The sequence below is a fragment of the Nocardioides stalactiti genome (assembly GCF_014180715.1).
Classification (GTDB): Bacteria; Actinomycetota; Actinomycetes; order Propionibacteriales; family Nocardioidaceae; genus Nocardioides; species Nocardioides stalactiti.
Window position 1 is genome coordinate 1 of sequence record NZ_JACEFC010000016.1, and the last position, 51,874, is coordinate 51,874.

Annotated in this window: 51 protein-coding genes, 1 tRNA gene and 1 pseudogene; 36 read left to right on the plus strand and 17 right to left on the minus strand. The window is 70.1% G+C overall.

Features of this window, described 5'->3' with window-relative positions:
- Window positions 1-1,456: pseudogene (locus H0487_RS05060) on the minus strand (lamin tail domain-containing protein); the annotation flags it as partial.
- 24 nt (window positions 1,457-1,480) lie between these two features.
- On the opposite strand from H0487_RS05060, the gene H0487_RS05065 reads away from it, so the two are divergent.
- A complete protein-coding gene (locus tag H0487_RS05065; protein WP_183093142.1) occupies window positions 1,481-2,059 on the plus strand; it encodes an STAS domain-containing protein in 579 nt (192 codons plus the stop codon).
- Window positions 2,056-3,735: a PP2C family protein-serine/threonine phosphatase gene (locus H0487_RS05070; RefSeq protein ID WP_183093143.1), complete on the plus strand. Its 1,680-nt coding sequence runs from the start codon at window positions 2,056-2,058 to the stop codon at window positions 3,733-3,735. Before H0487_RS05065 ends, H0487_RS05070 begins: the two co-directional genes overlap by 4 nt.
- Here the strand turns inward: H0487_RS05070 and H0487_RS05075 are convergent.
- Window positions 3,728-4,180: a DUF4395 family protein gene (locus tag H0487_RS05075; RefSeq protein ID WP_183093144.1), complete on the minus strand. Its 453-nt coding sequence runs from the start codon at window positions 4,178-4,180 to the stop codon at window positions 3,728-3,730. The genes H0487_RS05070 and H0487_RS05075 overlap by 8 nt on opposite strands.
- A gap of 24 nt (window positions 4,181-4,204) precedes the next feature.
- Window positions 4,205-4,277, minus strand: a tRNA-Arg gene (locus H0487_RS05080).
- A gap of 291 nt (window positions 4,278-4,568) precedes the next feature.
- Here H0487_RS05080 and H0487_RS05085 point away from each other — a divergent pair.
- Window positions 4,569-4,928 carry a hypothetical protein gene (locus tag H0487_RS05085; protein ID WP_183093145.1) on the plus strand — a complete coding sequence of 120 codons (360 nt, stop codon included), beginning with the start codon at window positions 4,569-4,571 and terminating at the stop codon, window positions 4,926-4,928.
- Window positions 4,929-5,278: 350 nt separating this feature from the next.
- Here the strand turns inward: H0487_RS05085 and H0487_RS05090 are convergent, their stop codons facing one another.
- From H0487_RS05090 to H0487_RS05100, 3 genes are read right to left on the minus strand one after another with little or no spacing between them, the layout of a single operon-like run.
- Entirely contained in the window at window positions 5,279-6,151 is an 873-nt protein-coding gene (locus H0487_RS05090; RefSeq protein ID WP_183093146.1) for an alpha/beta fold hydrolase, read from the minus strand.
- Window positions 6,148-7,140 carry an NADP-dependent oxidoreductase gene (locus H0487_RS05095; protein ID WP_183093147.1) on the minus strand — a complete coding sequence of 331 codons (993 nt, stop codon included), beginning with the start codon at window positions 7,138-7,140 and terminating at the stop codon, window positions 6,148-6,150. Before H0487_RS05095 ends, H0487_RS05090 begins: the two co-directional genes overlap by 4 nt.
- Window positions 7,137-7,751: a TetR/AcrR family transcriptional regulator gene (locus tag H0487_RS05100; protein WP_183093148.1), complete on the minus strand. Its 615-nt coding sequence runs from the start codon at window positions 7,749-7,751 to the stop codon at window positions 7,137-7,139. Before H0487_RS05100 ends, H0487_RS05095 begins: the two co-directional genes overlap by 4 nt.
- A gap of 90 nt (window positions 7,752-7,841) precedes the next feature.
- Here H0487_RS05100 and H0487_RS05105 point away from each other — a divergent pair, with 90 nt between their 5' ends.
- The 4 genes from H0487_RS05105 to H0487_RS22855 all read left to right on the plus strand — a co-directional run bounded on the left by H0487_RS05105 (window position 7,842) and on the right by H0487_RS22855 (window position 11,559).
- On the plus strand, window positions 7,842-9,089 hold the full coding sequence (locus H0487_RS05105) for an NADH:flavin oxidoreductase/NADH oxidase family protein (protein ID WP_183093149.1): 1,248 nt from the start codon (window positions 7,842-7,844) through the stop codon (window positions 9,087-9,089).
- Complete coding sequence (locus H0487_RS05110) at window positions 9,086-9,982, plus strand: SDR family NAD(P)-dependent oxidoreductase (RefSeq protein WP_220793099.1); 897 nt, start codon at window positions 9,086-9,088, stop codon at window positions 9,980-9,982. Before H0487_RS05105 ends, H0487_RS05110 begins: the two co-directional genes overlap by 4 nt.
- Window positions 9,979-10,815: an alpha/beta fold hydrolase gene (locus H0487_RS05115; RefSeq protein ID WP_183093150.1), complete on the plus strand. Its 837-nt coding sequence runs from the start codon at window positions 9,979-9,981 to the stop codon at window positions 10,813-10,815. Before H0487_RS05110 ends, H0487_RS05115 begins: the two co-directional genes overlap by 4 nt.
- A 606-nt stretch (window positions 10,816-11,421) precedes the next feature.
- Entirely contained in the window at window positions 11,422-11,559 is a 138-nt protein-coding gene (locus H0487_RS22855) for a hypothetical protein (protein WP_220793100.1), read from the plus strand.
- A 24-nt stretch (window positions 11,560-11,583) separates the two neighbouring features.
- Here the strand turns inward: H0487_RS22855 and H0487_RS05125 are convergent, their stop codons facing one another.
- Together H0487_RS05125 and H0487_RS05130 are read right to left on the minus strand one after the other, a co-directional pair.
- Window positions 11,584-12,276, minus strand: a complete 693-nt coding sequence (locus H0487_RS05125) for a TetR/AcrR family transcriptional regulator (RefSeq protein ID WP_183093151.1) — start codon at window positions 12,274-12,276, stop codon at window positions 11,584-11,586.
- 5 nt (window positions 12,277-12,281) lie between these two features.
- Window positions 12,282-13,883 (minus strand): GMC oxidoreductase, encoded by a 1,602-nt coding sequence (locus H0487_RS05130; RefSeq protein WP_183093152.1) that lies wholly within the window; start codon window positions 13,881-13,883, stop codon window positions 12,282-12,284.
- Window positions 13,884-13,984: 101 nt separating this feature from the next.
- Here H0487_RS05130 and H0487_RS05135 point away from each other — a divergent pair, with 101 nt between their 5' ends.
- The 4 genes from H0487_RS05135 (at window position 13,985) to H0487_RS05150 (ending at window position 18,274) form a co-directional block, all read left to right on the plus strand.
- Window positions 13,985-14,962, plus strand: coding sequence for an enoyl-CoA hydratase/isomerase family protein (locus H0487_RS05135; protein ID WP_183093153.1), 978 nt, complete (start codon window positions 13,985-13,987; stop codon window positions 14,960-14,962).
- Window positions 14,959-15,858, plus strand: coding sequence for an alpha/beta hydrolase (locus tag H0487_RS05140; RefSeq protein ID WP_183093154.1), 900 nt, complete (start codon window positions 14,959-14,961; stop codon window positions 15,856-15,858). Before H0487_RS05135 ends, H0487_RS05140 begins: the two co-directional genes overlap by 4 nt.
- Before the next feature lie 3 nt (window positions 15,859-15,861).
- On the plus strand, window positions 15,862-17,322 hold the full coding sequence (locus H0487_RS05145) for a class I adenylate-forming enzyme family protein (protein WP_183093155.1): 1,461 nt from the start codon (window positions 15,862-15,864) through the stop codon (window positions 17,320-17,322).
- Between the two features lie 451 nt (window positions 17,323-17,773).
- Window positions 17,774-18,274, plus strand: coding sequence for a polyketide cyclase (locus H0487_RS05150; protein ID WP_183093156.1), 501 nt, complete (start codon window positions 17,774-17,776; stop codon window positions 18,272-18,274).
- Between the two features lie 13 nt (window positions 18,275-18,287).
- On the opposite strand, the gene H0487_RS05155 is transcribed toward H0487_RS05150, so the two are convergent.
- Window positions 18,288-18,887, minus strand: coding sequence for a TetR/AcrR family transcriptional regulator (locus H0487_RS05155; protein ID WP_183093157.1), 600 nt, complete (start codon window positions 18,885-18,887; stop codon window positions 18,288-18,290).
- Between the two features lie 74 nt (window positions 18,888-18,961).
- Here H0487_RS05155 and H0487_RS05160 point away from each other — a divergent pair, with 74 nt between their 5' ends.
- Entirely contained in the window at window positions 18,962-20,173 is a 1,212-nt protein-coding gene (locus H0487_RS05160) for an acyl-CoA dehydrogenase family protein (protein WP_220793101.1), read from the plus strand.
- 10 nt (window positions 20,174-20,183) lie between these two features.
- Here the strand turns inward: H0487_RS05160 and H0487_RS05165 are convergent, their stop codons facing one another.
- Genes H0487_RS05165 through H0487_RS05175 form a run of 3 tightly spaced genes read right to left on the minus strand, consistent with a single transcriptional unit; the run spans window position 20,184 to window position 23,218 of the window.
- Entirely contained in the window at window positions 20,184-20,816 is a 633-nt protein-coding gene (locus tag H0487_RS05165; RefSeq protein WP_183093158.1) for a hypothetical protein, read from the minus strand.
- A gap of 13 nt (window positions 20,817-20,829) precedes the next feature.
- Window positions 20,830-22,374 carry an acyl-CoA carboxylase subunit beta gene (locus H0487_RS05170; RefSeq protein ID WP_183093159.1) on the minus strand — a complete coding sequence of 515 codons (1,545 nt, stop codon included), beginning with the start codon at window positions 22,372-22,374 and terminating at the stop codon, window positions 20,830-20,832.
- 13 nt (window positions 22,375-22,387) lie between these two features.
- Window positions 22,388-23,218 (minus strand): SDR family oxidoreductase, encoded by an 831-nt coding sequence (locus tag H0487_RS05175; protein WP_183093160.1) that lies wholly within the window; start codon window positions 23,216-23,218, stop codon window positions 22,388-22,390.
- Between the two features lie 199 nt (window positions 23,219-23,417).
- Here H0487_RS05175 and H0487_RS05180 point away from each other — a divergent pair, with 199 nt between their 5' ends.
- The 3 genes from H0487_RS05180 to H0487_RS05190 are packed head-to-tail and all read left to right on the plus strand — an operon-like array spanning window position 23,418 to window position 27,633.
- The gene (locus tag H0487_RS05180; protein ID WP_183093161.1) at window positions 23,418-24,959 is read left to right on the plus strand and encodes an acyl-CoA synthetase; all 1,542 of its coding nucleotides are present in this window, start codon (window positions 23,418-23,420) and stop codon (window positions 24,957-24,959) included.
- A complete protein-coding gene (locus H0487_RS05185) occupies window positions 24,956-26,212 on the plus strand; it encodes a cytochrome P450 (RefSeq protein WP_183093162.1) in 1,257 nt (418 codons plus the stop codon). The genes H0487_RS05180 and H0487_RS05185 overlap by 4 nt, the downstream gene beginning before the upstream one ends.
- A 23-nt stretch (window positions 26,213-26,235) precedes the next feature.
- Window positions 26,236-27,633: an aldehyde dehydrogenase family protein gene (locus H0487_RS05190; protein ID WP_220793102.1), complete on the plus strand. Its 1,398-nt coding sequence runs from the start codon at window positions 26,236-26,238 to the stop codon at window positions 27,631-27,633.
- Between the two features lie 30 nt (window positions 27,634-27,663).
- Here H0487_RS05190 and H0487_RS05195 read toward each other — a convergent pair whose 3' ends face one another.
- Window positions 27,664-28,227: a TetR/AcrR family transcriptional regulator gene (locus H0487_RS05195; RefSeq protein WP_183093163.1), complete on the minus strand. Its 564-nt coding sequence runs from the start codon at window positions 28,225-28,227 to the stop codon at window positions 27,664-27,666.
- 103 nt (window positions 28,228-28,330) lie between these two features.
- Between H0487_RS05195 and H0487_RS05200 the strand changes: the two genes are divergently transcribed.
- Together H0487_RS05200 and H0487_RS05205 are read left to right on the plus strand one after the other, a co-directional pair.
- The gene (locus H0487_RS05200) at window positions 28,331-28,879 is read left to right on the plus strand and encodes a TetR/AcrR family transcriptional regulator (RefSeq protein WP_312855828.1); all 549 of its coding nucleotides are present in this window, start codon (window positions 28,331-28,333) and stop codon (window positions 28,877-28,879) included.
- Window positions 28,880-28,939: 60 nt separating this feature from the next.
- A complete protein-coding gene (locus H0487_RS05205) occupies window positions 28,940-29,344 on the plus strand; it encodes an SCP2 sterol-binding domain-containing protein (RefSeq protein ID WP_183093165.1) in 405 nt (134 codons plus the stop codon).
- A gap of 16 nt (window positions 29,345-29,360) precedes the next feature.
- Here H0487_RS05205 and H0487_RS05210 read toward each other — a convergent pair whose 3' ends face one another.
- Window positions 29,361-30,356, minus strand: coding sequence for an MBL fold metallo-hydrolase (locus H0487_RS05210; protein WP_183093166.1), 996 nt, complete (start codon window positions 30,354-30,356; stop codon window positions 29,361-29,363).
- Window positions 30,357-30,410: 54 nt separating this feature from the next.
- Here H0487_RS05210 and H0487_RS05215 point away from each other — a divergent pair, with 54 nt between their 5' ends.
- Window positions 30,411-31,274, plus strand: a complete 864-nt coding sequence (locus H0487_RS05215) for an SDR family NAD(P)-dependent oxidoreductase (protein ID WP_183093167.1) — start codon at window positions 30,411-30,413, stop codon at window positions 31,272-31,274.
- Between the two features lie 21 nt (window positions 31,275-31,295).
- Here H0487_RS05215 and H0487_RS05220 read toward each other — a convergent pair whose 3' ends face one another.
- The 3 genes from H0487_RS05220 to H0487_RS05230 form a co-directional block, all read right to left on the minus strand.
- A complete protein-coding gene (locus H0487_RS05220; protein WP_183093168.1) occupies window positions 31,296-32,489 on the minus strand; it encodes an aminoglycoside phosphotransferase family protein in 1,194 nt (397 codons plus the stop codon).
- Between the two features lie 83 nt (window positions 32,490-32,572).
- A complete protein-coding gene (locus H0487_RS05225; RefSeq protein ID WP_183093169.1) occupies window positions 32,573-33,727 on the minus strand; it encodes an acyl-CoA dehydrogenase family protein in 1,155 nt (384 codons plus the stop codon).
- 4 nt (window positions 33,728-33,731) lie between these two features.
- On the minus strand, window positions 33,732-34,883 hold the full coding sequence (locus tag H0487_RS05230) for an acetyl-CoA C-acetyltransferase (RefSeq protein ID WP_183093170.1): 1,152 nt from the start codon (window positions 34,881-34,883) through the stop codon (window positions 33,732-33,734).
- A 107-nt stretch (window positions 34,884-34,990) separates the two neighbouring features.
- On the opposite strand from H0487_RS05230, the gene H0487_RS23220 reads away from it, so the two are divergent.
- The 18 genes from H0487_RS23220 to H0487_RS05320 all read left to right on the plus strand — a co-directional run.
- Window positions 34,991-35,443: a MaoC family dehydratase gene (locus tag H0487_RS23220; RefSeq protein ID WP_183093171.1), complete on the plus strand. Its 453-nt coding sequence runs from the start codon at window positions 34,991-34,993 to the stop codon at window positions 35,441-35,443.
- Window positions 35,440-36,177, plus strand: a complete 738-nt coding sequence (fabG, locus tag H0487_RS23225) for a 3-oxoacyl-ACP reductase FabG (RefSeq protein WP_183093172.1) — start codon at window positions 35,440-35,442, stop codon at window positions 36,175-36,177. Before H0487_RS23220 ends, fabG begins: the two co-directional genes overlap by 4 nt.
- A 32-nt stretch (window positions 36,178-36,209) precedes the next feature.
- Window positions 36,210-36,962: an enoyl-CoA hydratase/isomerase family protein gene (locus tag H0487_RS05245; protein WP_312855829.1), complete on the plus strand. Its 753-nt coding sequence runs from the start codon at window positions 36,210-36,212 to the stop codon at window positions 36,960-36,962.
- Entirely contained in the window at window positions 36,959-37,762 is an 804-nt protein-coding gene (locus H0487_RS05250; protein ID WP_183093174.1) for an enoyl-CoA hydratase/isomerase family protein, read from the plus strand. Before H0487_RS05245 ends, H0487_RS05250 begins: the two co-directional genes overlap by 4 nt.
- Window positions 37,763-37,765: 3 nt before the next feature.
- Window positions 37,766-38,647: an enoyl-CoA hydratase/isomerase family protein gene (locus tag H0487_RS05255; protein ID WP_183093175.1), complete on the plus strand. Its 882-nt coding sequence runs from the start codon at window positions 37,766-37,768 to the stop codon at window positions 38,645-38,647.
- A gap of 73 nt (window positions 38,648-38,720) precedes the next feature.
- Window positions 38,721-40,004, plus strand: a complete 1,284-nt coding sequence (locus H0487_RS05260) for an aromatic ring-hydroxylating oxygenase subunit alpha (RefSeq protein ID WP_183093176.1) — start codon at window positions 38,721-38,723, stop codon at window positions 40,002-40,004.
- The gene (locus tag H0487_RS05265; RefSeq protein ID WP_183093177.1) at window positions 40,001-40,555 is read left to right on the plus strand and encodes an aromatic-ring-hydroxylating dioxygenase subunit beta; all 555 of its coding nucleotides are present in this window, start codon (window positions 40,001-40,003) and stop codon (window positions 40,553-40,555) included. The genes H0487_RS05260 and H0487_RS05265 overlap by 4 nt, the downstream gene beginning before the upstream one ends.
- Before the next feature lie 8 nt (window positions 40,556-40,563).
- Window positions 40,564-40,851, plus strand: coding sequence for a hypothetical protein (locus tag H0487_RS05270; protein ID WP_220793105.1), 288 nt, complete (start codon window positions 40,564-40,566; stop codon window positions 40,849-40,851).
- The gene (locus H0487_RS05275; protein ID WP_183093178.1) at window positions 40,848-42,098 is read left to right on the plus strand and encodes an acetyl-CoA hydrolase/transferase family protein; all 1,251 of its coding nucleotides are present in this window, start codon (window positions 40,848-40,850) and stop codon (window positions 42,096-42,098) included. The genes H0487_RS05270 and H0487_RS05275 overlap by 4 nt, the downstream gene beginning before the upstream one ends.
- Window positions 42,099-42,111: 13 nt before the next feature.
- Entirely contained in the window at window positions 42,112-43,329 is a 1,218-nt protein-coding gene (locus H0487_RS05280; RefSeq protein ID WP_183093179.1) for an acetyl-CoA C-acetyltransferase, read from the plus strand.
- Window positions 43,326-44,654 carry an OB-fold domain-containing protein gene (locus H0487_RS24195; RefSeq protein WP_183093180.1) on the plus strand — a complete coding sequence of 443 codons (1,329 nt, stop codon included), beginning with the start codon at window positions 43,326-43,328 and terminating at the stop codon, window positions 44,652-44,654. Before H0487_RS05280 ends, H0487_RS24195 begins: the two co-directional genes overlap by 4 nt.
- The gene (locus H0487_RS05290) at window positions 44,654-45,844 is read left to right on the plus strand and encodes an acetyl-CoA acetyltransferase (RefSeq protein WP_183093181.1); all 1,191 of its coding nucleotides are present in this window, start codon (window positions 44,654-44,656) and stop codon (window positions 45,842-45,844) included. The genes H0487_RS24195 and H0487_RS05290 overlap by 1 nt, the downstream gene beginning before the upstream one ends.
- Before the next feature lie 56 nt (window positions 45,845-45,900).
- Window positions 45,901-47,112 carry an enoyl-CoA hydratase-related protein gene (locus tag H0487_RS05295; RefSeq protein WP_183093182.1) on the plus strand — a complete coding sequence of 404 codons (1,212 nt, stop codon included), beginning with the start codon at window positions 45,901-45,903 and terminating at the stop codon, window positions 47,110-47,112.
- Between the two features lie 2 nt (window positions 47,113-47,114).
- On the plus strand, window positions 47,115-48,278 hold the full coding sequence (locus tag H0487_RS05300) for an acyl-CoA dehydrogenase family protein (protein WP_183093183.1): 1,164 nt from the start codon (window positions 47,115-47,117) through the stop codon (window positions 48,276-48,278).
- Between the two features lie 18 nt (window positions 48,279-48,296).
- On the plus strand, window positions 48,297-49,595 hold the full coding sequence (locus H0487_RS05305) for a phytoene desaturase family protein (protein WP_183093184.1): 1,299 nt from the start codon (window positions 48,297-48,299) through the stop codon (window positions 49,593-49,595).
- Between the two features lie 83 nt (window positions 49,596-49,678).
- Window positions 49,679-49,870, plus strand: coding sequence for a ferredoxin (locus H0487_RS05310; RefSeq protein WP_183093185.1), 192 nt, complete (start codon window positions 49,679-49,681; stop codon window positions 49,868-49,870).
- A gap of 30 nt (window positions 49,871-49,900) precedes the next feature.
- Window positions 49,901-51,145 (plus strand): NAD(P)/FAD-dependent oxidoreductase, encoded by a 1,245-nt coding sequence (locus H0487_RS05315; protein ID WP_220793106.1) that lies wholly within the window; start codon window positions 49,901-49,903, stop codon window positions 51,143-51,145.
- A 50-nt stretch (window positions 51,146-51,195) separates the two neighbouring features.
- On the plus strand, window positions 51,196-51,874 hold a 679-nt coding region (locus tag H0487_RS05320), incomplete at its 3' end, for an ABC transporter ATP-binding protein (protein WP_183093090.1).

Below are 51,874 nucleotides of genomic sequence, written 5' to 3' on the forward strand. Positions count from 1 at the left end.
CGACGCGGCCGTCGCCGTCGCCCCCGGCGATGGAGTCGTCGCCCGGGCCGCCGTTGATGTTGTCCCCGATGACGTGGCTGCCGAGCAGGGTGTCGGCTCCGGGGCCGCCGATGATCAGCCCGGTGTCGGTGCTGAAGACCAGGTCGTCGCCGGAGCCGCCGTCGAGGCGTACGGCACCGGTGCCGCCGATGATCCCGTCGTCGCCGGGGCCTCCGGCGACGGTGTCCGCACCGGCGACGTCGGCGAACAGGTCCGCCCCGGTGCCGCCGAGCAGGGTGTCGTCCCCGTCGGTGCCGTCGGCGAAGTCGTCGCCGGGCCCGCCGTTGAGGTGGTCCCCGCCGAGGCCGCCGCCGAGGGCGTCGTCGCCCCAGCTCCCGGTGATCGTGTCGGCCCCGTCCTCGCCGTCGAGGAAGTCGTCGCCGAGGCCGCCGTCGATCGTGTCGTCTCCCGGGCTGCCGCAGATGACGTCGCTGCCGGCGTCACCGAGAAGGGTGTCGCCGAGGGTGTCGCCGGCCGCGGCGCAGATCTGGTCGTCGCCCAGCCCGCCGCGGGCGGCGTCGGCGCCGTCGCCGGTGGTCACGAAGTCCGCGCCGTTGCCGGCCCAGATCGTGTCGTCGCCGTCGCCGCCGGCGATCGTGTCGTCACCGCCGAGCGCGCAGATCGTGTCGTCGCCGCCCAGGCCGTCGATGTCGTCGACCCCGCCGGACGCGAGGATCACGTCGTCGCCCGCGGTGCCGGTGATCGTGCCGCTGCCGAGCATCGTGATCGTCTCGCCCTGGCAGGGCGGTGCGCAGGTGTAGTCGGCCACCGTGCTGTTGGCGGGGTCGAGCGTCGCGTTGGCGGTGACGTCGACGGAGTTGTCGTCGGTGTCGCCGTCGCAGACGGCCCGGGCCACGCTCGGCGTCCCACCCGTGACCGGGGAGGCGGTCGTCTCGTACCCCGGCGTGGTGCCCCACCCGACGGCGTCCACGACGCCGGGCTGGCCGACCAGGTCGCCGACCCGCGACAGGTTGCTCGTGGTGTCGGCGAGCACCACGATGACGCCCTCGGCGGCGCGCGGCAGCCCCAGGCCGTTGGACTGGACGTCCGGCGCAGCGGGGTAGGCGAGCGGGTTCGCCGCGAGGGCGTCCCCCGCGACGAGGTAGTGGGAGTAGGCCGGGACCGCGCCCGCCAGCGGGACGGGCGCCGCGACGACGTGGACGGGCAGCTGGACGAAGGAGTACTGGATGCTCCAGCCGGTCACGTCGATCGGGAAGCGGGTCGGGTTGTAGAGCTCGACGTACGTCGAGTACTCGCCGTCCAGGCCGGCGTCGGTGTGGACCTCGGTGATGACGAGCTCGGTGCCCGTCGGGTCGGCCTGCGCCGGAGGAGGGGTGACGCCGAGCGGAACGGCCAGCAGCGCCGTCACCACGGCGAGCAGGGCGACACGGACCGGGACGGTGGGACGACGTGGCACCGATACTCCTGGGAGCTTCGACGGGTGGTGGGGACAGCGCTGTCGATCCGAGCGTCGGCGGTGCTCCTGCTGAGGCTAGGTTCGGGAGCCGTCGGGGAGGAGGGGAATGAGAAATCTGCGCCTCACCCTCTCTGGGGGGTGGAGGGGGCTAGGGTTCTCGACACACCAACGATCCGACTCGAGGTCGGCACGGTGCCACCGGCCAAGGAGTCCGCCGGGACGATCAGTGCGAGGGACCGGAGTGCCCTCGTTCCAGTGCCGGAGGCCGCCGCTGTGGCTGAGTTCGCCCAGACACCCGTGTCAGACGGGACGGTCGTCGTCCGCGTGACCGGTGAGATCGACCTCGCGGTCACTGCGGACCTGACGGCGGCTGTGCGCCCACACTTCCAGCAGGGCAGGACCGTCGAGGTCGACCTCGGCGGCCTGACCTTCATCGACTCCAGCGGCATGGGCGTCCTCGTCCAGCTCCTCAAGGAGTCGACGCGCCAGGGCGCGCGGCTGGTGCTGACGCAGGTTCCACGGCCAGCCAGGAGGCTGTTCGAGGTCTCGGGGCTTGCAGGCTTCTTCGACATCCGTCCGGCCGTGGAGGACTCCCCGCGATGAGGAACCCGACCGAGCCGGGAGCGGGTTGGCCGATCCGGACCGGGGCCCTCGTGGTCCTCATCGGGCTGGTCCTGACGGCAGTCTCGTCATGGGCGGCTTACCGGGCGGACCGCTCGACGGAGGAGCGACTGCTCGAGACCCAGACCCGGCAGGCCGCTGCGGTCCTCTCCAGCGCGATCCTCGTCATCGAGCAGCCACTCACCACCGCGCTCCGGGTCCAGGCCGAGGCCGGCCCCGGCGGGAACCGGGCGGTCTTCCGGCGGACGATGGCGGTCTATCTCGGCGACGAGACGGCGCTCTACGTGTCGGCGTCGCTGTGGCGTCAGGACGGTGATCGCTTCACCCGGCTCGCGGCGGTCGGGAAGGCGCCCGGCATGGACCCGGCGGGAGGAGAGGTCCAGGACTTCCTGGACCGCGCGGTCGCGTCGAGGACATCGGTCGTCGAGCGGGTCGAGGTGGGCGACCGCACCCGGTTCGCCTACGCTCTCGCCGACCCGGAGACCGGCTTCGTCGTGAAGGTGGAGCGGCTGCTGCCCGCCAACCGCCGCGCGCCGGTCGACCGCGACTCGGCGTACGCTCAGATCCACTACGCGATCTACCTGGGCGAGGAGACCAGCGTCGAGGCGCTGACCACGACCGACCAGGACCCGGCCGACCTGCCCCTCGACGGGCTGACCTCCTCGGTGACCGTCCCGTTCGGCGACACGGTTCTCACCGTCGTGACCGAGCCGAAGGGGCACCTCGGGAGCCCCTTGAGCCGGTGGCTGCCGTTGATCCTGGTCGCCAGTGGGCTGTTGCTGACCGTCGCGACCGCACTGATCGCGCGCAAGGTGGTCAGCACCGGTATCCGGGCCCAGGACGACTCGGCCACGATCAGCACGCTCTACGAGCGGATCAACGGTCTGTACGAGGAGCAGCGGGAGACCTTCGTGCGGTTGCAGCGGGCGCTGCTCCCACACGTGCTCCCCGACATCCCCGATCACGAGATCGCCTCCGCCTACGTCGCAGGCTCGGAGGGTGTCGAGATCGGCGGCGACTGGTACAGCATCATCGACGTCGGTGAGGACCACTTCGGCTTCGTCGTCGGCGACGTCTCGGGTCGAGGCGTCGATGCGGTCGCGGAGATGGCGCGGGCGCGGTTCACGCTGCGGGCCTACCTGGTCGACGGGGACAGCCCCGCGGAGGCGCTGGCGAAGTGCTCCCGTCAGTTCGACGTCACGGTCGACGGCCACATCGTGACCGCCGTCGTCGGTCGCGGGACCTGGCGGACCGGGGAGCTGGTGATCGCGAACGCCGGCCACCCGCTGCCGCTGCTCCTGGACGGCGACCACTGCCGGTTCCTCACGATGCCGATCGGGCCGCCGCTCGGCGTCGGCCCCTCGTCGTACGAGGCCACGACGGTGACCCTGCCGGCCGGCGCGACGTTCCTCGCCTACACCGACGGTCTGGTCGAGCGACGCGACGAGGACATCGACACCGGCATGGACCGCCTGCTGGCGGCCGCGCGCCGGCATCGTGACCTGGCCGTCGACGACCTGCTGCCCTCGATCCGCGAGGACATGAGCGGCGACGGCGCCCCCGACGACATCGCCATGCTGGCGCTGCGCCGAGCCGTCGAGGTCGGCGTCGTCGGGACTGACGCGGGTGGCGACCCGGCGGCCGTGACCGTCAGCTGACCCTGCGACTGGCGGGGCGGAACGGTGACCCCACGCGCCACCCGGTCGCCGCCTCGAGGATCGCGCCGGCGAGGGTGACCGCCGTCAGGCTGTACGCCGCCGTGTCCGCGCCGCGCAGGAACGCGGCCAGCGCCGCCGCGGTGAGCACGAAGCCGACGCCCTGCGCACGGCGGACCGGACCCGCCTCGACCAGGTCCGCGGCAGGACCGAGCCGCGGCCACACGATGCCGGCGAAGAGCCGGGCCCACACTGACCAGTGCACGCTGACGAAGGCGGTGAACCCGTAGACCGCGACCTGGGAGCCGAGCAGCCCCACCGCGACCGGCCGCGTCGAGGAGGCGAGGAGCAGGACCATCGCGAGCACCGCAGCCGTCGCCGCCGCGCTGAACCGGAGCGCGCGCGGGTCGACCTGGTGCCGGAGCGGGCACGCGGACACGGCCGTCATGACGCCATCATGGTGACCTATCGGTGCCCCCGGCCAGAGTCGAACTGGCGACCTTTCGCTTAGGAGGCGGCTGCTCTATCCACTGAGCTACGGGGGCGGGCCGCGCGTCGATGCCGGGGCAGGACACACGATCGGCGACGAGCCTACCGAGGCGCGCCCGGCAGGCCGCGATCGTGGTCGGTTTTGACCGGATCTGACCGGTTTGAGAGCCGTCGTGCACGGTGACGCGGGCGATCGCGGAATTGTGTCAAGGAAAAACTTCCTGACCTTCGTCTCAATTCGCTCGCCGGGGGCGCCATTGGCTCGGGATTGCTCACAGAATTCTTGAAGCAATAGGCCAATCCGGAGACGGAGCGCCGAGGATCCTTCGGTGCTCTAAGAATTCCTGGTGGAGATCGTCTGGACACTGATGCAGCGAACTCCAGCCCAAGCGCGGCTGCTCAGCAGGAGGCCTGCGATGAATGACGACGAGATCACTGTCTGGGTGCGACGTCAGTGGAACGTCAGCCTAGGTGCGAAGTACCGCCTCAGCGATGTCGGAGGGTGGCACTGGGCCGACTACTCGGGTGGAGTCGCGCGGCGATCTCCGCGCCCCATGGTCTACGCGTACGTCCAGTGCGACGGCATGCTCGAGGGGAGCTTTCCCACAGTTGTCGGCACGGCAGGCCTCGAGGTGGCGAATCGAATGGACTGCGCGATCAACATCCTTTTTCGGGCGACACCAAGGCGCTCGCGCTGCGTCGGCTGATCTGGGATGCGGCCGACGATGGCTGGGACCTGTCGCCCAGCACGATTGCGTTGGCGTCGGAGTACGGGATGCCGGTGACGAGATATGAGGAAATGCGTAAGGATCTGGAGTACTCGCGGCTTCCTGCCTCGGAGGATCCGCAGGTCCGGCGCCAGCCTCCGTGCTTCTGGAATTCTCTTAGTGACGACGAGGAGTGGATTTCTTACTGGGACCTCAAGCTGCTCGTCGACCGGTTCATGTCCACTCGCTCGCCGGCGACTCGCCCGAGTCCTTAGTGGACCCGCCCGCCGCCTCATCGGCCGCGACATCACCGGCTGAGCGAGCCGGTTCGGCCTCGTGCTCCTCGGGGGTCAGCGCAGGAACCGGAGGACCTCCGGCACGAATCGGTCGTGGTGCTGGAACACACCGCCATGGCCTGAGTCGGGGTAGATCACGAGTCGCGCGTCGGGGATCCGGTGCACCAGGTCGAAGGCCCCGCGGGTCGCGAGCATCCGGTCGTCCTCGCCGTTGGCCACCAGGGTCGGCTGCTGGATGAGGCTCAGATCCATGGGAGCGCTTGCGCCCCACCGTGCGATCGCGGCGAGCTGGCGGGCAGCCGCGCCGAGCGAGGTCCGCGCCACGCGATCGCTGCTCCGCTCCGCCAGGCGTGTCATGTAGTCGGCGGCGGCGGCTCGGCCGTCCGCGGTCCGCGTGAAGAACAGGAACGGCTTGGGGTCGGTCAGCTTGACCACGCCGTGTGCCGTGTCGGTGAGGAGGCGACGGTTGAGCTGTCCGACCCCGTCGAAGCCCGAGGGGCCGGTGCCGGCGAGGACCAGCCGCCGCACCAGGCGCGGCTCCCTGCTCGCGATGACCTGAGCGACGAACCCGCCGAGGGAGAAGCCGAGGAGATCCACCTGGGTGAGCCCGAGCCCGCCGATGAAGCCGAGGGCGTCGGTGGCCATGGCGTCGACCGAGCGAGGAACACGGCCGCGGGTGCCCCCCACACCTCGGTTGTCGACGTAGACGACGTGGCGCTCGGCCGCGATGCCGTCCAGGACCCGCGGGTCCCAGTCGTCGATGGTGGCCGTGAAGTGGTGCAGGAGCACGAGCGGTACGCCGCCGCGCGGGCCGAGCTCGCGGTAAGCGAATCGGGTGCCGTCCACGTCCAGGTAGCGCGTCGGGGTGGTGGCCGAGGTGGCCGAGCCGGTCGTGGCCGTGCCTGTCAGGGGAGTCGACGTCGTCATCGGGTCACCACGATCTTGCCGTTGGCCTTGCCCTGCTCGACATAGGCCATGGCGTCGAGCGTGCGCTCGAACGGGAAGGTCCGGTCGAGCACGGGGCGCAGGGTGCCGGCGTCGTAGAGCTTGGCGAGCGAGGCGAGCTGGGCGCCGTCGGCCCGCATGAAGAAGAACGCGTATCGGACACCCAGCGTGCGGGCCCGGCGCCGGACCTTGCGGCTCAGGACGGCCATGACCGGCTTGAGGAGCGGCTGGTCGATCTGGGTGGCGAACCCCGGATCGGGAGGGCCGACCACACTGATGGCCACACCGCCCGGCTTGAGGACGGTCAGCGACTTCTCCAGGCTGGCCGCGCCGAGCGAGTCCAGTACGACGTCGTACCCCGACAGGACCTCGGTGAAGTCCTGCCGGGTGTAGTCGATGACCTCGTCGGCACCGAGGTCGCGGACCTTCTCGATGTCCGCGGGGCCGACGGTCGTGGCGACGTAGGCGCCGAGGTGTCGGGCGACCTGGATGACGGTGGAGCCGAGGCCGCCGGCGCCGGCGTGGACCAGAACCTTCTGACCAGGCCGGACCTCGGCCACCTCCACCAGGGCCTGCCAGGCGGCGAGCGCGACGAGCGGCACCGCGGCGGCTTCCTCGAAGGACAAGGACGCGGGCTTGAGGGCGACGTCGCTGGCGTCGATGGCCACCTGTTCTGCGAAGGCCCCGATGCGAAGGTCGCGTGGGCGGGCGTAGACCTCGTCGCCGACCGTGAAGCCGCGGACATCGGTACCCACCTCGGTGATCACTCCAGCGAGGTCGTGGCCGAGGGTGAAGGGTCGCTTGTACTTGATGAGCTGCTTGAACTCACCGTTGCGGACCATCTTGTCGAGCGGGTTGACGCTCGCGGCGCGGACGTCGACCAGGACGTCGTGAGTTCCGACGAGCGGCGCCGGGACGTCAGCGGGTTCGAGCCCGTCCGGCCCGTAGCGGGTGACCACGAAGGCCTTCATCGTGTTTCCTCATCTGTTGGGAGTGCGGGCGGGTGCGGCGCGGTGGCCAGGGTGATGGCGTTGGCGTAGGCCGCGGCGAGGATGCGGTCGGACAGCTCGGGGTCGGTGACCGCGCGGGCGGCCTGGAGCGAGCCGACGAGCAGGGTGAAGAGCCCGATGGCGCGCTCCTTGGTCCGCTCGGCATCGCCGTCGTCGAGGTGGCGCGCGATCGCGTCGATCATCGAACGGGCGCCCTCGGTGTACGCCTCCCGAATCGCGACGTCGCAGCGGCCGATCTCGTCCAGCAGGGCTGCCGACGGGCAGCCGCCCGCGAGGTCGTCGCGGTGCGCGGGGGAGAGGTACTCCCGGAGGTACTGCTCGACGGAGGCGAGGCCCGCCGGAAGGCTGTCGACGACGGCGACCTGGTCGGCGAGCTGCTGGGCCACCACCGAGGTGACGAGGTCGTCCTTCGATGAGAAGTGGCCGTAGAAGGCGCCGTTGGTCAGACCCGCGTCGGCGACGAGGGTCGCAATGCCGGAGCCGTCGATGCCGTCGCTCTTGAACCGGCGTCCGGCGGTCTCGATCATCCGACGGCGTGTCGCGGCCTTGTGGTCCGGGCTGTATCTCGGCATGGCGTGGATCTCCTTCCGGGGGCTTGTCACCAACGTAGCATTATGATCATACTATTATGACCGTACTGCAATCAACTACTGGAGCGTCCCATGGCCTCGCTTGCTGATCCGCTCGATCTTCCGTCGGGCGTCCGCCTGCCCAACCGCATTGCGAAGGCGGCGCTGAGTGAAGCGCTCGGTGACGTGGACAACTCTCCCGACGAGCGGCTCGTGACCCTCTACCGGCGCTGGGCACAGGGCGGCTACGGCCTGCTGATCACCGGCAACATCATGGTTGACAGGGCGCACCTCGGAGAGCCAGGCAACGTCGCGATCACCGATGACCGGGCCCTGCCTCAGCTGACCGAGTGGGCGAAGGCCGCCCACGACGGTGGTGCGGTGATCTTCGCCCAGCTCAACCACCCAGGCCGGCAGTCGAACCTGCTCGCCCTGGGGCACACGCCGGTCGCGCCGAGCTCCGTCCCGTTGGCCATGCCCGGCGCCACGACGCCCCGCGCACTGACCACCGCCGAGATCGAGGAGATCATCGAACGGTTCGCGACCGCAGCTGCGGTCTGCGAAGAAGCCGGGTTCGACGGTGTCGAGCTCCATGCGGCGCACGGCTACCTGATCACCCAGTTCCTCTCGCCGCTCACGAACCTGCGCGATGACGAGTGGGGCGGAGACCCTGACCGGCGGATGCGGTTCCTGATCGAGGTCGTACGGCGCGTGCGCGGCCGGGTGAGCCCCGGCTTCGCCGTCGCAGTGAAGCTCAACTCGGCCGACTTCCAGCGCGGCGGCTTCACCGAGGACGACTCCCGAGCCGTCGTCGCGACACTCGCCGCCGAGGCCGTCGATCTGATCGAGGTCAGCGGCGGCAACTACGAGGCCCCGGCGATGGGGGGCTCCGAAGCGTCCTCGACCCGGGAGCGGGAGGCCTACTTCCTCGACTACGCCCGGTCAGTGAGACGGGAGGCGGGCGGCATCCCGATCGCGGTGACCGGCGGTTTCCGCAGCCGGACGGCGATGGAGGACGCGCTGGCAGCCGGCGAGTGCGACCTCGTCGGCATCGCCCGCCCCACCGTCACGGCCACCGACGCCGCGGCGAGCATCCTCGAGGGACGGACCGCCACCCTGACGACCCACGAGGTCCAGGCCGGCATGCGCCGGGTGCTGGGCCGGTTGACCGACCTCAAGGCGCTCGACGGGTTCCTCAACATCAGCTGGAACACCGACCAGCTGCACCGGCTCGCCCGCGGGCTCGAGCCGGACCTGAGCCGCGGCCCCCTGGTCACCGCGCTGGCGATGGTGCGGCGCAACGGCCGGGTCTCCTTCGCCCCGAAGCGAGGCCTGAAGTGACGCGCTCGTCCTACGACCTGGCCGGCAAGGTGGTGCTGATCACCGGTGGCAACGGCGGGATCGGCGCGGCCACGGCCCGCACGCTGCTCGACCGTGGCGCTCGCGTCGCGGTGGCCGACATCGACCCGACCACGCCCGACCGGGCCCGTGAGCTCCACCCGACCGATGTCATCGGGTGCGTCGCCGACGTCCGCGACCGCGCGTCGCTCGAGGCGGCGGTCGCCCAGACCGTCGACCACTTCGGCCGGCTCGACGTCGTGATCGCCAACGCGGGGCTGCTGGCGAAGGCGGCTACCCTCCGCAACACGCCGACGACCGACATCGAAGCCACGTGGGCGGTCAACGTGACCGGTGTCGCCAACACGGTGGCGGCGGCCCTCCCCGAGGTGATCGCCCGCCAGGGCCAGGTCGTCCTCATCAGCTCCGTCTTCGCGTTCCTCAACGGCATGGGAACGATCCCCTACGCGATGAGCAAGGCCGCGGTCGAACAGCTCGGGCGGGGCTTGCGCGTCGAGCTCGCCGACGCCGGCGTCTCCGTGCTGACGGCGTACTTCTCGCTGGTGCAGACCGACATGATCGCCCGCGGCGTCGACGAGGACCCCGTCGTCATGGAGCTGCTCGGCACGCTTCCCAAGGTCATGCTCAAGCGGATCACCCCGGAGCAGGCCGCAGTCGGCATCGCCGACGGGCTCGAGAGCCGCGCGGCACGGGTCATCCGGCCGAACCTCTGGGGACCCGTCTCCGCCCTGCGGGGCGTCCTCGGCCCCACCCTCGACCACCGCTTCGCCCAGGACCGCCGCATCCTCGACGTCCTCGCCCGCCTCGACGCACGCCCCGCCCCACGTCCGCCGGTGACCACCGCCGCGGCACCCTCACGAAGGAAGAAGTCATGACCACCTGGAAGTCCACGCCCACCCGGCGGATCGATGTCGACGGGACGTCGTTCGCCTACCGCGAGCTCGGCGAGCCCGGCGGCGTGCCGGTGGTGTTCCTGCACCACCTGACCGCAGTCCTCGACGACTGGGACCCGCGCGTCCTGGACGGTGTGGCCGCGCGCCACCACGTGATCGCGTTCGACAACCGGGGGGTCGGTGGCACCGGAGGTCGCGTGCCCGCCGACATCGAGGAGATGGGCGCGGACGCCATCGCGTTCATCCGCGCTCTGGGCTACGGCGAGGTCGACCTGATCGGCTTCTCCCTCGGCGGCGCTGTGGCCCAGATGGTGGCCCTGCAGGCCCCCGACCTGGTCCGCCGGATGGTGCTCGCCGGCACCGGGCCGCGCGGCGGCGGGGGCATCTGGAAGATGCCCTTCATCGTCGGCGGCGCCTACACGAAGGCGTTCCTGGCGCGTAAGGACCCGCGTCACTTCCTGTTCTTCCCGCGCACCGCGGAAGGCAAGAAGGCCGCCAACGCCTACTTCGAGCGGCTCGCCGAGCGCACGTCGGACCTGGACCAGCCGATCTCCCGTCAAGCGGGCATCGCGCAGGTGCGCGCGATCACCAGCGGCGGGCTGCACGCCGCCGACGACCTGTCGCAGATCAAGATCCCGGTCTTCGTCGCCAACGGTGACAAGGACCTGATGGTCGCCAGCGAGCACTCCGCTGACATGGCCGCCCGCCTTCCGGACTCCCGCCTACGGATCTACCCCGACTCCGGTCACGGGGGTGTCTTCCAGTACCACCGCGAGTTCGTGCCGGAGGTCCTCGACTTCCTGGGTGAGAAGTGATGGACGGACCTGACTTCCTCACCATCGACGCCTTCGGCCGACCGCCCGGGGGTCGGATCAGATGGCGCCGCGACCTCGCGCGCACGATCGACGCAGGCATCGACGGCCTGCGTGGCGCCACCGTGAACCACGCCAACAACGGAACCCACTCGCTGGCGCCGAACGTCGTGCCTGGGGGCTGCGCGCTCGTTGCCGCATGGGACTGCGCCGAGCCGGCCGAGGCCGCCTTCGCCGGCCCGCTGCGACGGGCGATCGACGGCGCGGGCCGGTTCAGCATGGACAGCGAGATCGTGCGCGTGAGGATCGACTCGGAGTCCGAGAGCGACCACTGGCACGGCTGGCAGCCCAACGCGGGCGGGGCGAAGCCGCTCGAGGACGACGAGCCCATGGTCGCGATCGTGCACGGCATCCTCCGCCGCGGCCGGCTCGTGGAATTCCTGCGCAACAACATGCACGCAGCCAGTCGAGCCGCTCACCACCCTGGGCACCGCGGGAGCATCGACCATCTCCGCCCAGCTGCCCTACGAGCACACCTCGATCAGCCTGTGGAAGACCTACGGCCTCGCGCAGGACTTCGCCTACAAGAAGGGCGGACACGCCAGCGCGATGACCCATGCGCTGAAGGAGAAGACCCATCGGGTCGGGGTCTTCCTGCAGGCCCGGCCGCTCGCTTGCACCGGCACGTTCGGGACGGACCGGGCGCCGTACCCCCAGCTGCCGGAGGCCCAGCGCGCATGGCTCTGAGCGGTGTCCCGCGCGAAGGGCTCCTCAGGCGCGCGGGCGCCATGCTCGGAGGAGAGCGGCTTCGTGCGACGCGAGAGCCACCTCGCGGTCGGCTCCTAGGCCGACGCAGAAGGTGACACCCATCGGGAGCAGCACCTGGCGCACCGGGTCGGCGAACTCGGCGAAGTGGCCGGCCAGGTCGAGGCCGATGTAGCCGTGGACGAAGCTCCACAGCGCGCCGGCCACCGCGGTCGGGTCGTCGATCGTGAAGGTGCCGGAGGTGCCGAGCCTGGCCGCGGCCGCGACGACGTGGGCGTAGGCGGCGTTGAACGCGGGGGAGTGGCCCGCACGCCGTTCGCCCTTGGTCGGAGTTGGCCGGTAGGTCGCCCGGGTCGAGAGCCCGAACATGGCGTCGTACAGGTGCGGGTTCGCCCGCGCCTCGGCCAACGTGGTCAACGCCATCGTGAACAGGTCCGCGACGGGGTCGTCGCTCTCGCCGATCAGCGCGAACGACCGTCCCAGCTGGTCGAAGCCGTGGTCCGCGACCGCGTGGAGCAGCTCCGGTACGCCGCCGAAGTAGTTGTAGACGACCATGCTCGACATGCCGGCACGTGCGGCCACCGTCCTGGCCTTGATGGCGGACGGGCCCTCCTCGGCGAGCATGGCGACGGCGGCGTCGATCAGTCGCTCCGGGATCCCCTTCGAAGCACTGTCCGGCACGGTGGAGTCTCTCGACATGGCTGTCATGGTCGCAAACCGACGGCAAGGACCTGCGACATGGCGTGCTCGGCCAGGGCGGTGATCGTGAGCGCCGGGTTGACGCCGGGGTTGGCCGGCAGCGCGGCGGCGTCGCACACGACCATGTTCTGGTAGCCGAACACCTGCAGCCGGGCGTCGACGACCCCGGTCGCCGCGGTCTCGCCGATGATCGCGCCACCGAGGACGTGGGCGGTCATCGGGCGGTTGCCGAACGCCTCGAAGACGCTGCTCTGGGCGACGCCGCCGGTGCGTTCGGCCAACCACCTCGCGACCCGGTGGCCCGCGTCGATGTAGGTCGGCGCGGGACGGTCCTCGTCCTGCGTGGTGGTGAGCCGGAAGCCACGCCCCAGAAGCCGCCTCTTCGCGATGAACCGGATCGCGTTGTCCCGCGGCTGCATGACCAGCATCATCAGGGTGCGCGCGCCCCAGCCCGCCCGCATCGTCGAGAGCCAGCGGCGGGGGTGCCGCAGCGCGGCCCGGGCCCAGCCCAGCAGGCGCCGTACACCGGTGCCCTGGCCGACCAGGACCGTGAACATCAGGCGCATGAAGTCGCCTCGGGGCCCGTAGGTGAGGAACTCGATCTGGGTGTCGCCGTCCACGATGACCCGACTGCTCGCGGTCACGTCGCGCCAGGTGCCGAGGTCCTCGGGGAGCAGCACGGAGAGCACGGACTCGCTGTTGGTGCGGGCGAGGTGGCCCAGACGATCGCTGATCGCGGGCAGGGACCCGCGGTGCTTGCAGTCGGCCAGGAGGGCGTTGGTGCCCACAGCGCCGCCGGCGAACACCACGCCGTGCGCGGTGACGACGCTGGGTCGGCTGCGCCACCGGGCGCCGGGGCGGCGCGTGGTGATCCGGTAGCCGTCGCTCCCGTCCGCGGCTCCGAGCGGCCTCACATCGACCACCTCGCGCTCGGCGACGATCCGGACGCCGCGCTTCTCGGCGAACCAGAGGTAGTTCTTGGTGAGTCGGTTGGCCGCACCGGTGCGGCAGCCGGTCATGCACTCGCCGCACCGGATGCACCCGGTCCGGTCCGGGCCCTCGCCGCCGAAGTACGGATCGGGCACGGTGACGCCCGGCTCGCCGAAGAAGACAGCCACCGGTGCCGCCGCGAAGCTACCCCCGAAGTTCTCGGCAGCTTCGCGGGTCAGACCGCTCGTCACGGACTCCCAGGGTGTCGTGCCTGCCCCGAGCATCCGCTCGGCGGTGGCGTAGTGCGGCTCGAGACTCTCCTGCCATGGCGCCAGACCCGTCCATTGGGGATGAGTGAAGAAGGCCTCGTGGGGGCGGAACAGAACGCCTCCGTAGACGAGGCTCCCGCCGCCGACCCCGGTCTGGGTAGAGCTGAACACGTGCCGGAACAAGACGTTGCGCATGATGCCGCGCAGCCCGACGGCGGGCGCCCAGACGAAGCGACGGCTGTCCGCAGCGGATGCGGGCAGCTCGTCGTCGGCGTACGCGCGGCCGCGCTCGATGACGGCGACCCGGTAGCCCTTCTCGGCCAGCCTGAGCGCGGCGACGCTGCCGCCGAATCCGGAGCCGACGACGACCCAGTCGTGGTCGAGCGGCTGGCAGGTGGTGCTGGTCACGGTGGCTCCTGACGGGGTTGTCAGCCTAGAATAACTTCGTTATCGTAAGTGTGCAAGCGGGGAGCCGGCTTCCCCTCAGCACCTGCAACCAAGGACCGGTCATGGCACGAGAAGTACGAGGCAACCTCGCGATCGAGGACCGCGGCGCGGTCCTGGTCGCCCGCATCGACGGTGGCCCGCTGGGACTGTTCGGCAACGACATCGCCGAGCAGCTCGACGCGCTGGTCGACCGGGCCGACAGCGACCCCGCCGTCCAGGCCGTGGTCTTCACCGGTACGCATCCTGACCGCTTCGTCTCCCACGCGGAGGTGCGATGGCTGCAGGAGGGAGGGGCGACCGTCCCCTCTGTCGGGGTCCGCGGCGCTTCCGCGCTCGCCCACACGGCGCGTGGGGTGAACCGGGCCGGTGGGCTCAAGGCGGCGCTCGGCAGGACGCCCTTGTGGCCCGCGGTCCAGCTCGAGCGGGTGCACCAGACCTTCCTCAAGATGAACCGCAGCGGAGTCATCTTCATCGCGGCCCTCAACGGGTCCGCGCTCGGCCTCGGCGCCGAGTTCTGCTGGGCCAACGACCTGCGCGTCATGGCCGACGGTGACCACCTCCTCGGCCAGCCGGAGGTGCTGCTCGGGATCATGCCGGGCGGCGGCGGAAGCCAGCGGCTCCCCAGGTTGGTCGGCAACCACCGGGCGCTGATCGCGATCCTCTCGGGTGAACCGTTCACGCCGGCCCAGGCGCTCGAGGTCGGGGCCGTCGACGACGTGGTGGCTCCGGACCAGGTGCTCGGCCGGGCCATCGAGCTCGCCGGGCACCTCGGCGCCAGACCGAAGGCGTCCCGGGCCGCGATCAAGCGGTCGGTCTACTTCGGCGGCTCGGCGGGCCTGGAGGAAGGGCTGCACATCGAGCGCTCCGAGTTCCTCGCCACCGCGCTCTCCGACCTCGGCCAGGAGTTGATGCTCGACTACATGGCCAACACCGACGCGGCCGGCGAGCTGCCGTTGTACCAGCCCGGTGTCTTCGACGAGGTGCTCCGGGCCGGCACGACCCGCGGTGCCGGCGCCCCGCGCAACGAGGCCCGACGATGAGCGGCCACACCGTCACCCGGCACGACGTCGGTTTCGACTCGGCCTGCGACACCTGCGCCGCCTGGCTGTTCATCCCCGACGGCGTCGCGAACCCACCGGTCGTGATCCTCGGACACGGTCTGGGGGCCACGCGCGAGATGGGCCTCGACGCCTTCGCCGAGCGGTTCGCCCAGGCCGGGATCGCCGCACTGGCCTTCACGTACCGCCATTTCGGTGACTCCACCGGTCAGCCCCGACAGTTGCTCTCGATCAAGCGCCAGCTGGCCGACTGGGACGCGGCGATCGCCCACGTGAAGACCCGGACGGACGTCGACGGCACCCGCGTCGCCGTCTGGGGCAGCTCCTTCGGCGGCGGCCACGCCATCATCGTCGCCTCGCGGCATCCTGAGCTGCGCGCAGCCGTCTCGCAGTGCCCCTTCACCGACGGCATCGCTTCGGCGCGGGCGCTGGGCCCGGTCGGCACGATGCGGCTGCTGCCGACGGTCGGCCGCGACGTCCTCGCCATGGCCACGCGCAGGGATCCCGTCCTGATCACGCTTGCCGGGCAGCCCGGGTCGAAGGCCCTGATGACAGCGCCCGACGCCCTCCCCGGCTACCTCGCGCTCGTCCCCGAGGGCGGCGCCTTCGTCAACGAGGTCGCGGCGCGGGTGGCGCCCACGATCACCCGCCACCGGCCCGGAAAGGCGGCCAAGGACGTGCGGATGCCGATCCTCTTCTGCATCTGTGACCACGACTCCGTCACCCCGCCCGAGGAGACCCTGGCCTACGCACGGACCGCGCCTCGCGGCGAGGTCAAGCGGTACGACGCCGGCCACTTCGACATCTACCTCGGAGCGCCCTTCGAGGTCGTCGTCGCCGACCAGATCGATTTCCTCTCCCGTCACCTGGAGGCCTGACGCATGACGTTCTCCACGCTCATCGACCGACGCGCCGCCCAGGACCCGCACGGCCCCGCCGTCGCCGACAGCGCGATCTCGCTGACCAACACGGAGCTGCTCGCCCGGGTCGAGGCCGTCGCCGCGCAGCTCGCGGACCACGGCATCGGACCGGGGGACGTCGTGGCACTGCGGCTGACCAACCGCGTCGAGCTCGTCGTGCTCCTCTTCGCCGCCTGGCGGGTCGGCGCCACGATCACGCCGGTCAACCCGGCGCTCACCGATGTCGAGGTCGCCCGCCAGCTCGACGACTCCGCTGCCCGGCTCCTCGTGATCGAGGAGGGCACCCTCGGCGTCGGTGACGTCGCCACGCTGTCGATCGCGCACCTGGACGGCGACCCGGCAAGGTCGGTCGCGCCCCTCGAGGACGCGTCCGCCCTCGCCTTGCTGATCTACACCTCCGGCACCACCGGAGTCCCCAAGGGCGTCATGCTCGACCACGCCAACCTGGACGCCATGACGGCGATGGGACGCGATGCCCTCACGCTCGGGACCGACGACCGGTGCCTGCTCATCCTGCCGCTGTTCCACGTCAACGGCATCGTCGTCAGCGTCCTCACCCCGCTGCTCGTGGGGGCGAGTGTCGTCATCGCCGACCGCTTCAACCCGACGACCTTCTTCGACATCGTCGAGTCGCACCGACCGACGTTCTTCTCGGCCGTCCCCACGATCTACAGCATGCTCGCGGCGCTCCCCGACGACGTGAGGCCCGACACCAGCTCCGTCAGGTTCGCCGTGTGCGGTGCCGCGCCGGCGTCGGCCGAGCTCCTGACTCGCTTCGAGGAGCGCTACGGCTTCCCGCTGGTCGAGGGCTACGGCCTCTCCGAAGCGACCTGCGGGTCGACCATCAACCCTGTGTGCGGACCGCGGAAGCCGGGCACCGTGGGCCTGCCGTTCCCCGATCAGGAGCTGCGGATCGTCGGCACAGATGGCCGCGCACTCGGACCGGGGGAGTCCGGTGAGGTCGAAGTACGCGGCGCCAACGTCATGCGCGGCTACCTCGGAAGGCCGGAGGAGACCGCTGCTGTGCTCAGGGACGGCTGGTTACGGACCGGCGACATCGGCTACCGCGACGACGACGGCTACCTGGTGCTCGTCGGGCGCTCCAAGGAGATGATCATCCGAGGTGGCGAGAACATCTACCCCAAGGAGATCGAAGACGTCCTCGCCGCCGACCCGTCCGTCCTCGAAGCCGCGGTCATCGGTGTGCCGGACGAGACGTGGGGCGAGGTCGTCGTCGCCTTCGTCGAGGCGAAGCCGAGCATGGTCGTCGACGTTCGCGCCCTCAAGTCGCGCTGTCGGGAGCACCTGACCGGCTACAAGCGTCCTACGGTGATCCACGTGAGAGCGACGTTGCCGAAGAACGCGGTCGGCAAGCTCGACAAGAGGGCACTGCGCGACGGGCTCACCCCCGTGGTGAGGTGACCGCGCGACGGGCTCGGTACCGTGCCGGCGCGCTCCGGTCCCGCGCCGACGACACCGACGCGGTCGATGCACTCACGTTGCGACGCGCGAGGACTCGCCCGCCGGTAAGGGGTCAGTTTTCAGCCGTCGCCGACACGCGTACGCCCAGTGCGCGACTCCTGTTGAGCCCGGGAGCCGGTAGGTCGGGTCGTTTGTGGGCGTGGGGCAGACGACGTTTCGGTAGAAGCGCCGGGAAGAGAGATAGCCGCAGGTCAGGCGCAGTGCCCTGCGGTTTTACGCAGGTCCTACGGGGGCGGGACGCGCGTCGATGCCGGGGCAGGACACGCGATCGGCGACGAGCCTACCGAGGCACGCCCGGCAGGCCGCGATCGTGGTCGGTTTTCGCCGTGTGTGGCCACCCGATCCGGGCGGGGCCTCGCAGGACCGATCAGCGACGCAGTTGAATGGCGGGGTGATCGGCGACCGGTGGGGCAGCTCGGACCAGGAGGTCGGGCGCAGCTACCCGTGCGACGCCTACGTCGACAGGCCGACGATGGAGGCGTGGCGGTCGGTGGGGGTGGGTGCCCGGCCCGAGGTGGTCTGGCCGTGGCTCGTCCAGGTCCGGCTCGCTCCGTACTCCTACGACTGGATCGACAACCTCGGCCGCCGGTCGCCGCGTGAGCTGCGCGCGCTCGCGGACCCGGTCCCTGGCGACAAATTCACGGCAACGAGCGGCCGTCCCGTCGGGCGCGTGCTCGCGGTCGAGAGCGGAGTCCACCTGACCGCGTCGATCATGGGGGCGACGATGACCTACTGGCTCGAGCCCGACGGGGAGGCCCGGACCCGGCTGATCCTGAAGATCGTGTCGCGGCCGCCCCGAGGCCTGGCCACGGCGCTCTGTCTCGGCGACCTCGTGATGGCCCGCCGGCAGCTGCTCAACCTCAAGGAGCTCGCCGAGCGGAGCGCTGTCTGATCAGTCCGCCCGATCAGGCGGACGGCGAGACGGGTGCGAGCAGGCGGAGGGCCGCGTCGGCGATGTCGTCGAGCCGCTTGTTCGCGGCCGGGCTGGTCGTCGAGGTGCTGTTGAGGGCGCCGACCAGTAGGTCGCGGAGGACCCGGACCGGGATGTCGGTGCGGACGACGCCGGCGGCCTGGCCGCGCTGGAGCTCGTCGAGCCAGACCCGGGCGAAGCGGCGTTCGTGGGTGACGTGGGCGGCGCGCAGGTCGGGCGGCAGCGTCTCGACCATGCGGACGACGGACGCGGCGCGCGCGTCGCTGGCGTGCAGCGTGTCGAGGTGCCCGACGACGGCCGCCCGCAGCCGCTCGGTCGGCGGCGCATCGTGGGGGACGGCCTCGATGGCAGCCAGCAGGCCGGTGCGGGCGGACTCGACGCCGTCAACGAGGGTCGCTGCGACCAGGTCGTCCTTGGTCTGGAAGTGGAAGTAGAGGCTGCCGACCTTGAGGTCGGCCGCCGCCGCGGTCCGGCGCAGGCTCGCACCGCCGTACCCGTGCTCGGCGAGCTCCTGTGCTGCGACGTCGAGGATGCGGCGGCGGGTGCGCGCTGCCTTGGTGTCCGACGTCTCCATGACAACACCCTAGCGAATCGGACGATCGTTCGAATAGGATGTAATCGGACGGTCGTTCGATTACAGGAGAACCGATGAGCATCAGGCGTACCCAGGACCACATGTCGCACGACGTGTTCCTCCCGAAGGAGACGGTCGAGCTGCGGGCCCGGGCGAGGGCCTCGGTGGCGCGTCACCTGGCGCCGGTCGCCCGCGAGATCGGATCGCGGGAGGAGTCGGCGGACAGCTTCCCGTGGGGGGCGTTCCGCGGCCTCGCCGCCGACGGACTGTTCGGGATCCCGTTCGACGACACCGTCGAGTACCCGATGCTCGGCGTCTGCACGACGGCGGAGGAGATCGCCTACGAGTCCTCCTCGATGGCCGGCGTGTACGACGGGCAGTGCATCCTCGTCCCGGCGACGCTGGCCCACGCCACCCCGGCCCTGTGGGAGCGGCTCGTCCCCGACCTGGTGTCCGGCGAAGAGGCGTTCGCGTTCGCCACGACCGAGCCCGACACGAGCTCCGACCTGACCGCCGAGCGCCTCGGGACGTGGGCGGAGGAGACGGTCGACGGCTACGTCGTCAACGGCCGGAAGCGGTGGATCACCAACAGCGTCGTGGCCGGCTGGGTCTCGATCCTGGTCCGTGCCGGGCGCGAGGGCAGTCGCGCGCACATGCTGCTCATCGACCTGACCAGCCCCGGGGTGCGCATCGGTACCCCGGACCTCAAGCTCGGCCACCGTGGCCAGATCACCGCGGACATCGTGCTCGAGGACGTCCACGTCCCGCGGGAGAACCTGCTCGGCGAGCCCGGGCGGGGGATGGCGGTGGCGCTCTCCGCGCTCGTCCGCGGCCGGATCGGCATCGGCGCCGCCGGCGTCGGCGTCGCCCAGGCCGCGCTCGACCTGGCCGTCCACCGGCTCCAGACCCGCGAGGTCTTCGGTCGCCCGCTGGGCGCCATGCAGCACTGGCAGTTCCAGATGGCCAAGCGCGCGACCGAGCTCGAGTGCGCCCGCAGCCTCTACCAGAAGGCGGCGATGCTCCTCGACGCCGGTGACGCGACCGCCGAGCCCGAGGCCGCCATGGCCAAGGCCTACGGCACCTGCCTGGCCAACGACCTCGTCCGCGAGGCGATCCAGATCCACGGTGCCCTCGGCTTCGCCCGTCAGGTCGGCGAGAGCGGGGAGTCAGTTCGCCTGGAGGAGCTCTACCGCGACGCGAAGATCCTCGAGATCTTCGAGGGCGCCAACGAGCTCCAGCACTGGATCGTCGCCCGCCGTCTCATCGGCCGCGACATCACCGGCTGAGCGAGCACCCTCAACGGGAGGCGGTGGCCCGGTTCGCAGTGACGTCGGGGCCGGCGTAGCGAGCGACCCGGACGAAGAGGGCTTCTGCGGTCGCGCAGGTCACCTGTCCGTCGGTCAGGCGCGCGGTGACGAACCGCTTGCGGCCGTCGATCAGCTTCGTGCGGACGTCGACCTGAAGCGGGCGCTCGTAGGGAGTCGCAGCGGTGTAGGTCGTCGTGAGGTACGCCGTCCTGGCGATCCAGCCGGAGAGGAGCTGCGCTCTCCCCATGAGCTCGTCCAGCACCAGGGCCACCTGGCCGCCGTGGACGGTCCCACCTCCACCGACGTGCCATCGGGTGAAGGTCACCGTCGCCCTGAGACCGGACGCGGACTCCTCCTCGATCGAGATGTCGGGGAGGGACCCGAGCGCGTGCGAAGGCGTGGCCGCCAGCTGGCCGTACGGCGCGTCGTCGTCCGCGACGCGCCGCAGCTCGAGGGCCGCCGTCCAGCGCGCGAGGTCGTTCTGGAGCTCGGTGACCTGGGTGCTGGACGGAGAAGCGTGGGCGACCGCACCCAGGAAGCCTCGGAGGGTGTCGACCATTCGCAGGAACGCATCTTCGTCGAGGTCGGCGCGGCTGCGGAACAGGTCGAACGGCCAGGACATCGGTCTCCTCAGCTCACAGCGGAGCGACGTGGTGTCGGCGAGGCGTGACGGTCTGCATCTGGCGGTGCCGCGGCACCGTCGCCAGCGCCCGGGCGATCCAACCGCGCGTCTCGCTCGGCCGGATGACGGCATCGAAGCCGAAGCCCTCGGCGCCGCGGATCGCGCCGAGCTGGCCGCGGAACTGCTCGATCAGCTCCTTGCGGCGTACCTCGGGATCGGGAGCAGCGGAGACCTCCCGCCGGTAGACCAGGTCGACGGCGGACTCGACCCCCATGACACCGGTCTCCGCGTGCGGCCAGGCGAGGACGACCTCGGGGTGGAAGGTGCGTCCGCCGGACATGATCACGTAGCCGCCGCCGTACCCCTTGCGGACCAGGACGGTGAAGGTGGGGACCGTGGCCGCGCCGAGCTCCAGCGACAGGCGAGCAGTGGTCCGCGCCAGCCCGGCCCGCTCGGCCGCGGAGCCGACGGAGAGCCCAGGGAGGTCCATCAGGACGAGGACGGGAAGCCCGAACGCGTCGCAGAGCGACACCAGGTGGGACGCCTTGTTGGCGGCATGGGCGTCGAGCGAGCCGGCGTTGGCGAGGGGCTGGTTGGCGAGGATCCCCAGCGGTCGACCGTCGATCGTCGCGAGCGTGGTGATCATGTGGGGGGCGAAACCACTCTTGAGCTCGACCTGGCTGTGCTCGTCGACGATGCCGGCGATCACCTCGTGCATGTCGTAGCCGAGGCGGAGGTCGGCGGGGACGACTGTGTCGAGGCGCGCCTCGGCCAGCGGGTCCGGGGAGAGGCCGACCTCGAGCGGCAGGGGCGCCTCCGCGTTCGGCGGAAGCGTCGCCAGATAGACACGGAGGGCCAGCAGGGCGTCCTCCTCGTCGTCGACCGCGAGGTCGATCGTCCCGAAGCCCGCCTGCGCGTCGGGGCTGTAGAGGCGGTCGTGATCCGGGTCCTCCCCGGTCGCAGCCTTGACGAGGGCGGGCGGCGCCATCCCGACGGAGGCGATGCCGCGGACCGCGACGACGTAGTCGCACAGCGAGGCCGTCAGAGTCGGCTGTCCGAACCCCGGTCCGAGGATCGCGGCCACCAGCGGCACCCAGCCGGACAAGCGGGTCAGGGTCTCCTGGATGTCGAACCCGCCGGCGAAGTCCCGGGCGTCCAGTCCCTCGTGGATCCGGTGGCCGCCGCCGTCGAAGAGCATCACCACAGGGATGCCGCGCGTCGCTGCGATCTCCCAGCAGCGGCGCTGCTTCTCGTTGCCGAGGACCCCGTTGCTCCCGCCCGCGCTCATGAAGTCGGTCGCGATCACCACTGCTGGCCGGGTGTCGATCAGCGCGGTGCCGGTCACGATGCCGTCGCCGAGGATGGGCTGGCCGTCAGGCCCGGGCGCCGCGGGCCGGCCCAGTGCGCCGATCTCGACGAACGAACCAGGGTCGACGAGCGCGAAGATGCGCTCGCGCGCCGTCATGCGCCCGCGGGCGTGCTGCTTGTCGACGGCATCGGGCCGGGCTCGATCGCCTAGCTCGGCGAGCATGCGCTCGTGCTCGAACTCGGGGCTCACGACTCGGTGACGCTCAGCTCTCGTTGATGCGCTGGTCGTACGCCGACCGGCCGGCCGGGTCGATGTCGAGGAAGGTGTCGTAGGCGCCGAGCGTCCGGTACATCCGGTCCCGGAGCCGCCGTCCCATGATCGGCTGCACCGCGAAGATCGTCCGCAGCGACTTGGGGACGAAGACGTCCTTCGCCTTGCTGGTGATCGCGTCGGCGATGCCGTTGGCGACGTCCTCGGGCTCCACGTTCTTGATGAAGCGGGTGCCCTTGGTGCCGGAGATCAGGTCGGTGTTGGTGAACGCCGGGAGCACGCAGGTGAAGGCGACGCCGCGGTCGCCGTATTCGAGCCGCGCGCCCTCGGTGAGGTGGACGACGCCGGCCTTGTGGGCGCAGTAGTTGAGGCCGCCCGGCACGGCGGTCTTCCCGGCGCTGGAGGCGACGTTGATGATGTGGCCCGACCCCTGGTCGAGCATGTCGGGGAGCGCCAACCGCATGCCGAGGATCGGTCCGAGCAGGTTGATCTGCATCGACCGACGCACGACGGCTTCGGGGATGTCGAGGAAGTGCCCGATCGGCATGACGCCCGCGTTGTTGATCAGCACGTCCAGCCCGCCGAGCACCTGCTTGGTGTCGCGGAGGAACTCGGAGAACGAGTCGGTGTCGGTCACGTCCAGCCGGAAGGCGACGACCTCGGGCGCGATCGACGCCGCGGCCTGCTTGGCGACGTCGAGGTCGAGGTCGCCGATCGAGACCGCCGCGCCGCGTCGGTGCAGCTCGCGGGCGGTGGCCAGGCCGATGCCCCGAGCAGCGCCCGTGATCGCGACCCTCTTGCCACGGAGAGTGCTTGCACTCATGATGTCCTCCAGATTTTTCTAAAATAGAATCAGAAACATGGCGGTGTGGCAAGAGCCGCACCGTTCGCCTCTGGACACTGAGCATAACTTCACTTATGGTCGGCTGTGACGTCAAGCACAAGTCGACTTATGTCGACTGCTCGGGCCAGACGTCGGACCAGATTCCGTCCTGATCAAGAAACTCACAGTGAGGTGTGCGATGTATCCAGGGGTCCACGCGGCTCAGACGCCCGACAAGCCGGCCGTCGTCATGGCCGGCTCCGGCCGGGTCCTGACCTATGGCCAGCTCGACGACAACTCCGCCGCGCTGGCCTCCGCGCTGCACGGGCTCGGCCTGCGCAAGGGTGACGTCGTTGCGCTGCTGGCGGACAACGCCGCCGAGTGCTTCGAGGTCTACTGGGCGTGCATGCGGTCCGGCCTCTACATCACTCCGGTCAACCGCAACCTTACGGCCGACGAGGTCGCCTACATCGTCAACGACAGCGAGGCCAAGGTCCTCGTCGTGTCCGCCGCGCTCCGTGAGCTCGCCGAGAAGGTCCGCCCTGAGGTCGAGGTGGCGGGCGCCTACTCCTTCGGTGGCGAGGTCGCAGGTTACGACTCCTACGAGGACCTGCTCGCTGGCGCCGGTCCGCGTCTGAGCGACCAGCCGCGAGGCTCGGACATGATGTACTCCTCCGGCACGACCGGCCGACCCAAGGGCGTCCGTCAGGCGATGATCCCGATTCAGGTCGACCAGCCGGGAGATCCGATCACCGGCCTCCTCGGCGGCGTGTTCAAGTGCGGTCCGGACGACGTCTACCTCCAGCCGGCGCCGGTCTACCACGCCGCGCCGTTGAAGTGGTCGGGCTCGATCCAGGCGCTCGGCGGGACCGTCGTCATGATGGAGAAGTACGACGCGGAGCAGGCGCTGGCGCTCATCGCCGAGCACAAGGTGACCGTCGCCCAGTTCGTGCCGACCATGTTTGTCCGGATGCTCCAGCTTCCTGAGGAGGTCCGCGCGAAGTACGACGTGTCGAGCCTGCGCCTGGCCGTCCACGCCGCAGCGCCGTGCCCGCCCGAGGTCAAGCAGGCCATGATCGACTGGTGGGGCCCGGTCGTCTTCGAGTACTACGGCTCGACCGAGCAGAACGGCATCACCTTCATCTCCAGCCCGGAGTGGCTTCAGAAGCGCGGCTCGGTGGGCAAGGCCATGATCGGCGTCGCGCGGATCTGTGACGACGAGGGCAACGAGCTGCCCGCGGGCGAGGTGGGCACGGTCTACTTCGAGCGCGACGCCCGTCCGTTCGAGTACCACAACGACCCCGACAAGACCCGTGAGGCGACGCACCCCGTCCACGAGACGTGGACGGCCGTCGGTGACCTCGGCTACCTCGACGAGGACGGCTACCTGTTCCTCACCGACCGCAAGGCGTTCACGATCATCTCGGGCGGCGTGAACATCTACCCGGCCGAGGTCGAGTCGGTCCTGACTCTGCACCCCCGGATTTTCGACGTCGCGGTGATCGGCGTGCCGGACGCGGTGATGGGTCAGGCGGTGAAGGCCGTCGTCCAGCTCAAGGACCCGGCCGACGCCTCCGCCGAGCTGGAGCAGGAGATCATCGACTACGCCCGTGAGCGGATCGCCCACTTCAAGGCTCCGCGCACGGTGTCCTTCGTCGACCACATCCCGCGCCTGCCCACCGGCAAGCTCGTCAAGCGCGAGATCGAGCAGATGTTCAAGGACACCGAGGTTCCGGCATGACCACCACGCCGGTGAAGCGGGCCTACCACCCCGACAGCATCTCGGAACTCTCGTTCTGGGCGGCGACGGCCGAGGAGCGGGAGGAGACCTTCCGCAAGCTCCGCGCCGAGGCGCCGATCAGCTGGCACCCGCCCATCCAGGGGGCGCTCATCCCGCCGGAGAACGACGGGGTCTGGGCGGTGACCTCGCACGAGCTCATCACCTACGTCAGCAAGAACCCCCAGCTGTTCTGCTCGGGCCAGGGCTTCCAGATGGAGGAGGTCCCCGAGGACGTCAACGAGGCTGCCGGCAGCTTCCTCGGCATGGATGCCCCGCGCCACGGCGTGATCCGCAAGCTGGTCAGCGCGGCGTTCACGCCGAAGCAGATCCAGAAGATGAACGACCAGATCGAGCGTCAGGCCGAGCTCATCGTCGACGAGCTGCTCCAGAACCCCGAGGGGGACTTTGTCGAGCAGGTCTCCAAGCGCCTCCCGATGTGGACCATCTACGAGATGATGGGCCTCGAGGACGAGGAGCGTCGTAACCAGGCCGCGCACCACGCGGACGGCATGGTGTCGTGGGCGGACGAGGACGTCGCCGCCGGGCGGGAGCCGGGCGAGGTCCTCAACGACGCGCTGGTCGGCCTGCTGATGATGGGCATGGAGCTGGCCGAGGAGCGTCGTGCGGATCCTCGCGAGGACCTGATGACCAACCTGGTCAACGCCGAGGTCGACGGCCGCAAGCTCACTGACGAGGAGATCGGGTCGTTCTTCGTGCTCCTGTCGGTCGCCGGCAACGACACGACCCGCAACTCGATCAGCCTCGCCATGCGGGCGCTGCTGCAGTACCCCGAGCAGCGCCAGCTGCTGCTCGACGACTTCGACGGTCGGATCGGGGGAGCGATCGAGGAGTTCGTCCGCTGGGTGTCGCCGGTGATGACCTTCCGTCGTACGGCGACGGAGGACACCGAGCTCGGAGGGCAGCTGATCCGCAAGGGGGAGTGGATCGCGATGATCTACTCGTCCGGGAACCGCGACGAGAACGTGTTCGAGGACGCGCACTCGTTCAACGTCCTTCGCGACCCGAACCCCCACGTCGGGTTCGGTGGCGGAGGCCCACACTTCTGCATGGGCAACTTCGTCGCCAAGAAGCAGCTGCGCGCGATCTTCAACCAGCTGCTGTTCCGTGCCCCCGACCTCCAGCTCGGCGAGCCCGAGTACCTCGTCGGCAACTTCGTGCGCGCCGTCAAGCGGATGCCCTACACCCTCGGCTGAGGCCTGAGTTGGAGGAAGTGACGATGAAGATGACGAAGCCGCGAACGGTCGATGCAGAGCAGGACCTGGCACTCTTGATGGACCGTCTGCGGGCGACCTACGCGAGCGGACGCACACGCGGCGCGGCGTGGCGAGCCGCGCAGCTCGAGGGGCTGATCCGCTTCCTCGAGGAGTGCGAGGCGGACATCGCGGAGGCGTTGGCGAGCGACCTGGGGCGCAACGACTTCGAGTCGTGGTTCGGTGACGTCGCGCCGCCGAAGGGGGACGCGGAGCTCGCCCTCAAGAACCTGAGGCGGTGGATGCGGCCCCGGCGGCGTCGAGTGCCCTTGACCCAGCTTCCGGCCAGCGCCCACATCCAGTACGAGCCGCTGGGCGTCGTCCTGGTGATCGGACCGTGGAACTACCCGGTGAACCTCTCGTTGGGCCCGATGGTCGCTGCGCTCGCCGCCGGCAATTGCGTGGTGCTCAAGCCCTCGGAGGTCGCGCCCGCGACCTCGCGCCTGATGGCCGAGAAGCTCCCGGAGTACCTCGACTCCGACGCCGTGGTGGTCGTGGAGGGCGACGGTGTGGTCACGCAGGCCCTCCTCGCGCTCGGGTTCGACCACGCGTTCTTCACCGGAGGCACCGAGATCGGCCGCAAGATCATGGCGGGCGCGGCGAACACTCTCACGCCGGTCATCCTGGAGCTCGGCGGGAAGAGCCCTGCGATCGTCACGGCAGACTGCGACCTCGACGTCGTCGCCCGTCGGATCGCCTGGGTCAAGCTGATGAACTCGGGGCAGACCTGCATCGCGCCCGACTACGTCCTGGTCGACGAGTCGGTGAAGGAGGCGCTGGTCGACAAGCTTCGTGCGACCTTCCGGCAGTTCACCGCGGAGGAGCCGCGCGGCAAGCGGATCGTCAACCAGCGCCAGTTCGACCGTCTGCGGTCCTACCTCGAGCAGACGAAGGGAGTCGCTGTCGAAGGGGGAGGGTTCGACGAGTCGGGCCTGATGATCGACCCGACGATCCTCGTCGACCCGGACCCTAGTGAGCCGTCGATGACGGAGGAGATCTTCGGACCGATCCTGCCAGTCGTCGGCTATCGCACCCTCGACGAGGTCATCCGCTTCGTCAACAGCCGGCCCAAGCCGCTCGGGCTGTACGTGTTCGCGCGTGACCGGCGGGTCTCGACCCGTCTTGTCGACCAGATCCCTGCCGGTGGCGCCGTGGTCAACCACTGTGCGATCCACTACCTGATCCCGAGCCTGCCGTTCGGTGGCGTCGGAGCGAGCGGCATGGGCGCCTACCACGGGGAGTGGGGCTTCCAGGCCCTCAGCCACCGCAAGTCGGTGGCGGTCAAGGGCTTCCGGCCGGACCTCGCCATCACCTACCCGCCGTACGGCGATCGCGCGAAGGCGCTCATGCGCAAGCTGTTCTGAGAGGGGTCCGTCGACGTCCGGCGCTGGGCGCTACTTCTTCCCCAGCAGCCGGGCGTCACCGAGGATGCGCTGCAGCGACCAGAGCAGATGTTCCCTGCTGTGCTCGGCGGAGATCATCTCGAAGCCGATCAGCGTGCTGAGGCCCCAGACGGTGAACTGCTCAGCCAGGTCGGGGCCGACGATCTCGGTCATCGCCTGGTGGACCACGTGATAGCGGCCGTCATCGACCTTCTGCTGGATGGCGCCCACTCCATCATCGACGCCGGCCCAGACCCTGATCGCAGCCTCGGTCCGGTGGAGGAGGTCGGAGCTCGCCTCGGCCAGGAGCGTGAGGCGCTCGACCGGGTCGGCCGCCCGCTGGGCGATCTCGACCGTCGTCACCGTCCGCTCGAGAAGCCAGGTGTCGAGGAGTGCTGTGGTGAAGTCCTGCCAGTTGTCGAACGAGTGGTAGAACGAGCCGGTCGTGACACCGAGCTTCTTGCACAGGGGCGCGAGCTTCAGGCCGCCGTAGCCGTCGGTACCTAGGATCTCGTAGGCAGCGGCGAACCAGGACTCCCGCAACGCCTCGTTGCGTCGTGCCGGTTTCTCACTCATCCCGCTCCCTCGCTTCTCGAGCCACGGAGGGCCGGTAACGTAAGTTACCTTACTGAGGACGGGCGGCGCATCCTGCGCCTCATGGTTGTCGAGGGCGGTCGACGTGGCGACAGGTTCGAAGGAGCGGTACTTCGAGGCCGCTATCGACCTCTTGGCCGACCGCGGACCGCGCTCGCTGACGCTGAACCGGTTGTGCGAGCAGGTCGGGCTGACGACGGGATCCTTCTACCGTCACTTCGCGAGCTGGGCAGCCTTCAAGGAGGCGCTGCTCGCCGACTGGCTGCGCCAGCGCACGCTGCTGCCCTTCGCGGCGGCGGGGGAGCGCCCTGACGCCTTCGAGGCTGTCAACGTCCTGATCGGCGACGCCTGCGAGCTCCCCCATCGGACCGAGGCTGCCCTTCGATCCTGGAGCCTGGCCGATCCGGACGTAGCTGCGGTACAGGCCACGATCGACCGGATCCGCGTCGATTCCACCATGGACGCACTCGCCCGGTTGGGGGGAGACCCGACGCGGGCTCGCCACTTCGCCGTGATGAGCCAGTTCGTCCTCATCGGTTTCCAGCAGATGCGCTCTGAGGGTGATGTCGAGTACCTGCGCTGGGCCCTGTGTCGAGTCTTCGAGGAGTTCCTGGATCCTGGAAAACATAAGTAAACTTATGCTACCTTGAGAGCGGGCGCAGGGAGCGCCCGCTCGACCTCGAGGAGGGGCGGCATGGCCTTCAAGGACGCGGACGAGGTCCGCCACTACATCGGCAGCGTCTTCCAGGCGGGCTTCGACGACCCCGAGATCGGGCCCAAGATGCAGGCGACGGGGATCGTCGTGAAGTTCGCCTTCACCGACCCCGACGCCGACTTGGTCGTCGACATGGCCAAGCAGGAGATCGGCGAGGGTGCCGGCATGGCGGAGCCGATCGCGATCATGCGGATGACCGCTGAGCTCGGCAGTGCCTACTGGCAGGGCAAGGTCAACCTCCCGATCGCCATGGCGCGCGGCAAGATCAAGGTCGACGGCAACGTCGCGAGCCTGCTCAAGCTCGCCCCGCTCGGCAAGAAGCTCTTCCCGAAGTACGTCGAGACCCTTCAGGCCGAGGGTCGCAGCGACCTCGTCGTCGCCTGAGTCGACAGCGCGCCCGTCAGGCGACGGCGTACCGGTCGATCCCGTCCTGGGCGGCGAGGACCAGTGCGCCGTCGTCGGCGAGGACGGTCAGGTGGGCGGCAGCCTCGAGCACGGCCGTCATCTGGTGCACCGTCTCCAGGTCGTGGAGCGACCGCTCGCGGCGGGTCCAGGTCATGCCGGCCGCTACTTCTTGAGCCGTCGATCGGCCCCGCGACACGAGGTCGCGGATCACCTCGAGACGCTCCTCGTGGTGCTGGATCAGCTCCGCTGCCCGGTCGGCGGCCGCGCCGCCCACCGCGCCGTGCGCCGGGAGCATCTGGTGCCGCGGCATCTCGGTGACGATCCGCAGCGAGCTCAGATAGCTCGTCAGCGAGCGCCGGTCGGGCTCGCGCTCGTAGGCGATCGACGGCGTGATCCGGGGCAGCACGTGGTCGCCCGTCAGGAGCAGGTGGTCCTCGGTCACCTCGAAGCACACGTGGCCGCGCGTGTGTCCGGGTGTGGCCACCGCCCGGATCGTCGTCCCGCCCAGGTCGATGACCTCGGCGTCGTCGATCCATGCGGCGGGGACGTCGAAGTCCATCGCCGCCTCGTGCGGCTCGACCGGGATCGAGGCGACCTCGGTCGCCAGGAGGTCGGCGCCGGCCCGACGCAAGAGGTCGACCTGGCGCGGAAAGGCGCCGTCCAGCTCTCGCCACGCGTGGATGCTGTCGGCATCCTCGCGTCCGAGGTGCACCGGGATGCCGAGCTCGCCCTGCCAGGTGATGCCCTGGGTGTAGTGGTCCCAGTGGTGGTGCGTGGTCAGGATCCTCGAGATCGACCGGATGTCCACGCCCAGCAGGTCCAGTCCCTCGCACAGGGTGCGGTCCGTGTCGGGTGAGGACCAGCCGGGGTCGACCAGCACCGTCTCGTCGGCGCCGCGCACGACGTAGCAGTTCACGCTGGTCAGCCCGACGAGGGGGAGCGGCAGCTCGATGAGAGCGACGCGGTCGGTGATGTCGTGAGCGGTGACCATGAGGTATTCTTAATCTAAATTAGAATCTGGTCGCAAGATGAGGAGAATCACGTCATGGCTGGAGTAGAGGGTCGGGTCGTCGTCGTCACGGGCGCAGGAGGCGGTCTCGGCCGCGAGTACGCGTTGTTCCTGGCTAGCGTCGGCGCCAAGGTGGTCGTCAACGACCTCGGGGGCGCGCGCGACGGGAGCGGGGCCGGCTCCGCGATGGCCGACGACGTGGTCGCCGAGATCAAGGCGGCCGGTGGTGAGGCGGTGGCGAGCTACGACAGCGTCGCGACCGAGGAAGGCGCTGCGTCGATCGTGAGCACCGCTCTCGACACGTTCGGTGCCGTGCACGGCCTGGTCAACAACGCCGGGATCCTCCGCGACATGTCGTTCGCCAAGATGACCACCGAGTCGTGGGACCTGGTCCGTTCTGTCCACCTCGACGGCGGCTACTACCTGAGCAAGGCCGTGTGGCCGCACTTCCGCGAGCAGGGGTTCGGCCGCATCGTCATGGCGAGCTCGACCAGTGGACTGTTCGGCAACTTCGGGCAGGCCAACTACGGCGCGATGAAGGCCGGCCTCGTCGGCCTCATGAACACCTTGAAGCTCGAAGGTGCCCGCGACAACATCCTCGTCAACGCGATCGCCCCGATGGCGGCCACGCGGATGACGGCCGACATCGCTCCTCAGGAGATGCTCGACAAGCTCCCGCCTTCCTTCGTCTCTCCGGTGGTCGGCTACCTGCTGACCGAGGAGAACGCGGAGTCGGGATCGGTGTTCGTCGTCGGCGGCGGCCAGGTCTACCGGGTGGCCCAGTTCCAGAACGCCGGCGTCGTCTTTCCCGAGCCCCCCAGCCTCGGCGAGGTCGCCGAGCGGTGGGCCGACATCACCGACCTGTCGGACGTGAAGCTCGGGAAGAACCCGGTCGGTTAGAAAGCGAGCGACGCGCCACGCTCACCTCGCGAGGAGGTCGAGCGTGGCGTGGTCGCTGACGAAGGCCGCGATCCGCCTGATCGCGGCGAGCGTGTAGTCCCGGGGTTGGAGCTCCGGCTCGAACCGGGTCCCGCCGAGAGTGAACAGCCCGAATGCGAGGGCATGCAGCGGGTGGGTCCGGTAGGCGGTCCACGCCTCGTCGAACGACGGCCCGGTCCGCACGCCCCGCGACGCGAGCTGAGCGCAGTAGGTCCGCACCAGCTCCTCCTCCCAGGCACGCCGGTTCTCGGTCGCCAGGCAGCCCGCGAGGGCGTAGGAGAGGTCGAGCGCCCAGTGGCCCACGGCCACGCACTGCCAGTCGTAGAGGCCCATCTGCCCGTCCGGGTCGCGCAGCCAGTTGCCGAGGTGCAGGTCCTGGTGCAGCAACGTCGGTGGGGCCTCCGCGTGCAGCTCCAACGAGCGCCGGAACGCGGGATAGAGCTCGTGGCGGCGACGGCCCAGGTCGTCGGCCATGACCGCGACGGCACGGTCGAACCCGCGCATGGTCCGGCTCTCGAACCCGACGCGGCGGTCGAGGTCGGCCTGCCAGCGGTCGGCCCGCTTGAGCGCCGAGAGGTCGGTGCGGAAGCGAGGGCTGTCCCACATCGCTGCGTGGTACGACGCCAGCTGCTCGACGATCGCGTCCGCGTCCTCACGGGTGACGGTGTTGTCCATCGGAGCCGGGAACGACCAGCCCGTGCTCGTGAGGTCCTCGAGGAGGACGAACGAGCGTCGGGTGCGTCGGTCGAAGCCTGCGTGGAAGGCCCGCGGGCTGCGCACGTCGAGGTCGCCGCGGATGCGGGTGTAGAAGACGGCCTCGCCCTCGGTGATGTCGGTCAGGCCGAGGAGGAGCCGGGAGAAGACCCCGGCCGCCGCTTTGCTGAACAGCTGGGTCGGCAGGCCGGCCTGTCGGCCGACCGCGTTGTACTCGACGCGGATCGCGCGACGTGACGAGGTGCCGTCCGACCCGCCGGTGATCTCCAGGGAGGTGACGGCGGCACCGGGCGTGCCCCCGCACAGGGCGGCGGTCAGCCACTCGGTCGTCAGGGCATCGGCCGTCGGCGGGACCTCGGCGAGGTCGCGGAGGGTGATCGCCGGACCGATCCGCTCGCGGGCGACGCCCCCGACGACGGCGCCGGCCATCGCCAGCATGGATGCCTTCTCGATCAACGACATGCGGTTCTCCAGGTTCGGTGAAGTGGATTCCCGCCCGGCCGCGCGGGGTGGTGCGCGGCCGGGCGGAAGCTCGTCGAAGGAGGTCAGCGGCCGGCGATGTCGCGGCCGATGATCTCCTTCATGATCTCGGTCGTTCCGCCGTAGATCGTCTGGATCCGGGTGTCGACATAGGCCTTGCCGACGGCGTACTCCCGCATGAAGCCGTAGCCGCCGTGCAGCTGGAGGCAGCGGTCGACGACTCGTTTCATCAGCTCGCTCACGTACCACTTGCCCTTGGCTGCCTCGACCGGCGTGAGGTTCCCCGCGTTGAAGGCGACGACCGAGGCGTCGACGTAGGCCTGGGCGACGTCGAGCTCGGTCTCGATCTCCGCCAGCGTGAACCTCGTGGCCTGGAGGTCGACGAGACGCTTGCCGAACGCCGTCCGGTCCTTGAGGTAGTCGACCGTCTGCTCGTAGATCGCGCGCGCGGTGGTGATCGACTGGTTGGAGACACCGAGCCGTTCACGGGGGAGGTGGCTCATCAGGTAACGCAGGCCCTGGCCCTCCTCGCCGAGGAGGTTCTCCGCCGGCACCCGGGCGTCGGTGAAGTAGAGCTCGGAGGTGTCCTGTGCGGGGAGCCCGATCTTGTCGAGCTTGCGTCCGCGCTCGAAGCCCGGGGTGTCGTCGGCCTCGACCATCAGGAGGCTGAAGCCGTTGGAGCCACCTTCGGGATCGGTGCGGACGGCCAGCACGATCAGGTCGGCCATGATCCCGCTGGAGATGAACGTCTTCTGTCCGTTGACGACGAAGTGGTCGCCGTCGCGACGCGCGGAGGTGCGCATCCCCTGAAGGTCGCTGCCGGTGCCGGGTTCCGTCATCGCGAGGGCGCCGATGAGCTCGCCGGAGGCGAATCCGGGGAGCCAACGCTTCTTCTGCTCCTCGTTGCCGCGCCCGAGGAGGTAGGCGAGGAACAGGTCGTCCTGCAGCCCCAGGGTGACGCCGAACGAGATGGCGTTGACCTTGCCGATCTCCTCGCCGACGACCATCCGGTAGCGGTAGTCGGTGACGCCGCTGCCGCCGTACTCCTCGGGGACCTGGAGGGCGTAAAGGCCCGCCTCGGCCGCAGCCTGGAACACCTCCCGGGGGATCCAGCGCTCGTCGTCCCAGTCGTCCTTGTGGGGGACGACCTCGCGCGCGAGGAACTCACGGACGGTCTCGCGGTAGGCCTCGTGGTCGGCCTCGTAGAGGGTGCGCTCCATCAGCTCAGATCCTCTCGATGATGGTGACGTTGGCCTGGCCGCCGCCCTCGCACATCGTTTGCAGGCCGTAGCGGCCGCCGGTGCGCTCGAGCTCGTGCAGCAGGGAGGTCATCAGGCGCGCGCCCGTGCAGCCGATCGGGTGGCCGAGGGCGATCGCGCCGCCGTTGGGGTTGACCTTCGCGGGATCGGCGTTGAGCTCGATGTTCCAGGCGAGGACGACCGGGGCGAACGCCTCGTTGATCTCGACGACGTCGATGTCGTCGATGGTCAGGCCGACCTTCTTGAGAGCGTGCTGGGTGGCCGAGATCGGCGCGGACAGCATCATCACGGGGTCGTCGCCGCGGACGGAGAAGTGGTGGACCCGCGCCCGCGGCGTCAGGCCGTGCTGGTCGACCGCACGCTCGGAGGCGATGAGCAGCGCGGCGGCACCGTCGGAGATCTGCGAGGCCACGCCCGCGGTCAGGACGCCGTCGGGGACGAGGGTCTGAAGACCGGACATCTTCTCGCGGGTCGTGTCGCGTCGCGGGCCCTCGTCGGTGGAGATGCCCGCGATCGGCGTGATCTCGCGCTCGAAGTAGCCGGCGTCGATCGCAGCGATCGCCCGCTGGTGGCTCTGGTAGGCCCACGCCTCGCAGTCGTCACGGGTCAGCTTCCAGTGCGCAGCCATCATCTCGGCGCCGCGGAACTGGGAGATCTCCTGGTCGCCGAAGCGCGCCTGCCATCCCTCGCATCCCGACCACGGGTCGACGGAGCCGAACGGCTCGCCGGCGCCGAACGCGCTCAGGATCGGGAACTGGCTCATCTTCTGCACGCCGCCGGCGACGACCAGGTCCTGGGCTCCGCTCATCACGCCCATCGCCGCGAAGCTGACCGCCTGCTGCGCGGAGCCGCACTGGCGGTCGATCGTGACGCCCGGGACGGACTCGGGGTACCCCGCGGCCAGGGCAGCCGTACGCGCGATGTCGCCCGCCTGGGCGCCGATGTTGTCGAGGCATCCCAGCACGACGTCGTCGATCGCTGCGGCGTCGATCCCCGACCGGGAGACGAGCTCGCGGAGCGTGTGGGCCGCCAGGTCGGCGGGATGGACGCCGGCCAGGCCACCGTTGCGGCGGCCTACGGGCGTACGGACAGCGTCGACGATGTACGCCTCGGGCATGGGTTCCTCCTAGGTCTGGTGCAGGTCGGCCGCTCGTGCTGGGCGTTGACTCCTGCGTCCCTTGGACCTTAATCTATTTTGGATTAAATTCCTAGAAAGGCCGACCAGTGAAGATCTACGACGGGCTCATCGAGTTCGCGGAAGCCGAGGGGGACGATCTCGGCACGTCGGAGTGGATGGAGATCGATCAGCAGCGCATCGACACGTTCGCCGATGCGACGGGGGACCACCAGTGGATCCACGTCGATCCGGCGCGGGCTGCGGAAGGACCGTTCGGAGCCACGATCGCTCACGGCTTCCTCACGCTGTCGCTGCTGCCGGTCCTCATCAACCAGCTCTACCGGGTCGACAACGTCACGATGGCCGTGAACTACGGCCTCGACAAGGTGCGCTTCATGGCGCCTGTGCTGGTCGGGAGCAAGGTGCGTGCCTCGACCAAGGTGCTGGTCGTCAGCAAGCTCGAGGCCGCCGTCCAGGCGACCTTCGAGACGACCTTCGAGATCGAGGGCGCGGACAAGCCGGCTGCCGTCGTCCAGAGCATCGTGCGGTACGTCGGGTGACGGCCCTTCTCGAGGGCCGCACCGCGATCGTCACCGGCGCGGGGCAGGGCATCGGCCTCGCGATCGCGCGGACGATGGTGGGTCACGGCGCCAGCGTCACGATCGCCGACCTCGATGCCGAACGGGCCGCCGCTGCCGCACAGGAGCTCGGAGCTCGGGCACGGGGCGTCGGCTGCGATGTGACGGACGAGGCGGCCGTGACGACCCTCGTGGAGGGGGCCGTCGAGGCCTGGGGCGGCCTGGACGTCCTGGTGAACAACGCGGGGATCACGAGGGACGCGTCGCTTCGGAAGATGACCCTCGCCGACTTCCAGGCGGTGACGACGGTCCATCTCCAAGGCACCTGGTTGGGGATCCGGGCGGCCAGCGACGTCATGCGCGCAGCCCAGCGGGGCAGCATCGTCAACATCTCGTCGATGTCCGGCAAGGTCGGCAACCCGGGCCAGACCAACTACAGCGCGGCCAAGGCCGGGATCGTCGGCATGACCAAGGCGGCCGCCAAGGAGCTCGCGCACCACGGGGTGCGCGTCAACGCGGTGCAGCCCGGCCTGATCCGGACGCCCATGACCGAGGCCATGGCTCCGGAGGCCTACGCGGCGACGGCGGCGACCATCCCGATGCGGAGAGCCGGTGAGCCCGACGAGGTGGCGAACGTCGTGGCGTTCCTCGCGTCCGACCTGGCCAGCTACATGACCGGGGCCGTGCTCGAGGTGTCCGGCGGGAGGGGGATGTGAACAGCGAGTGGAGCGGTCCCGTGCGGCTGGAGGTGGCGGACGGCGTCGGATGGATCACTCTCGAACGGCCTGAGGCGATGAACGCCGTGACGACCGCGCTGGCGATCGCGCTGGAGCAGGCGATCCTCGCCGCGGGGGAGAACCCGTTGGTCAACGTCGTCGTCATCCGGGGTGCCGGCGGGAACTTCTGCGCCGGTGGGGACTTCGACGAGGTCCAGCGGCTCCGCGCGGAGGGAACTGACGCCCTGCGTCGGCTCTTCGCCGCGTTCCGAGCGGCCTGCGCTGCGGTCGAGCTGGTGCAGGAGCCGGTCATCGCCGCGGTCGAAGGCGTCGCCATGGCGGGCGGCTTCGAGCTGATGCAGACCTGCGACGTCGCGCTCGTGCGTCACGACGCCAAGCTCTCCGACAACCACGCGAACTTCGGGATGGTGCCCGGCGGCGGTGGCTCGCAGCGGCTCCCGCGGCTCGTCGGCCGTCAGCGCGCGCTCGGGCTCCTTCTCTCCGGCGACCGGATCTCCGGTGTGGAGGCCGTCGAGTGGGGTCTGGCGTACCGCTCCTACTCCTCCGACTCCTTCGACCGCGAGGTCGCGGCCTTCGCGAACAAGCTGGCGGGACGCCGGCCCGATGCACTCGCCTCGATCAAGCGCCTGGTGCGCGAGGGGCTCAAGGGTGACCTCGAGGCGGGTCTCGACCTCGAGATGGACGTCGTCGTGGACCACATCGCCGGCACGGCCGGCTCAACCAGCGTGTCGGCGTTCGCCGGCCGGAAGGAGGTCGGCCGATGACTGCCGAGAACCCCGGGGACCTCGTCCTCCTCGACGTCGTCGACGGCATCGCCAGGATCCGGCTCAACCGCCCGGAGTCCGCGAACGCCGTCGACGCACTGCTGCTTCGGGAGCTCCACGAGAAGATCCTTCGCTGTCACGCCGACCCGACCGTGCGGGTGGTGATCCTCAGCGGCGAAGGACGCAACTTCTGTGCCGGCGGCGACGTCAAGACGTTCGCGAGCAAGGGAGAGGCTCTGCCCGACTACCTGCGTGAGGCGACCGCCTGGCTCCAGCTCGCCACGGCAGCCCTCATCCAGCTCAAGGCGCCCGTCATCGTCAAGGTGCAGGGCTTCGCAGCCGGCGGCGCTGGGTTCGGCTTCGTGTGCGCTGCCGACCTGGTGGTCGCGGGCGAGGGAGCGAAGCTCTTCTCGGGTGCCGTGCGCGTGGGCATGGCGCCGGACGGCGGCACCACGGTGACCCTGGCGCGCATCGTCGGGCTGCGCCGGGCGATGGACCTGCTGCTGACCAACCCGACGTTGTCCGCGGCCGAGGCCCGCGACCTCGGGATCGTCTCGCGCGTCGTCCCCGACGCTGATCTCGACGACGCCGTCGACGGGCTGGCTGCGGAGCTGGCGGCCCAGCCGCCCCTCGGGCTGACCGCCACGAAGCGGCTCGTGTGGGACGGGCTCGGCGCGACGGTGGCCGAGCGGCTGTCGGAGGAAGCACGCGTCGTGTCCGAGCTGTCCGGGACGGCCGACAGCCGCGAGGCGCTCGCCGCGGTGATCGAGCGCCGCCCCGGCGTCTACCAGGGGCGATGACCGATGACTGTGGTCGATGCAGTGCGCGAGCTCGAGGGAGGCACGCCTGCCGGGCCGTGCCTGGTGCCGGGGGTGCCGGTCAGTCGCGCGCCCGCCGCGCCGGTGCTGGTCGAGGACCGCGGCCCGGTCCGCGTGATCACCCTGAACCGTCCCGAGGTCAGGAACGCGATCAATCTCGACCTGCGCTACGCGCTCGCCGACGCGGTCGAGGCTGCCGACGCTGACCCGAGCGTGAGGGCGATCGTGCTCACCGGCGCCGACGGAGCCTTCTGCTCGGGTGGTGACATCGCCACGATGCAGCGGGCGCCGCGGCACGAGACGACCGCGCGCGCCCAAGCGGCGCAGCGCGTCGTACGCGCGCTCTGGCACACGCCGAAGCCGGTGGTCGCCGCTGTCGAGGGGCCGGCGTTCGGGGCGGGTGCCGCGCTGGCGCTCGCCTGCGACCGGGTGGTGGCCGCGGCCGACGCGACCTTCGCGACGACGTTCACGACCGTCGGCCTGGCCGGCGACATGGGCATCTTCGCCTCCCTGCCTGCGCGGGTGGGACCCGCCCGGGCCCGGCAGATGCTGATGCTGGGCACCCGCGTCAGCGGGTCGGAAGCGGGGGCGATGGGGCTTGTGGACTGCGTGGTCGAGCCTGGCTCGGCGTTGGACGTCGCGATGGCTGACGCGACGATGCTCGCGGCGGGACCGCCGCTGGCGCTCGGCGTGATCAAGCAGATGCTCTCCGGGGAGCCCCGCCACCCCCTCGCCGTCCTCGACCTCGAGGTCCACAACCAGGTGTCCCTGTGGGACACCGACGACTTCACCGAAGGCGTCGCTGCCTTCGCCGAGCGGCGTCGACCGTCTTTCGGCACCCCGGCATTGCGTCGATCCGGCGATTAATCTAATCTTGATTAAAAGAACGGGGCGAGACGTGAGCCCGATCGCCGACCACTCCACCCAAGGAGGAAAACTCATGACCGCACTGGTCCCGTCGCCCGCCGAGGTCGTGGAGGGCGAGAGTCGCTATGACCGGCTGATCCAGCCCGCGCGCGTCCACGGCACGCTCTACACCGACCCGTCGATCTTCGCGGAGGAGCTGCGCAAGATCTGGCACAAGACCTGGGTCTTCGTCGGACACGAGAGCGAGGTGCCCGAGCCCAACGACTACGTCCGCAAGCAGCTCGCGGACCAGGACGTGGTCATGACGCGGGACAAGGACGGCGAGGTCCACCTCCTCATCAACCGGTGCGCACACCGCGGGTTGCAGGTGTGCGACGACAAGGCCGGCAACTCCAGCTCGTTCCGTTGCCCGTACCACGGCTGGACCTACCGCAACACCGGCGAGCTGCTCGGCTACCCATACAACAAGGGCTACGGCGGCAAGAACAAGCTGGAGCTCGGGATGGGGAAGGTCGCGCGCGTCGCGTCCTACCAGGGCTTCGTCTTCGGGAGTCTCGCGCAGGAGGGGCCGTCCCTCGAGGAGCACCTCGGTGCGGCGAAGGGCGAGATCGACCGGTTGGTCGGGCTCTCGCCCGAGGGCAAGGTCTCCCTCGACGCCGGCTGGCTGCGCCACCAGACCAAGGCGAACTGGAAGTTCCTCGCCGAGAACGAGACCGACGGCTACCATCCGCAGTTCGTCCACGGATCGATCTTCGGCGTGGCAGGTAGCCCGATCGGTGCGCTCTACAGCGACAACTCGACCGCCGTCACCCGGGCCCTCGGCGACGGCCACAGTGAGAACGACCTCCGCCCCGAGTTCCGTACCTTCGACGAGCCGATGCGCTGGTTCGGGACGACGCCCGACAAGGTCCCGGGCTACCTGGCGTCGATGGCGGAGTCGTACGGCGAGGATGCTCATCGACGCACCGTCGAGGGCGCCCCGCACGTGATGATCTTCCCCAACCTGTTCATCGCCGAGATCCAGGTCTTCAACATCCAGCCTGTCGGCGTGGGCGAGTGCGTCCAGTACTCCACGGCTGTCCAGTTCGCTGGTGGTCACGAGCTGAACATGCGGATGGTCTCGCAGTCGATCGGCTCCGTCGGCCCGGCCGGGATGCTGCTCGCCGACGACACCGAGATGTACGAGCGCAACCAGCGCGGGGTCGAGATGGCCGACCCGGAATGGCTCGACGTCCGCCGCGGACTGGTGCGCGAGACGGTCGACGAGGACGGGTTCACGATCGGTGCCGCCACCGACGAGACCGCGATGCGCGGGTTCTGGAGTCACTACAAGTCGCTGATGGAGGCCGACGCATGAGCGCCCACCTGACTGACCTTCCCCCGCGCCCGGACACCGCGGGCGAGCTGGTCGACGTCCCGGACGGGTGGGAGGTCCGGGACGTCGAGCAGTTCCTCTTCCGGGAGGCGCGGCTGGCCGACGAGAACGACTACGACGGATGGGAGGCGCTGTGGACCGACGACGCCATCTACTGGGTCCCGGTCGACGGTGAAGGTGACCACCCGCGCACGACCGTCTCCATCATCTTCGACAACCGCAGCCGGATCTCGACCCGGATGAAGCAGGTCAAGACCGGCAAGCGGTACGCGCAGGCCCCTCCATCCAACCTCCGGCACATCCTCGGAAACATCGAGCTGATCGGCGGGCGGATCAATGCGGCCGGTGGCACTGACCTGGAGGTGAGTGCGAACTTCCTGGCGCTCGAGTCCCGTGCCCGGGGCAACCAGCTCTGGGGTGGCCGGACGACCTACCGGATCCGGCGGATCGACGGGGAGATCCGACTGGCCTACAAGAAGGTCGTGCTCGTCGACAACGACAAGGCCGTGCCCACGCTCGGCTTCCTGGTCTGAGGCCGGCCATGAACGACGAGATGCACGCGGTCGGCGAGGGCCCGCGCCACGAGGTCACCCTCGACGAGGGAGCCGCGGGCGCCACGGTCCCCGCCGGCAGGGTGGTCGAGAGCGAGTTCGCCTCGGTCGCGGTGCGCCTCGACGAGCAGGGCAACTCGGTACGACTCCGGGTCGAGGACCTTCGGTCGGGACGAGTCCGCTTTCTCGACGCCCTCGAGCTGGAGACGGTGGTCTGGCTCGAGGACGGCCACCTGACCCAGCTGCTCGATCCGTCCCACGAGCGGTGGCGTGGGTGACCTCGATCGACCTCGCGCGCTTCGTCCGGCCAGGTGACACCCTCACGTGGGGCCAGACCTGCGCCGAGCCGAGCACGCTCGTGGAGGAGGTGGTCCGCCAGGCCGACGGGATCGGAGGGCTGCGCTGCTTCGTCGGGATCCCCGCCGAGAGCGCGCTGACGGCGGACACCCTGCCGGCCGGTCTGACGGTCCACTCCTACTGCGGCTCCGGCAGCAACGCCGCGCTGCACGACGCGGAGGCGCTCGAGATCTGGCCGGTCCACTACTCGACCCTGCCCTCGCTCCTGTCCGGCGGGGAGCTGCACGTCGACGTCGTCCTCGTCCAGGTCTCGCCGCCCGACGAGCAGGGTCGCCACAGCCTCGGGTTGGGCGACGACTACTTCTCGGCCGCGATCGACAGTGCGCGCGTCGTCATCGCCGAGATCAACGACCAGGTCCCGTTCACGCTCGGGGCTCGGACCATCACCTCCGACCAGATCACCGCGGCGATCGAGGTCTCGCGCCCCCCTGTCGAGCTACCGACCCCACCGATGACCGACGACGTGCGCGCCGTGGCCCGGCAGGTCGCCGGACTGGTCCCCGACGGCGCCACCCTCCAGTTCGGGATCGGTGCGCTACCGGAGGCGGTCCTCGCCGAGCTGTTCGAGCACCGCGACCTCGGCATCCACTCGGGCATCCTCAACGACACCGCGATGAAGCTCGTCGAAGCCGGCGTCGCCAACGGACGACGCAAGTCGCTCGACCGCTGCATCGCGGTCGCCGGTCTGTTCGGAGGGACCTCGGACCTCTTCCGCTGGGCGCACCGCAATCCCGCCGTCGAGCTCCGGTCGACGGCCTACACCCACGACCCGTCCGTCCTCGCGAGGTCGCACCAGCTGGTCGCCGTCAATGCCGCGATCGAGGTCGACCTCACCGGACAGGTCAACTCCGAGCTCGCCGGCGGCCGGTACGTCGGTGCCGTCGGCGGTGCCGTGGACTTCATCCGCGGCGCCAACGCCTCGCCCGGCGGGGTGCCGATCGTCGCCCTGCCGTCGACGATCCGGGGGAGGAGCCGGATCGTCTCCCAGCTGTCCGGACCCGTCAGCACGCCGCGCGCCGAAGGCGTGGTGGTGGTGACCGAGCACGGGAGTGCCGACCTCCGCGGCGCCACCCTGGCTCAGCGCGTCGAGCGCATGATCGCCATCGCCCACCCCGACCACCGAGCAGAACTCGAGGCCGACGCCGAAGGCGTCCTGGTGTCGAGGTGAGGAGAACAGCACCATGACAACCAGACGCGCAGCGATCGTCGCGCCGGTCCGCACCGCCGTCGGCGGGTTCGGGGGGAGCCTGCAACCGCTGAGGGCCGAGGAGCTCGCGGAGCAGGCGATCCGCTCGCTGGTCGACCGCAGCGGGATCGACCCGACCGCGATCGAGGACGTGGCCTTCGCGCAGTCCTACGCGAACTCCGAGGCCCCGTGCATCGGACGGTGGGCGGCGCTCGCCGCCGGTCTGCCGATCGAGGTTCCCGGGTTCCAGGTCGACCGCCGGTGCGGTGGGGGCCTCCAGGCCGTGATCACTGCCGCGATGACGGTGCAGACCGGCGCCGCCGACGTGGTGATCGCCGGGGGTGTCGAGTCGATGAGCAACATCGAGCACTACACGACGACCGCTCGGTGGGGCTCCCGCACCGGCAACCAGGTGCTCTACGACCGGCTGGACCGCGGACGTGAACGGTCCCAGCCCGAGGAGCGCTTCGGCCGGATCAGCGGGATGATCGAGACCGCCGAGAACCTCGCGGTGAAGTACGGCGTCGGCCGCGACGAGTCGGATGCCTTCGCCGTTCGCAGCCACCAGCGGGCGGCCGCGGCGTGGGAGTCGGGTGCCTTCGCGGCGGAGGTGGTCCCGGTCCGGGTCCCGCAACGTCGCGGCGACGACGTGGTCTTCGACCGCGACGAGGGGGTGCGGCCCGGGTCCTCGCTGGAGACGCTCGCGAAGCTGCGCACGATCACGGCTGGGGGCACGGTCACCGCCGGCAACGCTGCTCAGCAGAACGACGCCGCGGCGGCCTGCCTCGTGGTGGCGGAGGACCGGCTGGACGAGCTGGGCCTGGAGCCCATCGCCTGGTTCGAGGGGTGGGCCGCTGCAGGGGTGGACCCCGCGTGCATGGGGATCGGCCCCGTTGCCGCGGTGGAGCGACTCTTCGCCCGCACGGGCGTCGGGTTCGACGACCTGGACCTGATCGAGGTCAACGAGGCGTTCGCCGTCCAGGTGCTCGCGGTCCTGAAGGGCTGGGGCCTCACCTTGGACGAGGTCGACGACAGGCTGAACGTGAACGGCTCCGGCATCTCGCTCGGGCACCCCATCGGCGCGACGGGGGTCCGGATCCTCACCACCATGCTGCACGAGCTCGACCGGCGCCGCGGTGGCCTTGCGCTCGAGACGATGTGCATCGGCGGCGGCCAGGGCATCGCGGCTCTCTTCCGGGGGGTGGCCTCGTGAGCATCGGGATCCTCGCCTACGGCGCCTATGTCCCGGCCTACCGGCTGGGACGCGACAGCGGCCTCCGTGGCCGCCGGGTCGTGGCCTCGTTCGACGAGGACGCCACCACCATGGCAGTCGAGGCGGCCCGGGGCATGACGACCGAGGCCTCGCTGTGGTGGGCCACGACCTCCCCGCCGTACCTCGACAAGACCAACGCAGCGGCCGTGCACGCGGCCCTGCGGCTCCCGCCCTCGGTCCCGGCGGCCGACCTGATCGGGTCCGTGCGGTCCACCTTCGCAGGTGTCCGCGCTGCGCTGGCGACCGGCGGCCTGGTCGTCGCCTCCGACGTGCGGCTCGGCAAGCCGGGCTCGCTCGACGAGCGCGCCGGCGGCGACGGTGCCGCAGCCCTCCTGCTCGGCGAGGGGGAGGCGGTCGCCGAGGTGCTCGGGCTCGCGTCCCGGACGCTCGAGCTCCTGGACCGCTGGCGCGACCCCCGTCGTGCGACGGGGGAGCAGTGGGAGGAGCGGTTCGGCTTCGAGCAGTACGCCGGGCTCGTGCGCGACGTCGCGGCCGAGCTCCTCACTGAGGCCGGCCTTCCGGAGGCAGACCACGTCGTGATCACGAGCGGCAACGCCGGCATCACAAAGCGGCCGGAGGTTCTCGTCAAGGGCGCGCGCTCCACGGTCGGGTCGCCCATCGGCTTCGCCGGCGCGGCGGACCCGCTGCTCGGCCTCGCGGCGGTCCTGGACGTAGCGGGCCCTGACGAGACGATCCTGGTCCTCTCGGCGACTGACGGCTGCGACGGCCTCCTGCTCAGGACGACCGCCCGATTGCCTGGTCATCGAGCGCCACGGCCTGTCGCCGACCAGGTCGAACGCGGTCGCGACGTGCCCTACCCGACGTACCTCTCCTGGCGCGGCCTCCTCGAGCGCGAGCTCCCACGGCGGCCCGAGCCCGACCGTCCGGCGGGACCTCCCTCGTCCCGAGCGGGCGGGTGGAAGTTCGGGTTCGCCGGATCCCGCTGCGTCGAGTGCGGCTTCCTCCACCTGCCCCCGCTGCGGGTGTGCCGGGCGTGCTCGAGCCTCGATGCCATGGAGGCGCTGTCGGTCGCGGACCTGACCGGCACGGTCGCCACGTTCACGGTCGACCACCTGGCCTTCTCGCCGTCGCCGCCCGTCGTCGACGTCGTCGTCGACTTCGCCGGGGGAGGGCGGACGACCCTGGAGGTCGCCGACGCAGATCCGGACGCGCTCTCGGTGGGCTCCGAGGTGGGACTGACGTTCCGGCGGCTGTTCACCGCCGGAGCCGTCCACAACTACTTCTGGAAGGCGGTGGTCCGCTGATGGCCAGCAAGGGGATCAAGGACGCGGTCGCGATCGTCGGCATGGGCTGCACCCGGTTCGGGGAGCGGTGGGAGTCCTCGACGGACGACCTCCTTCTCGACGCGGTCGGGGAGGCCCTCGGCGCGGCCGGGGTCCAACGGGACGACGTCGACGCCTACTGGCTGGGCACCCTGTCGTCCGGCCAGTCCGGGCTGACACTCAGCCGACCGCTCGGCATCGACTACAAGCCGGTGACCAGGGTCGAGAACTACTGCGCGACGGGATCGGAGTCCTTCCGCAACGCCTGCTACGCGGTGGCGTCCGGCGCCTACGACCGGGTGATGGCCGTGGGGGTCGAGAAGCTGAAGGACTCGGGCTTCTCCGGGCTCCTACGGGCCGATCCGCCCTCCGACGGCACCGCTGCCGAGCTCTCGCTGACGGCGCCTGCGGCGTTCTCCCTCCTGGACCCGGCCTACACGAACAAGTACGGCGTCGACCCCGGCGCCATGCGGGAGGCGATGACGCACGTCGCCTGGAAGAACCACGTCAACGGCGCGCTCAACCCGAAGGCGCAGTTCCGCAAGGAAGTCACGCGGGAGACGATCGACCGTGCGCCCAAGGTCGCCGGTCGGCTGGGGATCTTCGACTGCTCGGGGGTGTCGGACGGGGCCGCTGCGGCGCTGATCGTCCGGGCCGAGGAGGCCTACGACTACACCGACCGCCCGATCTTCGTGAAGGCGCTCTCGCTGGCGGCCGGCCCGATGCGCGGTGGCCTCGACCCGGCGTACGACTTCACCACCTTCCCCGAGGTGGTCCGCTCCGCTGCCGATGCCTACGCCCAGGCGGGAATCACGGACCCGAGGTCCGAGATCTCGCTCGCCGAGGTGCACGACTGCTTCACCCCGACCGAGATCGTCCTCATGGAGGACCTCGGGTTCACCGACCGCGGGCAGTCCTGGAAGGACGTCCTCGCCGGTGAGTTCGATCGTGATGGTCGGCTCCCCGTCAACGTCGACGGTGGCCTGAAGTCGTTCGGCCACCCGGTCGGTGCGAGCGGGCTCCGGATGCTCTACGAGGTCTGGCTCCAGCTGCGGGGCGAGGCGGGCGCGCGGCAGCTCGCCGGCCCGCGGCTGGCGCTGACCCACAACCTCGGTGGCCGCCCCGGCGGGTGCGTGTCGTTCGTGTCCGTCGTCGGCAACCAGCGCGGCTGAGCCAGCTGCTGCGGGCCCACTAGCGCGAACGCATAATTTAATCTATCTTCGATTCTATGGAGGATGTCTTGGCCGCCGCACCTGAGCGCGCGCTGCTCGAGGGCTTGTATGCCGCCCTCGCGGCGGGCGACCGGCCCACCATCCACGCCTGCATGTCCGAGGACTTCGTCGGGCGCGTGACCGCCGGCCTCCCGTTCGGCATCGGTGGGGAGCACGCTGGGCCGGACGCGATGATCGACGAGGTCTGGTTCGCGATCGGTGCGCGGTGGCGGGTGCGCGCTGTACCCGAGCGTTGGACGTCGCTGGGTGAGGGGCGGGTCCTGGTCGAGGGGACCTACGAGGGCAAGGGGCGTCGCAGTGGACAGCCGCTGAGCGCTGCGTTCACCCACGTCTGGGAGGTCCGGGACGGGCTCGTCTGCGGCATCGTGCAGACCACCGACTCGGCGTCCTTCCTCGCGGCGCTGGACCGCTCCGAGACCCCGCTGCAGACCATGTCGTTGTCGGTCGTGAACGGGCTGGCGACGCTGCGGCTCTCGCGCCCCGACCGCCGCAACGCCATCGACCAGCGCGTCGCCGACGAGCTCCTCGAGGCCGCCCTCCGGGTGGCCGGGGACCCGAGCGTCCGCGCGCTGCTGGTGGTCGGGGACGGCCCGGACCTGACCGTCGGCGGCGACATCGGCTACTTCACCGCGAACGCCGGCGAGGACATGGGTGCGCTGCTGCGCCGGATGACCACTCCGTTCCACCTGGCCTTCCAGGTCCTGGCCAATCTGGACGCCCCGATCATCACCGTCGCCCAGGGTTCCGTCGCCGGCGGCGGGATCGGGCTGGTCTACGCCGCCGACGTCGTGATCGCGTCCGACGACGCGCGCTTCGTCACGGCCTTCGGTGCGATCGGCCTCAGCGGCGACGGCGGTGGCACGTGGCACCTCCCACGCCGGATCGGGCCCGCCCGGGCTTCGTGGGCCTACCTCGCGAACGAACCGATCCGCGCGGACGAGGCCCTCGAGCTCGGCCTCGTCACCGAGGTCGTGCCGGTGCTGGAGGCGCGCCAGCGGGGCGTGGCCATCGCTGATCGCCTCGTCGCCGGCCCCACCCGCGCCTACGGACAGATGCGCGCCCTCCTGCGGGACTCCTGGTCCCGCAGCCTCTCCGACCAGCTGCACGCGGAGACGGCGGCGCTGGTCGCCACCGGACGCACCGCAGACGCACGAGGAGCCGTCCAGGCCTTCCTCGACAAGCAACGCCCAACCTTCGAAGGAGCCTGACGATGCCGGGACTGATCCACGACACCGACGACCACCGCGCGATCCGCGAGAGCGTCGCGAAGATCTGCGCGCGGTACGACCAGCGCTACTTCCTCGAGCGCTCGCGCGCCGGCGAGGACGTCACCGAGCTCTGGCAGGAGCTGGGCCAGGCCGGGCTCCTCGGCGTCCACCTCCCCGAGGAGTACGGCGGAGGTGGCGGTGGCATGCAGGACGCCGTCGTCGTCGTCGAGGAGCTGTCGGCCCACGGCCTGCCCATGCTCGTGTGGGTCATCTCCCCGGCCATGATCGGCTCGATCCTGGCAGCGCACGCCTCGGAGGAGATGAAGCAGGAGTGGCTCCCCGGCATCGCCGCGGGCACCAAGAAGATCGCGTTCGGTCTCACCGAGCCCGACGCGGGATCCAACAGCCACGAGGTCGCAACGACGGCCACCCGGGACGGGGACGGGTGGCGGATCAGCGGATCGAAGTACTACATCTCCGCGATCGACCAGTGCGACGCCGTCCTGCTCGTCGCTCGCGACGCGGACCTCTCGACGCCGGACAAGAAGAAGCTCTCGATCTTCGTCATCCCGACCGACGCCCCCGGTCTGAGCTTCCAGAAGATCGACACGTCGATCGTCTCGCCCGACAAGCAGTTCAGCGTGTTCCTCGACGACGTCCGCGTCGGCCCCGAAGCCCTCGTCGGTCAGGCCGGCGAGGGCCTGCGCCAGGTCTTCGCGGCGCTCAACCCGGAGCGCATCCTGGTCGGAGCGATCACCTCCGGTGTGGGTCGGTACGCCGTCGAGAAGGCGTCGGACTACGCCAAGAACCGTGCCGTCTGGAACGTCCCGATCGGCCAGCACCAGGGCATCGCCCACCCGCTCGCCGCCGCGCACATCGACGTCGAGGTCGCCCGCCTCGCCACGCAGAACGCTGCGCGCCTGTACGACGAGGACGCGCACGGCGTCGCCGAGGCGGCCAACATCGCGAAGTACGTCGGTGCCGAGGCCGCGCTCAAGGCGCTCGACCAGGCGATCCAGGTCCACGGCGGCAACGGCCTCTCGCACGAGTACGGGCTCTCGGAGCTGTGGTTCGTCACCCGGCTCATGCGCACCGCTCCCGTCAGCCGGGAGATGGTCCTCAACTTCGTCGCGCAGACCTCGCTCGGCCTGCCGCGGTCCTACTGACAACCAGGAGCAACAGACATGACTCAGCACTTCGACGCGATCGTCATCGGGGCCGGGGCCGGTGGTCTCTTCACTGCTGCTCGGCTGCAGCACCAGGGCTACCGCACCATCGTCATCGAGCGTCTCGACAAGGTGGGCGGCCGCGCCTCCACGACCGACGTGAACGGCTTCCAGGTCAACGACGGGGCGATCGTCATCGAGGTCGGCGGCGTCACCGAGCGCACCTGTCGCGAGGTGGGCGCGCCGTTCGACATCCGTGAGCCCAGCCCACCGATCCTCTACCGGATCAAGGGCAAGGACGTCGACGTCACCGGTGGCGGCTGGGGCTTCCTGCTCCAGAAGCTCACCCGGCAGGGGGCGAAGCTCGTCGGCGGCATCGGAGCGGCGCGCAAGGACGATGGGCTGCCCGAGGAGGAGATGACGCTTCACGAGTGGGTCTCGAAGTACACGAAGAACGAGGGTGTGCACGGCATCTTCCGCAACATGGCGGCGTCGGTCTTCGCGGTCGGCTCGGAGGACCTGCCGGCCCGCGTCTTCCTGACGTACTTCACGCGCAAGAGCGCGTTCAAGCGATTCGGATTCCACCCCGAGGGGACCATCGGTCTCTGGAAGGGGCTCGCCGCGACGATCGAGCGCGACGGCGGCGAGGTCCGTCTCTCGACGGAGGTGGAGCGGATCCTGCTCGACGGTGACCGCGTCACCGGCGTCGTCCTCGCGGGCGGCGAGACCCTCCATGCGCCCGTCGTGGTGAGCAACGTCGGCCCGGCCGCCACGGTGCGCCTGCTCGGGGAGGACAACGTGCCTGCTGAGTTCCAGGAGACGGTCAAGCGCAACGACCGGCCGACCGCGATGATCACCGTGAACTTCGCCAGCCAGGAGCGGCTCATCGACGCTCCCGGAATGCTGAGCTTCGCCACGTCGCGCCGCCTGGCCTACATCGCGAACTACACCGACATCTGCCCGGAGATGGCGCCCGACGGGTGGCACCTCTACGTCGGCACGGGTGTCCCGAAGCCGTCGGTCGGCGTCTTCGACGAGGAGGCCGAGTATGCGCTCCTCCTCGACGACCTCCGGGAGACGATCCCTGGGTTCGACGAGCGGGCGCGGATCCTCAGCAAGGTCACGACGAAGGACGAATGGCCGCCGCAGCGCGCGGTCGCGGGCTTCGACATGACCCACGACACGCCCTTCGCCGGTCTGTGGAACGTCGGGGACGCGGTGAAGGAGTACGCCAACGGCGGCACCACGGCGTGCGCGGAGACCGCAGAGATCGTGGTCGGCAAGATCACTGCGGCGTTCGCCCCTGCCGGTTCTTGAATTCAAATTAGAAACGGGACTTCACAGCGAGCATAAGTCAAGTTATCCTCGCTGTAACAGTCCGTCCGAAGAGGGTGAGTTCCATGAAGTGTGTCGTCGACTTTGAGAAGTGCACGGGCCTCGGTATCTGCGAATCGCTCGCGCCGGAATTCTTCGAGGTCAATGACGATGGTGACCTCCTCCTGCTCAAGGAGGACATCACCGACGCGGAGCTGCAGGAGGTCGAGGAAGCCGTCGCCGGCTGCCCGACCGAGGCTCTGAGCATCGAGCGCTGATCGGTGGCTGTCGCCGATCCCTCTTGCCGCTTGGTCGTCGTCGGGGCTTCGCTCGCGGGTCTCCGCGCGGTCGAGGCGGCGCGCAAGGCCGGCTTCGAGGGCGAGATCGTCCTCATCGGCAAGGAGGACCACCTTCCCTACGACCGTCCACCCTTGTCCAAGGCCTTCCTCGGCGTTGCCGATGAGAGCGGCGTGCTGCCGGAGCCGACGTACTTCCGCACGGAGGAGACGCTCCGGGACGAGCTGGACGTCGACGTCCGGCTGGGGGTCGCGGCGACCGGCTTGGACACCGTGGGCCGGACGGTCCACCTCGGTGCCGAGACCGTTCGCTACGACCTCCTCGTCATCGCCACCGGCGCGCACCCGCGCCTGATCCCGGGTGCCGAGGGACTCGACGGCGTCTATCCGCTCCGCACCCTGGACGACTCGTTGGCGGTGCGGGCGAAGCTCGAGGAAGGTGCCCGCACGGTCGTCATCGGCGCGGGCTTCATCGGCTCGGAGGTGGCGTCGACTGCCCGGAAGCGGGGCCTCGACGCCACCATCATCGAGGCGCTCCCGACGCCGCTGGTGCGTGCGACGGGGCGCGACATGGGTGCCGCGATCGCGTCCTTGCACGAGAAGAACGGCACGGCACTCCGCTGTGGCGCGGGCGTCGCGTCGATCGAGGGCAACGGCAAGGTCGAGCGCGTCGTGCTCGATGACGGCACGGTCGTGGAGGCCGACCTCGTCGTGGTCGGCATCGGAGTCGTCCCGTCGGTGGACTGGCTGGCCGGGTCCGGCCTGATGCTCGACAACGGCATCGTGTGCGACGAGAACCTCTGGACCGGCGTTCCCGGGGTGTACGCCGCCGGGGACGTGGCGAGCTGGGTGAACCCGACGCTGGGCCAGCGGCAACGGATGGAGAACTGGACGGCGGCCGCCGAGCAGGGAGCCGCGGCTGCCCGCAACGCCCTGGATCCCGAGAACGCCAAGCCGTACGGCACGGTGCCGTACTTCTGGTCCGACTGGTACGACGTCCGCATCCAGTTCGTCGGCTCGCCGGAAGCCGACGAGGTGCTCCTCGTCGACGGCGACCCGGACGAGGGGAAGCGCTGGGTCGCGCTCTACCGCCGTGGCGACCGCCTGATCGGCGCGCTCACGGTGAACGGCCAGACCGAGATCATGAAGTACCGCGTGATGATCATGAAGGGCGCCGGTTGGGCCGAGGCGCTCGAGTTCGCCGACAAGCGGCGCGCAGCCCATGCCGAGAAGCTCGCCGCTGCCGGCGTGAGCTAGTCGAGTCCGACGCAGGGCCAGTCCGACGAAAGACAAGAGGGGGATCCGACGTGGGTGTCGATGTCGCAGTGACCAACCTGACCAAGCAGTTCGGCAAGCAGCTCATCTGGAAGGGCGTCACGCTGACGCTGCCTGCCGGTGAGATCTCCGTGATGCTGGGTCCGTCCGGTACGGGCAAGTCCGTCTTCCTCAAGGCGCTCATCGGCCTGATCAAGCCTGACGAGGGTTCGATCGTGATCGAGGGCACCGACATCGCCTCGTGCTCGGAGAAGGAGCTCTACGAGATCCGCAAGCTGTTCGGGGTGCTGTTCCAGGACGGCGCGATGTTCGGCTCGATGAACCTCTACGACAACGTGGCGTTCCCGCTGCGTGAGCACACGCGCAAGTCGGAGTCGGAGATCCGTGACATCGTCATGGAGAAGATGGACCTGGTCGGTCTGCTCGGTGCGGAGTTCAAGCTACCCGGTGAGATCTCCGGCGGTATGCGCAAGCGTGCGGGCCTGGCCCGCGCCCTGGTGCTGGACCCCGAGATCCTGCTGATCGACGAGCCGGACTCGGGTCTGGACCCGGTGCGTACCTCGTTCATCAACCAGCTGTTCGTGGACCTGAACGCCCAGATCGACGCGACGTTCCTGATCGTGACGCACGACGTCAACAGCGTCCGGATCGTGCCCGACCAGATCGGTCTGCTCTACCACAAGCACCTGGCCATGTACGGCCCGCGGGAGA

Excerpts from the sequence above, each read along its gene's own strand:
- H0487_RS05210 (WP_183093166.1), bottom strand. The coding sequence starts at position 30,356 with ATGGTCACCGCTCACGACATCACCGACCGCGTCGCTCTCATCGAGCTG.
- H0487_RS05250 (WP_183093174.1), top strand. The coding sequence starts at position 36,959 with ATGACTGCCGAGAACCCCGGGGACCTCGTCCTCCTCGACGTCGTCGAC.
- H0487_RS05225 (WP_183093169.1), bottom strand. The coding sequence starts at position 33,727 with ATGGAGCGCACCCTCTACGAGGCCGACCACGAGGCCTACCGCGAGACC.
- H0487_RS05165 (WP_183093158.1), bottom strand. The coding sequence starts at position 20,816 with ATGTCCTGGCCGTTCGACCTGTTCCGCAGCCGCGCCGACCTCGACGAA.
- H0487_RS05155 (WP_183093157.1), bottom strand. The coding sequence starts at position 18,887 with ATGGAGACGTCGGACACCAAGGCAGCGCGCACCCGCCGCCGCATCCTC.
- H0487_RS05220 (WP_183093168.1), bottom strand. The coding sequence starts at position 32,489 with ATGTCGTTGATCGAGAAGGCATCCATGCTGGCGATGGCCGGCGCCGTC.
- H0487_RS05305 (WP_183093184.1), top strand. The coding sequence starts at position 48,297 with ATGACTCAGCACTTCGACGCGATCGTCATCGGGGCCGGGGCCGGTGGT.
- H0487_RS05295 (WP_183093182.1), top strand. The coding sequence starts at position 45,901 with ATGGAGGATGTCTTGGCCGCCGCACCTGAGCGCGCGCTGCTCGAGGGC.
- H0487_RS05090 (WP_183093146.1), bottom strand. The coding sequence starts at position 6,151 with ATGACGACGTCGACTCCCCTGACAGGCACGGCCACGACCGGCTCGGCC.
- H0487_RS05095 (WP_183093147.1), bottom strand. The coding sequence starts at position 7,140 with ATGAAGGCCTTCGTGGTCACCCGCTACGGGCCGGACGGGCTCGAACCC.
- H0487_RS05215 (WP_183093167.1), top strand. The coding sequence starts at position 30,411 with ATGGCTGGAGTAGAGGGTCGGGTCGTCGTCGTCACGGGCGCAGGAGGC.
- H0487_RS05135 (WP_183093153.1), top strand. The coding sequence starts at position 13,985 with ATGGCACGAGAAGTACGAGGCAACCTCGCGATCGAGGACCGCGGCGCG.
- H0487_RS05100 (WP_183093148.1), bottom strand. The coding sequence starts at position 7,751 with ATGCCGAGATACAGCCCGGACCACAAGGCCGCGACACGCCGTCGGATG.
- H0487_RS05140 (WP_183093154.1), top strand. The coding sequence starts at position 14,959 with ATGAGCGGCCACACCGTCACCCGGCACGACGTCGGTTTCGACTCGGCC.
- H0487_RS05290 (WP_183093181.1), top strand. The coding sequence starts at position 44,654 with ATGGCCAGCAAGGGGATCAAGGACGCGGTCGCGATCGTCGGCATGGGC.
- H0487_RS05105 (WP_183093149.1), top strand. The coding sequence starts at position 7,842 with ATGGCCTCGCTTGCTGATCCGCTCGATCTTCCGTCGGGCGTCCGCCTG.
- H0487_RS05145 (WP_183093155.1), top strand. The coding sequence starts at position 15,862 with ATGACGTTCTCCACGCTCATCGACCGACGCGCCGCCCAGGACCCGCAC.
- H0487_RS22855 (WP_220793100.1), top strand. The coding sequence starts at position 11,422 with ATGACCCATGCGCTGAAGGAGAAGACCCATCGGGTCGGGGTCTTCCTG.
- H0487_RS05230 (WP_183093170.1), bottom strand. The coding sequence starts at position 34,883 with ATGCCCGAGGCGTACATCGTCGACGCTGTCCGTACGCCCGTAGGCCGC.
- H0487_RS05265 (WP_183093177.1), top strand. The coding sequence starts at position 40,001 with ATGAGCGCCCACCTGACTGACCTTCCCCCGCGCCCGGACACCGCGGGC.
- H0487_RS05185 (WP_183093162.1), top strand. The coding sequence starts at position 24,956 with ATGACCACCACGCCGGTGAAGCGGGCCTACCACCCCGACAGCATCTCG.
- H0487_RS05300 (WP_183093183.1), top strand. The coding sequence starts at position 47,115 with ATGCCGGGACTGATCCACGACACCGACGACCACCGCGCGATCCGCGAG.
- H0487_RS05260 (WP_183093176.1), top strand. The coding sequence starts at position 38,721 with ATGACCGCACTGGTCCCGTCGCCCGCCGAGGTCGTGGAGGGCGAGAGT.
- H0487_RS05160 (WP_220793101.1), top strand. The coding sequence starts at position 18,962 with ATGAGCATCAGGCGTACCCAGGACCACATGTCGCACGACGTGTTCCTC.
- H0487_RS05070 (WP_183093143.1), top strand. The coding sequence starts at position 2,056 with ATGAGGAACCCGACCGAGCCGGGAGCGGGTTGGCCGATCCGGACCGGG.
- H0487_RS05310 (WP_183093185.1), top strand. The coding sequence starts at position 49,679 with ATGAAGTGTGTCGTCGACTTTGAGAAGTGCACGGGCCTCGGTATCTGC.
- H0487_RS05205 (WP_183093165.1), top strand. The coding sequence starts at position 28,940 with ATGGCCTTCAAGGACGCGGACGAGGTCCGCCACTACATCGGCAGCGTC.
- H0487_RS05270 (WP_220793105.1), top strand. The coding sequence starts at position 40,564 with ATGAACGACGAGATGCACGCGGTCGGCGAGGGCCCGCGCCACGAGGTC.
- H0487_RS05175 (WP_183093160.1), bottom strand. The coding sequence starts at position 23,218 with ATGAGTGCAAGCACTCTCCGTGGCAAGAGGGTCGCGATCACGGGCGCT.
- H0487_RS05255 (WP_183093175.1), top strand. The coding sequence starts at position 37,766 with ATGACTGTGGTCGATGCAGTGCGCGAGCTCGAGGGAGGCACGCCTGCC.
- H0487_RS05075 (WP_183093144.1), bottom strand. The coding sequence starts at position 4,180 with ATGACGGCCGTGTCCGCGTGCCCGCTCCGGCACCAGGTCGACCCGCGC.
- H0487_RS05125 (WP_183093151.1), bottom strand. The coding sequence starts at position 12,276 with ATGTCGAGAGACTCCACCGTGCCGGACAGTGCTTCGAAGGGGATCCCG.
- H0487_RS05115 (WP_183093150.1), top strand. The coding sequence starts at position 9,979 with ATGACCACCTGGAAGTCCACGCCCACCCGGCGGATCGATGTCGACGGG.
- H0487_RS05195 (WP_183093163.1), bottom strand. The coding sequence starts at position 28,227 with ATGAGTGAGAAACCGGCACGACGCAACGAGGCGTTGCGGGAGTCCTGG.
- H0487_RS05280 (WP_183093179.1), top strand. The coding sequence starts at position 42,112 with ATGACAACCAGACGCGCAGCGATCGTCGCGCCGGTCCGCACCGCCGTC.
- H0487_RS05190 (WP_220793102.1), top strand. The coding sequence starts at position 26,236 with ATGAAGATGACGAAGCCGCGAACGGTCGATGCAGAGCAGGACCTGGCA.
- H0487_RS05180 (WP_183093161.1), top strand. The coding sequence starts at position 23,418 with ATGTATCCAGGGGTCCACGCGGCTCAGACGCCCGACAAGCCGGCCGTC.